The 56819-nt window shown below is 60.4% G+C and carries 52 protein-coding genes (2 of these 52 running past the window's edge); 32 read left to right on the top strand and 20 right to left on the bottom strand.

Features of this window, described 5'->3' with window-relative positions; translation table 11 throughout:
• Positions 1–994: the 3' portion of a DNA repair protein RadA gene (gene radA / locus KCG87_RS18135; RefSeq protein WP_210558629.1), read on the top strand. Its footprint begins 374 nt before the window's first position; 994 of the gene's 1368 nt are visible here — the last part of the coding sequence; its start codon lies off the left edge, out of view; its stop codon occupies positions 992–994.
• 149 nt (positions 995–1143) lie between these two features.
• Here radA and KCG87_RS18130 read toward each other — a convergent pair whose 3' ends face one another.
• Positions 1144–1512: a PilZ domain-containing protein gene (locus tag KCG87_RS18130; protein ID WP_210558630.1), complete on the bottom strand. Its 369-nt coding sequence runs from the start codon at positions 1510–1512 to the stop codon at positions 1144–1146.
• Between the two features lie 159 nt (positions 1513–1671).
• Here KCG87_RS18130 and KCG87_RS18125 point away from each other — a divergent pair, with 159 nt between their 5' ends.
• The 3 genes from KCG87_RS18125 (at position 1672) to yjiA (ending at position 5075) form a co-directional block, all read left to right on the top strand.
• Positions 1672–3738, top strand: a complete 2067-nt coding sequence (locus tag KCG87_RS18125) for a carbon starvation CstA family protein (protein WP_210558631.1) — start codon at positions 1672–1674, stop codon at positions 3736–3738.
• A gap of 15 nt (positions 3739–3753) precedes the next feature.
• The gene (locus KCG87_RS18120) at positions 3754–3951 is read left to right on the top strand and encodes a YbdD/YjiX family protein (protein WP_003228401.1); all 198 of its coding nucleotides are present in this window, start codon (positions 3754–3756) and stop codon (positions 3949–3951) included.
• A 152-nt stretch (positions 3952–4103) separates the two neighbouring features.
• Complete coding sequence (gene yjiA / locus KCG87_RS18115; protein ID WP_210558632.1) at positions 4104–5075, top strand: GTPase; 972 nt, start codon at positions 4104–4106, stop codon at positions 5073–5075.
• 116 nt (positions 5076–5191) lie between these two features.
• Here yjiA and KCG87_RS18110 read toward each other — a convergent pair whose 3' ends face one another.
• The 5 genes from KCG87_RS18110 to KCG87_RS18090 all read right to left on the bottom strand — a co-directional run bounded on the left by KCG87_RS18110 (position 5192) and on the right by KCG87_RS18090 (position 13760).
• Complete coding sequence (locus tag KCG87_RS18110) at positions 5192–5902, bottom strand: GntR family transcriptional regulator (protein ID WP_210558633.1); 711 nt, start codon at positions 5900–5902, stop codon at positions 5192–5194.
• A gap of 23 nt (positions 5903–5925) precedes the next feature.
• Positions 5926–6630 carry a FadR/GntR family transcriptional regulator gene (locus KCG87_RS18105; protein ID WP_027612834.1) on the bottom strand — a complete coding sequence of 235 codons (705 nt, stop codon included), beginning with the start codon at positions 6628–6630 and terminating at the stop codon, positions 5926–5928.
• Between the two features lie 84 nt (positions 6631–6714).
• A complete protein-coding gene (locus KCG87_RS18100; protein ID WP_097089270.1) occupies positions 6715–8028 on the bottom strand; it encodes a C4-dicarboxylate transporter DctA in 1314 nt (437 codons plus the stop codon).
• 279 nt (positions 8029–8307) lie between these two features.
• On the bottom strand, positions 8308–9561 hold the full coding sequence (gene glyA / locus KCG87_RS18095) for a serine hydroxymethyltransferase (RefSeq protein ID WP_003228394.1): 1254 nt from the start codon (positions 9559–9561) through the stop codon (positions 8308–8310).
• Between the two features lie 350 nt (positions 9562–9911).
• A complete protein-coding gene (locus KCG87_RS18090) occupies positions 9912–13760 on the bottom strand; it encodes a bifunctional diguanylate cyclase/phosphodiesterase (RefSeq protein ID WP_098965709.1) in 3849 nt (1282 codons plus the stop codon).
• 295 nt (positions 13761–14055) lie between these two features.
• Here KCG87_RS18090 and ettA point away from each other — a divergent pair, with 295 nt between their 5' ends.
• Complete coding sequence (ettA, locus tag KCG87_RS18085; RefSeq protein WP_003228391.1) at positions 14056–15720, top strand: energy-dependent translational throttle protein EttA; 1665 nt, start codon at positions 14056–14058, stop codon at positions 15718–15720.
• A gap of 346 nt (positions 15721–16066) precedes the next feature.
• Positions 16067–17404 carry an NADP-specific glutamate dehydrogenase gene (gene gdhA, locus KCG87_RS18080; RefSeq protein WP_210558634.1) on the top strand — a complete coding sequence of 446 codons (1338 nt, stop codon included), beginning with the start codon at positions 16067–16069 and terminating at the stop codon, positions 17402–17404.
• Here the strand turns inward: gdhA and KCG87_RS18075 are convergent.
• The 4 genes from KCG87_RS18075 to KCG87_RS18060 form a co-directional block, all read right to left on the bottom strand.
• Positions 17401–17895: a GreA/GreB family elongation factor gene (locus KCG87_RS18075; protein WP_098965705.1), complete on the bottom strand. Its 495-nt coding sequence runs from the start codon at positions 17893–17895 to the stop codon at positions 17401–17403. The two genes, gdhA and KCG87_RS18075, sit on opposite strands and share 4 nt — an antisense overlap.
• Before the next feature lie 71 nt (positions 17896–17966).
• Positions 17967–18323, bottom strand: a complete 357-nt coding sequence (locus KCG87_RS18070) for a hypothetical protein (RefSeq protein WP_007963787.1) — start codon at positions 18321–18323, stop codon at positions 17967–17969.
• Between the two features lie 218 nt (positions 18324–18541).
• Positions 18542–20395, bottom strand: coding sequence for a DUF4105 domain-containing protein (locus KCG87_RS18065; RefSeq protein WP_210558635.1), 1854 nt, complete (start codon positions 20393–20395; stop codon positions 18542–18544).
• Positions 20396–20659: 264 nt separating this feature from the next.
• Complete coding sequence (locus KCG87_RS18060; protein ID WP_007909797.1) at positions 20660–21148, bottom strand: DUF3015 domain-containing protein; 489 nt, start codon at positions 21146–21148, stop codon at positions 20660–20662.
• 277 nt (positions 21149–21425) lie between these two features.
• Here KCG87_RS18060 and KCG87_RS18055 point away from each other — a divergent pair, with 277 nt between their 5' ends.
• Together KCG87_RS18055 and KCG87_RS18050 are read left to right on the top strand one after the other, a co-directional pair.
• The gene (locus tag KCG87_RS18055; RefSeq protein WP_027612829.1) at positions 21426–23864 is read left to right on the top strand and encodes an ATP-binding protein; all 2439 of its coding nucleotides are present in this window, start codon (positions 21426–21428) and stop codon (positions 23862–23864) included.
• Between the two features lie 326 nt (positions 23865–24190).
• A complete protein-coding gene (locus KCG87_RS18050; RefSeq protein ID WP_007963794.1) occupies positions 24191–24520 on the top strand; it encodes a hypothetical protein in 330 nt (109 codons plus the stop codon).
• A gap of 6 nt (positions 24521–24526) precedes the next feature.
• On the opposite strand, the gene KCG87_RS18045 is transcribed toward KCG87_RS18050, so the two are convergent.
• A complete protein-coding gene (locus KCG87_RS18045; protein WP_098965701.1) occupies positions 24527–26359 on the bottom strand; it encodes a hypothetical protein in 1833 nt (610 codons plus the stop codon).
• Positions 26360–26533: 174 nt separating this feature from the next.
• On the opposite strand from KCG87_RS18045, the gene KCG87_RS18040 reads away from it, so the two are divergent.
• The 3 genes from KCG87_RS18040 to KCG87_RS18030 all read left to right on the top strand — a co-directional run bounded on the left by KCG87_RS18040 (position 26534) and on the right by KCG87_RS18030 (position 28202).
• Positions 26534–27022, top strand: coding sequence for a TIGR00645 family protein (locus KCG87_RS18040; RefSeq protein WP_007963798.1), 489 nt, complete (start codon positions 26534–26536; stop codon positions 27020–27022).
• A gap of 135 nt (positions 27023–27157) precedes the next feature.
• Complete coding sequence (locus KCG87_RS18035; RefSeq protein WP_096795239.1) at positions 27158–27463, top strand: DUF6482 family protein; 306 nt, start codon at positions 27158–27160, stop codon at positions 27461–27463.
• Between the two features lie 121 nt (positions 27464–27584).
• Positions 27585–28202 (top strand): FKBP-type peptidyl-prolyl cis-trans isomerase, encoded by a 618-nt coding sequence (locus tag KCG87_RS18030; RefSeq protein WP_003228367.1) that lies wholly within the window; start codon positions 27585–27587, stop codon positions 28200–28202.
• Between the two features lie 135 nt (positions 28203–28337).
• Here KCG87_RS18030 and KCG87_RS18025 read toward each other — a convergent pair whose 3' ends face one another.
• The 3 genes from KCG87_RS18025 to KCG87_RS18015 all read right to left on the bottom strand — a co-directional run bounded on the left by KCG87_RS18025 (position 28338) and on the right by KCG87_RS18015 (position 30290).
• The gene (locus KCG87_RS18025) at positions 28338–28595 is read right to left on the bottom strand and encodes a hypothetical protein (RefSeq protein ID WP_003228365.1); all 258 of its coding nucleotides are present in this window, start codon (positions 28593–28595) and stop codon (positions 28338–28340) included.
• A 204-nt stretch (positions 28596–28799) separates the two neighbouring features.
• Positions 28800–29141 carry a zinc ribbon domain-containing protein YjdM gene (locus tag KCG87_RS18020; protein ID WP_003228364.1) on the bottom strand — a complete coding sequence of 114 codons (342 nt, stop codon included), beginning with the start codon at positions 29139–29141 and terminating at the stop codon, positions 28800–28802.
• A gap of 180 nt (positions 29142–29321) precedes the next feature.
• Positions 29322–30290 (bottom strand): polyprenyl synthetase family protein, encoded by a 969-nt coding sequence (locus KCG87_RS18015; RefSeq protein WP_003228362.1) that lies wholly within the window; start codon positions 30288–30290, stop codon positions 29322–29324.
• A 241-nt stretch (positions 30291–30531) separates the two neighbouring features.
• On the opposite strand from KCG87_RS18015, the gene rplU reads away from it, so the two are divergent.
• The 5 genes from rplU (at position 30532) to KCG87_RS17990 (ending at position 34289) form a co-directional block, all read left to right on the top strand.
• Positions 30532–30843 carry a 50S ribosomal protein L21 gene (gene rplU / locus KCG87_RS18010; RefSeq protein ID WP_003228361.1) on the top strand — a complete coding sequence of 104 codons (312 nt, stop codon included), beginning with the start codon at positions 30532–30534 and terminating at the stop codon, positions 30841–30843.
• Positions 30844–30878: 35 nt separating this feature from the next.
• Positions 30879–31136: a 50S ribosomal protein L27 gene (gene rpmA / locus KCG87_RS18005; protein WP_003228360.1), complete on the top strand. Its 258-nt coding sequence runs from the start codon at positions 30879–30881 to the stop codon at positions 31134–31136.
• Positions 31137–31330: 194 nt separating this feature from the next.
• Positions 31331–32554 carry an Obg family GTPase CgtA gene (gene cgtA / locus KCG87_RS18000; protein WP_003228358.1) on the top strand — a complete coding sequence of 408 codons (1224 nt, stop codon included), beginning with the start codon at positions 31331–31333 and terminating at the stop codon, positions 32552–32554.
• A gap of 137 nt (positions 32555–32691) precedes the next feature.
• The gene (gene proB, locus KCG87_RS17995; protein ID WP_098965699.1) at positions 32692–33810 is read left to right on the top strand and encodes a glutamate 5-kinase; all 1119 of its coding nucleotides are present in this window, start codon (positions 32692–32694) and stop codon (positions 33808–33810) included.
• Positions 33811–33821: 11 nt separating this feature from the next.
• A complete protein-coding gene (locus tag KCG87_RS17990; RefSeq protein WP_003228353.1) occupies positions 33822–34289 on the top strand; it encodes a CreA family protein in 468 nt (155 codons plus the stop codon).
• 183 nt (positions 34290–34472) lie between these two features.
• Here KCG87_RS17990 and rpsT read toward each other — a convergent pair whose 3' ends face one another.
• Positions 34473–34745: a 30S ribosomal protein S20 gene (rpsT, locus tag KCG87_RS17985; RefSeq protein WP_003228351.1), complete on the bottom strand. Its 273-nt coding sequence runs from the start codon at positions 34743–34745 to the stop codon at positions 34473–34475.
• Between the two features lie 252 nt (positions 34746–34997).
• Between rpsT and murJ the strand changes: the two genes are divergently transcribed.
• From murJ to ispH, 6 genes are all read left to right on the top strand, one after another.
• On the top strand, positions 34998–36536 hold the full coding sequence (murJ, locus tag KCG87_RS17980; protein WP_210558636.1) for a murein biosynthesis integral membrane protein MurJ: 1539 nt from the start codon (positions 34998–35000) through the stop codon (positions 36534–36536).
• A gap of 129 nt (positions 36537–36665) precedes the next feature.
• Positions 36666–37604 carry a bifunctional riboflavin kinase/FAD synthetase gene (ribF, locus tag KCG87_RS17975; protein WP_003228347.1) on the top strand — a complete coding sequence of 313 codons (939 nt, stop codon included), beginning with the start codon at positions 36666–36668 and terminating at the stop codon, positions 37602–37604.
• 13 nt (positions 37605–37617) lie between these two features.
• The gene (ileS, locus tag KCG87_RS17970) at positions 37618–40449 is read left to right on the top strand and encodes an isoleucine--tRNA ligase (RefSeq protein ID WP_027612823.1); all 2832 of its coding nucleotides are present in this window, start codon (positions 37618–37620) and stop codon (positions 40447–40449) included.
• A complete protein-coding gene (gene lspA / locus KCG87_RS17965; protein WP_007963824.1) occupies positions 40442–40954 on the top strand; it encodes a signal peptidase II in 513 nt (170 codons plus the stop codon). Before ileS ends, lspA begins: the two co-directional genes overlap by 8 nt.
• A 7-nt stretch (positions 40955–40961) precedes the next feature.
• A complete protein-coding gene (gene fkpB / locus KCG87_RS17960) occupies positions 40962–41399 on the top strand; it encodes an FKBP-type peptidyl-prolyl cis-trans isomerase (RefSeq protein ID WP_210558657.1) in 438 nt (145 codons plus the stop codon).
• A 188-nt stretch (positions 41400–41587) separates the two neighbouring features.
• On the top strand, positions 41588–42532 hold the full coding sequence (gene ispH / locus KCG87_RS17955; RefSeq protein WP_027612821.1) for a 4-hydroxy-3-methylbut-2-enyl diphosphate reductase: 945 nt from the start codon (positions 41588–41590) through the stop codon (positions 42530–42532).
• Here the strand turns inward: ispH and KCG87_RS17950 are convergent.
• Entirely contained in the window at positions 42489–43058 is a 570-nt protein-coding gene (locus KCG87_RS17950) for a GspH/FimT family pseudopilin (RefSeq protein WP_210558637.1), read from the bottom strand. The genes ispH and KCG87_RS17950 overlap by 44 nt on opposite strands.
• 131 nt (positions 43059–43189) lie before the next feature.
• On the opposite strand from KCG87_RS17950, the gene KCG87_RS17945 reads away from it, so the two are divergent.
• From KCG87_RS17945 to thiO, 7 genes are read left to right on the top strand one after another with little or no spacing between them, the layout of a single operon-like run.
• Entirely contained in the window at positions 43190–43663 is a 474-nt protein-coding gene (locus KCG87_RS17945) for a GspH/FimT family pseudopilin (protein WP_007963832.1), read from the top strand.
• Positions 43660–44109: a type IV pilus modification protein PilV gene (gene pilV, locus KCG87_RS17940; protein WP_098965687.1), complete on the top strand. Its 450-nt coding sequence runs from the start codon at positions 43660–43662 to the stop codon at positions 44107–44109. Before KCG87_RS17945 ends, pilV begins: the two co-directional genes overlap by 4 nt.
• Positions 44106–44819 (top strand): prepilin-type N-terminal cleavage/methylation domain-containing protein, encoded by a 714-nt coding sequence (locus KCG87_RS17935; RefSeq protein WP_098965685.1) that lies wholly within the window; start codon positions 44106–44108, stop codon positions 44817–44819. Before pilV ends, KCG87_RS17935 begins: the two co-directional genes overlap by 4 nt.
• Positions 44820–44830: 11 nt before the next feature.
• Positions 44831–45310, top strand: coding sequence for a PilX N-terminal domain-containing pilus assembly protein (locus KCG87_RS17930; protein WP_210558638.1), 480 nt, complete (start codon positions 44831–44833; stop codon positions 45308–45310).
• Complete coding sequence (locus KCG87_RS17925) at positions 45297–48380, top strand: PilC/PilY family type IV pilus protein (protein WP_210558639.1); 3084 nt, start codon at positions 45297–45299, stop codon at positions 48378–48380. Before KCG87_RS17930 ends, KCG87_RS17925 begins: the two co-directional genes overlap by 14 nt.
• Positions 48381–48395: 15 nt before the next feature.
• Positions 48396–48797: a type IV pilin protein gene (locus KCG87_RS17920; RefSeq protein ID WP_135296588.1), complete on the top strand. Its 402-nt coding sequence runs from the start codon at positions 48396–48398 to the stop codon at positions 48795–48797.
• 57 nt (positions 48798–48854) lie between these two features.
• Positions 48855–49955 carry a glycine oxidase ThiO gene (thiO, locus tag KCG87_RS17915; RefSeq protein ID WP_210558640.1) on the top strand — a complete coding sequence of 367 codons (1101 nt, stop codon included), beginning with the start codon at positions 48855–48857 and terminating at the stop codon, positions 49953–49955.
• Between the two features lie 131 nt (positions 49956–50086).
• Here the strand turns inward: thiO and KCG87_RS17910 are convergent, their stop codons facing one another.
• The 4 genes from KCG87_RS17910 to KCG87_RS17895 all read right to left on the bottom strand — a co-directional run bounded on the left by KCG87_RS17910 (position 50087) and on the right by KCG87_RS17895 (position 54393).
• Positions 50087–51433 (bottom strand): sigma-54 dependent transcriptional regulator, encoded by a 1347-nt coding sequence (locus tag KCG87_RS17910; RefSeq protein WP_139054397.1) that lies wholly within the window; start codon positions 51431–51433, stop codon positions 50087–50089.
• On the bottom strand, positions 51430–53019 hold the full coding sequence (locus tag KCG87_RS17905; RefSeq protein ID WP_027612811.1) for an ATP-binding protein: 1590 nt from the start codon (positions 53017–53019) through the stop codon (positions 51430–51432). The genes KCG87_RS17910 and KCG87_RS17905 overlap by 4 nt, the downstream gene beginning before the upstream one ends.
• Positions 53009–53242 (bottom strand): PP0621 family protein, encoded by a 234-nt coding sequence (locus KCG87_RS17900; RefSeq protein WP_139054396.1) that lies wholly within the window; start codon positions 53240–53242, stop codon positions 53009–53011. The genes KCG87_RS17905 and KCG87_RS17900 overlap by 11 nt, the downstream gene beginning before the upstream one ends.
• A gap of 128 nt (positions 53243–53370) precedes the next feature.
• Positions 53371–54393 carry an outer membrane protein assembly factor BamD gene (locus tag KCG87_RS17895; protein WP_027612809.1) on the bottom strand — a complete coding sequence of 341 codons (1023 nt, stop codon included), beginning with the start codon at positions 54391–54393 and terminating at the stop codon, positions 53371–53373.
• Between the two features lie 150 nt (positions 54394–54543).
• On the opposite strand from KCG87_RS17895, the gene rluD reads away from it, so the two are divergent.
• From rluD to clpB, 3 genes are all read left to right on the top strand, one after another.
• On the top strand, positions 54544–55506 hold the full coding sequence (gene rluD, locus KCG87_RS17890) for a 23S rRNA pseudouridine(1911/1915/1917) synthase RluD (protein WP_007963852.1): 963 nt from the start codon (positions 54544–54546) through the stop codon (positions 55504–55506).
• Positions 55503–56225, top strand: a complete 723-nt coding sequence (pgeF, locus tag KCG87_RS17885) for a peptidoglycan editing factor PgeF (protein ID WP_134787357.1) — start codon at positions 55503–55505, stop codon at positions 56223–56225. The genes rluD and pgeF overlap by 4 nt, the downstream gene beginning before the upstream one ends.
• 131 nt (positions 56226–56356) lie before the next feature.
• A protein-coding gene (clpB, locus tag KCG87_RS17880) for an ATP-dependent chaperone ClpB (RefSeq protein ID WP_027612807.1) crosses the window boundary here: on the top strand, positions 56357–56819 show its start. The gene runs 2102 nt beyond the window's last position; 463 of the gene's 2565 nt are visible here — the first part of the coding sequence; the start codon lies at positions 56357–56359; its stop codon lies beyond the right edge, outside the window.

Raw genomic sequence — 56819 nt, 5'->3', positions numbered from 1 at the left:
CGGTGAAGAGTCCCAGCAGCAAGTGGCGATGCGCGCCCGGCGTCTGGGGTTGCCCCAGGATCAACTGCGGGTGATGACCGAAACCTGCATTGAAACCATCATTGCCACCGCCCGTCAGGAAAAACCCAAGGTGATGGTGATCGACTCGATCCAGACCATTTTCACCGAACAACTGCAATCAGCGCCGGGTGGCGTCTCGCAGGTACGTGAGAGCGCGGCGTTGCTGGTGCGTTATGCCAAGCAGAGCGGCACGGCGATTTTCCTCGTCGGTCATGTCACCAAGGAAGGCGCGCTCGCCGGCCCGCGGGTGCTGGAGCACATGGTCGATACCGTGCTGTATTTCGAAGGCGAATCCGATGGCCGTTTGCGTTTGTTGCGGGCGGTGAAGAACCGTTTCGGTGCGGTCAACGAGCTGGGTGTGTTCGGCATGACCGACAAGGGCCTGAAAGAAGTCTCCAACCCGTCGGCGATTTTTCTGACCCGTGCCCAGGAAGAAGTCCCGGGCAGTGTGGTCATGGCGACGTGGGAAGGCACCCGGCCGATGCTGGTGGAAGTGCAGGCGCTGGTGGATGACAGTCATCTGGCCAATCCACGGCGCGTGACGTTGGGCCTTGATCAGAACCGATTGGCAATGTTGTTGGCGGTGTTGCACCGTCACGGTGGTATTCCGACCCACGACCAAGACGTGTTCCTCAACGTGGTCGGCGGGGTGAAGGTGTTGGAGACAGCATCGGATCTGGCGTTGATGGCGGCGGTGATGTCGAGCTTGCGCAACCGGCCGTTGCCGCATGATTTGCTGGTGTTTGGTGAAGTCGGTTTGTCCGGCGAAGTGCGCCCGGTGCCGAGCGGGCAGGAGCGCTTGAAGGAAGCGGCCAAGCATGGCTTCAAACGGGCAATCGTGCCCAAGGGCAATGCGCCGAAGGAGGCGCCGCCGGGGTTGCAGATCATTGCCGTGACCCGGCTGGAACAGGCGCTCGACGCACTGTTCGAGTAACCGCCGTTCCCTTGTTTGAATGAAATCCTGTAGTGAGGGGATTTATCCCCGATGGGCTGCGCAGCAGACCCAGATTTATCAGGGCCGCTCCGCGCCCCATCGGGGATAAATCCCCTCACCACAAGAGTGTTCCCACGTTGATTTGGCGGCTAGATTTCGATCAAGGCACCCAATTCGCGCTCAAGCTCGGTTTCATCCGCAAGATTCAGCTCGATCAACCGCCGCAAGCGCTGGATCGATTCCAGACTGATATGCCGGCATTCAAACCCCAGTTGCCCGTGATCCTCGTGGGCCAGATGCACATCCATCTGAATATTCACGTCATCGCTCAGATGAATGTCGACGAAGAAATCCTGCTCCTTGTCCCCCAGCCACGGCTCCGGCTTCTCGATCAGCAAGCCCTTGAGCGACAGATCGATCAACTTCACCGGCCAGATGAATTGGCCCTGACTCAGCTCGGTTCTGGCATCGAACGCAATACGTTTGAAGCGACGGCGATTGGCTGGGTGTTCGCTCATGGCGCAATCCTCGGGAGAGTTCGCTGACTATAGACCCGACTCGCGGGTGGCTGCCAATCAACGAGCCGTCTAGACCAACGTCGGGGTATGGCCTTTGGCGCCGTAAGCGCTAAACTCGGGGTGGCTGTCTTTCTTGTCCACCCTGGCTGGAATAATAAAATGAAAAATAATAATAGCCTGCTACGCCACTTACCCTGGCTAGTGCTGGCAATCGTAGGAGCGTGCGCCCTGGGCGTAGTGGCATTGCGCCGAGGAGAGGCGATCAACGCCTTGTGGATCGTGGTCGCGGCAGTGGCCATTTATCTGGTTGCGTACCGTTACTACAGCCTGTTCATCGCCAACAATGTGATGCAACTGGATCCGCGTCGGGCCACCCCCGCCGTGCTCAACAACGACGGTCTGGACTACGTTCCAACCAACAAACACATTCTTTTCGGTCACCACTTCGCAGCGATCGCCGGCGCAGGACCTCTGGTCGGCCCGGTACTGGCGGCGCAGATGGGTTATCTGCCCGGCACGCTGTGGCTGATTGCCGGGGTGGTGCTGGCGGGCGCGGTGCAGGACTTCATGGTCCTGTTCATGTCGACCCGGCGCAACGGCCGTTCCCTGGGCGACATGGTGCGTGAAGAAATGGGCCGCATCCCCGGCACCATCGCCCTGTTTGGCTGCTTCCTGATCATGATCATCATCCTCGCGGTGCTGGCGCTGATCGTGGTCAAGGCACTGGCGGAGAGCCCATGGGGCATCTTCACCGTGATGGCGACCATCCCGATCGCGATGTTCATGGGCATTTACATGCGCTACATCCGCCCGGGCCGCATCGGCGAGATCTCGGTCATCGGTGTGTTGCTGCTGCTCGGTTCGATCTGGCTCGGTGGGCAGATTGCCGCTGATCCGGTGTGGGCCAAGGCCTTCAGCTTCACCGGCGTGCAAATCACCTGGATGCTGATCGGTTATGGCTTCGTCGCCGCCGTGTTGCCGGTGTGGCTGATCCTCGCGCCACGCGACTACCTGTCGACGTTCCTCAAGATCGGCACCATCATCGCTCTGGCGATCGGCATTCTGGTAACCATGCCCGAGCTGAAAATGCCGGCGCTGACCCAGTTCGTCGACGGCACCGGGCCGGTGTGGAAGGGCGGTCTGTTCCCGTTCCTGTTCATCACCATCGCTTGCGGTGCGGTGTCCGGGTTCCACGCACTGATCTCTTCGGGCACCACGCCGAAGTTGCTGGATAACGAAACCAACGCGCGTTACATCGGTTACGGCGGCATGCTGATGGAATCGTTCGTGGCGATCATGGCCATGGTTGCCGCTTCGGTGATCGAGCCGGGCGTGTACTTCGCCATGAACAGCCCGGCCGCCGTGGTCGGCGGTGACGTCGCATCGGTGGCGCAGATGGTCAGCAGCTGGGGCTTCGCGATCACGCCGGAGGCGCTGCAAGCGGTGGCGCATGACATTGGCGAAACCACCATCCTGGCTCGTGCCGGCGGTGCACCGACCCTGGCGGTCGGTATCGCGCAGATTCTGCACAGTGTCCTGCCGGGTGAAAACACCATGGCGTTCTGGTACCACTTCGCGATCCTGTTCGAAGCGTTGTTCATTCTGACTGCTGTAGACGCCGGCACCCGTGCCGGGCGCTTCATGCTGCAGGACCTGCTCGGCTCCTTCGTTCCGGCGCTGAAACGTACCGAATCGTGGACCGCCAACCTGATCGCCACCGCCGGTTGTGTGGCGATGTGGGGCTGGTTGCTGTATCAGGGCGTGATCGACCCACTGGGCGGCATCAACACCCTGTGGCCGCTGTTCGGTATCTCCAACCAGATGCTGGCCGGTATCGCGCTGATGCTCGGCACCGTGGTCCTGATCAAGATGAAGCGCCAGCGCTACATCTGGGTCACCCTGCTGCCAGCCGCCTGGCTGCTGATCTGCACCACCACCGCAGGCTTCATCAAGCTGTTCGACGCCAACCCGGCGATCGGCTTCCTGTCGCTGGCCAAGAAGTACAGCGATGCCCTCGCCGCCGGCCAGGTCATTGCCCCGGCCAAGAGCATCGATCAGATGCAGCACGTGATCTTCAACGCCTACACCAACGCAACGCTCACCGCACTGTTCCTGTTCGTGGTCTTCAGCATCCTGTTCTATGCGCTCAAGGTCGGCATCGCCGCCTGGGGCAAAAAAGAGCGTACGGATAAAGAATCGCCATTCCAGGCCCTGCCGGACGCGTAACCAGAGGATTGCACCATGTTCAATGACCTGAGTCGCCTCGGCAAATACCTCGGTCAGGCCGCGCGCCTGATGGTCGGCATGCCCGACTACGACACCTACGTCGAGCATATGCAAACCAAACACCCGGACAAACCGGTGATGAGCTACGAGATGTTCTTCCGCGAACGTCAGGAAGCGCGTTACGGTGGCAAGGGTGGGCCGAAGTGCTGTTGAGCTGACAGCCTGCGGTTGAGGTAATCCCCCGGTGGGAGCGGGCTTGCTCGCGAATACGGAGTGTCAGTTGATACGTGTGGTGACTGACACACCGCTTTCGCGAGCAAGCCCGCTCCCACATTTGTTTTGTGTTTCTTTAAGGAGATCGTGTTTTGTCTTCTCCCATACCCGTAACGGTACTCAGCGGTTTCCTCGGTGCCGGCAAGACCACTTTGCTGCGCCATCTATTGAAAGCCGAGCATGGCCTGAAGATCGCCGTGATCGAGAACGAATTCAGCGACGCCGGCATCGACACCCAGTTGCTCGGCGACGAACCGGTGCAAGTCATGACCCTGGCCAACGGCTGCGTCTGCTGCACCATCCACACTGACCTGACCAAGGCCTTGTACCTGCTGCTCGAACGCCTGGACAACGGCGAAATCGCCTTCGATCGCTTGGTGATCGAGTGCACCGGTCTGGCCGATCCGGCCCCGGTGGCACAGACTTTTTTCATCGATGAGGAACTGCGCGAGCGTTATCTGCTCGACGGCATCATCACCTTGGTGGATGCCGCCCATGCCGACCAGCACCTGACCCAGACCATCGCCCAGGCGCAGATCGGTTTCGCCGACCGCTTGCTGGTGAGCAAGACCGATCTGGTGGATGAGGCGACGTTCACCGCGCTGAGCGAACGCCTGACGCGGATCAATCGTCGCGCGCCGATCCGCGTGGTCGAGCATGGCAACATCGATCTGGCCGAACTGCTCGACGTGCGTGGCTTCAATCTCAATGCCGACCTCGGTGGCGGGGTGAGCCTGCGTCCGGTGAGCAAGGCGCCGTCCATCGACCGTATCTCCAGCCTGGTGCTGCGCACAGACCAGCCACTGGATATCGATCAACTCAGCGAGTTCATGAATGAGCTGCTGGAAGAACATGGCAAGCAGTTGTTGCGCTACAAGGGCGTGCTGAACATCGCTGGCGAGGATCGGCGGCTGGTGTTTCAGGGTGTACTGAAACTTTACGGTTTCGACTGGGACACCGAGTGGGCCGAGGGTGAGGCGCGGGAAAGTGTGATTGTGTTTATTGCCGATGATTTGCCGGAAGAGAAGATTCGGGCCGGGTTTGCCAGAGTGACTTCTGCCTGATGGTTATTCGGCGCCAGGGCTGACGCCTTCGCGAGCAAGCCCGCTCCCACAGTAGACCGCATTCTGTCAGGGTGAATGCAATTCACTGTGGGAGCGGGCTTGCTCGCGAAGGCGATCTAACCGGTGACACGATGCTCAAGGGCTGTACCCAGCAAGGTCTGCTCAAGATGATCCAGGTGTTGATTCATCAGTCGCTCAGCCATGGACATATCCCCAGACGCGACCGCCTCGACAATCGCCAGATGCTCCTGCCACGCGCAGCAACCGGGCGTCGATCCATCACACCGCGCAATCGCCAGCGACGTCAGCGGCACCAGGCTGCCAAGAAAATGCGCCAACGGTGCATTCCCCGCCATTTGTGCCAACTGCAGATGAAACTCGCCGGACAATCGAATCGCCGCCGCACGCCGTTCCTGAGCCACGGCCAGACGTTCGCGTTCGACCAGCGTGCGCAACCGTTTCAAACTCTCCGCTGAGGCATTCTGACAAGCCAGACGCACTAGCGTCGCTTCGGTCAGGCGCCGGGCGTGCAGGGTTTGCCGGGTCTGCTCGGCATCCGGTGTGGCGACCCGTGGCCGATGGTTGGCGCGTAGCACAATCACCTGCTCATGGGACAACTGCGTCAGCACCCGGCGCACATCGGCGCGGCTGACGCCAAACATCTGCTTGAGACTGCCTTCGGTGAAGCGGCTGGCCGGGTCGATTCGCCGATCCAGAATCGCGTCGAACAGCCGCGGGTACAGATCGTCTGCCGACGCCTGCAGGCGGGAGAAGGGCAGGGGGGCCGACATCTGACGGGTGTGCGGCGACGTGGCAAGGCTGTTCATGGCCGGTCTCCAGTGTGAATCAATCAGTGGCTGAGGTTGTCATCCGGAATGTTCAATTCAACGCCCATCCGTTGGCCTTCGCGCAGAATGTGCCGACGCATTTCGGCGCTGGCCTGGGCGCTGTTCTTGCTGCGGATCGCGCGCACCACGGCTTCGTTTTCTTCCAGGCGTTCGGCCAGGTGCTCAGGTGAATTACGCAGCACTTCGGCGCTTTGCTTGAGGGCATTGCTCGTTTGCTGCACCACACTCTGGAAGATCGGGTTCGAAGTCAGGGTGAACAGCTCCTCGTGGAAGGCGATGTAGGCGCTGACCCCGGCTTCGCTGTCGCCCGCTTCAAGGGCTTCGCGCATGTCCATCAGGGTCAGGCGCAATTGCCCGACTTCCTTGCTGCTGATCGACTGCGCAACCAGCCCGACGATGAACGGCTCAAGGGTGTAACGCAGTTGCAGCACGTCTTCGAGGCTGGCGCCGGCCACCGCGCTGTCGTGGCTCTGGCTGTCGCTGAGTTGGGCGTCGAGTACCACCACGCCTTTGCCCGGCATCGAACGCACCAGGCCAAGGGTTTCCAGGACGATCACCGCTTCGCGCAGGCTTGGGCGGCTGATGCCCAGTTGTTCGGCCAGTTCGCGCTGACCCGGCAGCATGTCGCCGGAGCGCCACTGACCACGGGCGAGGGCGGCGCGCAGTTTTTCTACGACTGAGTTGACGACGGTTGATGTGGTGATCACTTGTCTTGCTCCGTGAGCCCGTTGGGGCTGCCGCAAACAGGATCAAAAGATCGCAGCCTGCGGCAGCTCCTGCGGGGTTGAAAATCAGAACTCTTGCTGGTGCGCCGGAGTTCCGCTTTTACGCGGTTGAAAGGTGTAGCCCTGCTGACCGCTGAGTACTTTGTTGGCGCGTTGCACATCGATGTCCTTTTCCCAACGGGCGATGGCCACGGTGGCGACGCAGTTGCCGATCAGGTTGGTCAGTGCCCGGCCGATGCCCATGAACCAGTCCACCGCCAGTACCAGCACCAGACCCACGACCGGAATCGCCGGGATCGCCGTCAGCGTCGCCGCCAGAATCACCAGCGCCGAGCCGGGAATGCCGTGGGCGCCCTTGGAAGTGATCAGCGACACCAGCAGAATCGTCAGCAGATCGGTCATCGCCAGTGGCGTGCCGGTGGCGTTGGCGATGAACACGATGGCCAGGGTCAGGTAGATCGAGAAACCGTCGAGGTTGAACGAATAGCCTGTGGGAATCACCAGCCCGACTGTCGAGCTGCCAATCCCCAGGTGTTCAAGTTTGCGCATGATCTGTGGCAGCACGGCGTCGGAAGAAGCGGTGCCCATGACGATCAGCAATTCTTCGCGCAGGTACTTGAGCAGGGGCCACAGACGCAGGCCCGAGGCGCGCATTACCACGCCGAGGATCACGCTGACGAACGCCATGCAGGTCAGGTAAAACAAGCCCACCAGACTGCCCAGGTGTTGCAGCGAATCGAGGCCGTACTTGCTGGTGGTGAAGGCGATGGCGCCGAACACGCCGATCGGCGCCAGGCGTACGATCATGCCCATGATCCGGAAGATCACATGGCTCAGCTCGTTGATCAGCCGTGAGATCCCGGAAGCCGCTTCGCCCACCAGATTCAGCGCGCTGCCGAACAGCACCGAGAACAGCAGTACCTGCAGGATGTTGTTGTCGGCGAAGGCTCCGAGCACCGAGGTCGGAATCAGGTCCATCAGGAACTGCGTGGTGGTGTGCATATGCTGGCCGCGTTCGGCGATGTCGCCCATGTCGGCGGCGGACAACTGCTCCAGATGGATATTCGCGCCACTGCCGATTCCGGTGCTGAAGGCGAATACCAGGCCGATCACCAGCGCGATGGTGGTCAGCACTTCAAAGTAGATCACCGACTTGAGGCCGATGCGCCCGACCTTCTTCAGATCGCCCGCGCCGCTGATGCCGCTGACCACCACGCAGAACACGATCAGGCCGATAAGCATCTTGATCAGTTTGATGAAGCCGTCACCCAGCGGTTTGAGCTGAGCGGAATATTCGGGAAGGGTCAGCCCGCAGACGATGCCGAGCACCAGTCCGAGAACCACTTGGAGGAAGATTGAACGCGAGCACCATCTGAGCATGGGAGGAATCCTGGTCGGTGTCCTGGCTGCCGTGCGCCTTTGGGCGCATCAGATTCAGAACTTAATTATTGTGGTCTTACCGGTATGTCCAGTGCGGGTGCAGTCTAGGCGCGGATTTTTACGGATCGCAAGTGAAAATTGACGAATTGGCATGACCGGTCTGACCAGTTGTGCGGTGAGTCCCATTCTTGAGCGGTTCAGGCGTTTGAAAAAATGTGGGCATAAAAAAACCGGCCAATCACTTGGCCGGTTTTTCATGCTGCGGATTTAACGTCGCGATTACGCGCCGTACACCGGCAGTTTCTTGCAGATGGCTTTGACTTTCTCACGAACGGCGTCGATCACCGCTTCGTTGTTCAGGTCAGCCAGGATGTCGCAGATCCAGCCGGCCAGCTCTTTGCACTCTGCTTCTTTGAAGCCGCGAGTGGTCACAGCCGGGGTGCCGAAGCGCAGGCCGGAGGTGACGAATGGCGAGCGTGGGTCGTTAGGCACGGAGTTCTTGTTCACGGTGATGAACGCTTTGCCCAGCGCGGCGTCGGCGTCTTTACCGGAGATGTCCTGCTTGATCAGCGACAGCAGGAACAGGTGGTTCTTGGTACCGCCGGACACCACGTCGAAACCGCGCTCGATGAACACTTCGGCCATGGCCTGGGCGTTCTTCACCACTTGTTCCTGGTAAGCCTTGAACTCAGGCTGCAGCGCTTCCTTGAAGCAGATCGCTTTAGCGGCGATCACGTGCTCCAGCGGGCCACCTTGGGCGCCCGGGAATACCGCGGAGTTCAGCTTCTTCTCGATTTCGGCGTTGGCGCGCGCCAGGATCAGACCGCCACGAGGACCGCGCAGGGTCTTGTGCGTGGTGGTGGTGACCACGTCAGCGAATGGCACCGGGTTCGGGTAGACGCCAGCGGCGACCAGACCGGCCACGTGAGCCATGTCGACGAACAGGTAGGCACCGACTTTGTCAGCGATGGCGCGGAAGCGTGGGAAGTCGAGGATCTGCGAGTAGGCAGAGAAACCGGCCACGATCATTTTCGGCTTGTGCTCAACCGCCAGACGCTCGACTTCGTCGTAGTCGATCAGGCCGTTGGCGTCGATGCCGTACTGCACGGCGTTGTACAGCTTGCCGGAGGACGAAACGCTGGCACCGTGAGTCAGGTGACCACCGTGGGCCAGGCTCATGCCCAGGATGGTGTCACCACCTTGCAGCAGGGCCAGGTAAACAGCGGCGTTGGCTTGGGAACCGGCGTGCGGCTGAACGTTGGCGTAATCGGCGCCGAACAGCTCTTTGGCGCGGTCGATGGCCAGTTGTTCAACAACGTCGACGTACTCGCAACCACCGTAGTAGCGCTTGCCCGGGTAGCCTTCGGCGTACTTGTTGGTCAGTACCGAGCCTTGAGCTTCCATCACCGCAGGGCTGGTGTAGTTTTCCGAAGCGATCAGCTCAATGTGCTCTTCCTGGCGCTGAGCTTCTTGCTCCATGGCGGCAAAGAGATCGGCGTCGTACTTGGCAATAGTCAAATCACGGCTGAACATGGCGGTCCTCAAGGATCGGGGGCAGAAAAGGGGGGCATTCTAACCCAATGGGTTTTGGATGGCATATGAAACGACATCATGTCGCAGACAAGTGGCGTTCATGCCAGATGTGCGGTGCTTTTGCTGGCTCCACAATGGCCGCGTTTCAACCGGAGAATACTGATCCACGGCAAGTCCCTGTGGCAGCCAGCCTGCTGGGGATGGCTGCACCGCAGATTTTTCCGGCGTCTGTACCGACCCTTTCGCGAGCAAGCCCGCTCCCACAGTGGACCGCGTATATCCTGAAGAAACCGGGTCAAATGTGGGAGCGGGCTTGCTCGCGAAGGCGTCATTGGCGGTGCCGCAAAAAATCAGTCGAACATGAAGAGGGCGTCGTTACTGAACTGCGCTTCAAACCGGCTCGCCGGCATTGGCCGTCCGAACAGATAGCCCTGAACCTCATCGCAGCCATGTTCGCGCAGGAAGTCCAGTTGCTCATGGGTTTCCACGCCTTCGGCGATTACCGCCAGATTGAGGCTGTGGGCCATCGCGATGATCGCCCGAGCGATCTGCGCATCCTGTTCGCCTGACGGCAGGCCGTCGACGAAGGTGCGGTCGATCTTCAGCACGTCGATCGGGAATTGCTTGAGGTAGTTCAGCGATGAATAACCGGTGCCGAAGTCGTCGACCGCAATGCTCAGGCCCAGGTTTTTCAGCCCGGCCAGAATCTGCATTGCTTCGCTGACTTCGCGCATCAGGATACTTTCGGTCAGCTCCAGCTCCAGACACGCCGGTGGCAGCCCGGTTTCGCGCAGGATCGTGGCGATGCGCGTACCGAGCTGGCCATCGGAGAACTGCCGCGCCGAGATGTTCACCGAGACTTTCGGCACGCGCACCCGATTCTGGTGCCAGGTCTTGAGCTGGCGGCAGGCTTCGCTGATCACCCAGTCGCCAACGTCGACCACCAGACCCAGCTCTTCCAGCACCGGAATGAAATCCCCCGGCGGCACCAGCCCGCGACGCGGATGACGCCAACGCAGCAGCGCTTCGGCGCCAGTCAGGCGTTTGCCGTCGCCGCTGAATTGCGGCTGGTAGTACAGGACAAATTCGTTCTGCTCCAGCGCATGACGCAGGTCGCTTTCCAGCTCCAGACGTTCCAGTGCACTGGCGTTCATGTCGGCCTGATAGAACTGGAAGTTGTTCTTGCCGCGCTCCTTGGCGTGGTACATCGCGGTGTCGGCGTTCTTCATCAACTGGCTGAGTTCGTTGCCGTCCTGCGGGCTCAGGGCGATGCCGATACTGGCGGTGACGAAGAACTCGCGACCTTCCAGCACAAATGGACGCACCAGGCTGGCGAGAATCTGCTCGGCCACATGAATCGCTCGGTTCAGCGCCATTTCGCGGCTGGAGCGGTGTTGCAGGAGCAAGGTGAACTCGTCACCGCCCATGCGCGCCACGGTGTCGTCATCGTCGACGCAGGCCAGCAACCGCGTGGCCATGTCTTTCAACATGCGGTCGCCAGCCGCGTGGCCGAGGGAGTCGTTGATCGGTTTGAAGCGGTCGAGGTCGAGGAACATCAGCACCACCCACGACTTCTGCCGTTCGGCCGATTGCAGCGCGGTATGCAGACGATCCTGGAACAGCGTGCGGTTCGGCAGGTGGGTCAGGGCGTCGTAGTAAGCGAGACGATGGATGCGTTGTTCGCTGGCCTTGCGCTCGCTGATGTCGCTGAAGAAGCACACGTAACTGGCCAGATCGCCTTCATCGTCGAGTACCGCCGTGATGCCGACCCACGCCGGGTAATGCTCGCCGTTACGGCGCTTGAGCCAGACTTCGCCTTCCCAGGTGCTGTGCTGATGCAATTGCTTGAGCACGTAGCGCAGGTGCGCGTCCTGTTGCTCGTCGACGGTGAGCATGTTCGGCAACTGATCGAGCACCTCCGACACCGCGTAACCGCTGACCCGGCTGAAGGCTTCGTTGGCCTGCACGATGTAACCGGCCGGGTCGGTGATCAGGATCGCCGAGGTCGAGTGCTCGAATACGGTGGCGGCCATGCGCAAGTCTTTCTCGGCGCGGCGCTGCTGGCTGATGTCGCGACCGACGCCGAGCACGCCTTCGAACGCGCCGTGTTCGTCCCACACCAGCACCAGACGCAGCTCGATCGGGATCTTGCGGCCGTCGGCGCGCAGGCAGTCGAACAGGAACATCTGCGTCTGTACCTGGCTTCGCAGTTGCGCGAGTTGCTCAGGCTTGTCGAGCGCTTTGCTGACCCGATCCATCAAGGTGTAGATGCCGGATAGCTGCTGCGGGTTGGCGATCGTCGATTGCCAGCCATTCTGGAAGATCCACTCGGCGTCGTAACCCAGCACCGCCTGCACCGACGGGCTGACGTAGTTCAACGACAGCTTGCTGTCGGTGGAGAAAATCACATCGCTGATGCTTTCGGCGAGCATGCGGTAGCGCTGCTCGCTGTCGCGCAGCGATTCGCTGGCCTCGATCTGCTCGGTGATGTCCTTGGCCACGCCGATGATCCGCGTGACCTGATCATGTTTGTCACGGGCCAGCGCCTGCTCACGAATATCGAAGCGCCGCCACTTGCCGTCGCGATGGCGGAAGCGCAATTGGCACTGCAACAGCTGGCTGTACCCGGCGTGCCGCTGCATCTGCCGCGAGCGGTGGTAATAGTCGGCGTCTTCCGGGTGCAGCAGGATCTCCCAGAAATACTCGCCCATCTGATGCAGCTCGGAGCGGTTGTAACCGAGGGTCTGGCCGAGGTGGTGGTTGCTGAAAATCATCCGCTGGCTGATCACGTCCTGCACATACAGATGATCCGGCACGGTGCGCACCACGTCCGACCAGAAGCCTTCGCGCTCCAGCAGCGACAGTTCGATCAGCTTGCGGCTGGTGATGTCGTTGATGCTCAGAATCACCGCTTTATAGTCGTGCAGCTCCTCAGGCAGGCGCAGGACCATCCACAGGTGCTGATCGCGGCCGTTGATGTCCGGTAGTCTGATTTCCAGTTCCAGTTGATTCTGTTGCTGCAAAACTGCGTCGAGCACCTGGTTGCCGATGGCGCACTGGCTGTGCGGATGGCCGTCGATCAGCAACTGCCAGGCGTGCTCGCAGGAATTGACATTGAGCAGTTGCAGCGCCACCTGATTGACCTCGGTGACGCGCAGTTCCTGCAGCAGTTGCTGGCGCTGGGCCGGTTGGTCGAGCCAGGCCTTGAGCTGGTCGCTGGTCTGGATCTGTGCTTTGTCGAACACCTGCTTGAGGCCGGACAGGTCGAGCACGCACAACGCAACGCCAGTGCCTTCGAAGATGTCCTGATAGCGCCGGCGGCCTTCATGCAACTGGCGCTGGCGGCGACGCATGTTCAGCAGCGCGATCACCGGCAACATCGAGAACGCCAGGCCCAGCAGGCATTTGCCGATGAACGCCGGCAGCAGTTCTTCGAGCACGCGCTGACGATCGAACAGCCCGCGCAACTGCCAGTCGCTGCTGCTCAGCGGTACGGTGAGCACGGTGTTGGCCATGTCGTCCGGGCTCAGCACCCCGGGCCGGGCGGAGGATAGCGCTTCGTCGCGGCTGATGATCTGATGGTTGAGACGGTTTTCCACCAGCCACAACGGGCGGATGCCGGTTTCGCCCAGCTTGGTCAGCGAGTCGAAGAAGGTCGGGGTCAGGCGCAATACCCAGTAGCCGCGCGTGCTGCCGCTGGCCTGATGCAACAACAGATGCACCACCGAGCCGTCGTCGGCGTTACTGAAGTAATGCGCCTGGGCGCGGCTGCGGCGCACCAGTTCAGCGAGGTAATCGGCGTCGTGGCTGTCGCTGGCGCTGTCGTTGAGGATTTTCCCGGACGGGCTGAGCAGGGCCAGGCTGCGCAGGTCCGGCAGCGATTGCTGGAGCTTGCGCAGCAGCGCCTGCTGTTCGTCGGACGACTGCGGTTGTTCGACGATCGGTAGCAGGTTGAGGGCGATTTGCGCATTCAGCGACATGTTCAGGCTGACCTGCGAGGCGAGGTCGGCGGTGTAGTCGATGGTGTACTGGCGCTGGTTTTTCTGGGTCTCGCGCAATTGATCGAGCAGTTGCCAGAACAGCAGGGCCAGCAGCAAAAGTACCAGCGTCGCCAATGCCCCCTTCAATGTTCCGCGCAGGGGCGAGCCGGTCCCCGGATTGGACGCGCTCACAGAAGCTGGCGGGGTAACGTTGGACAAGCTGAAATCCTGCGGTTTGGCTGGACTGGCGCGACGTGCACTATAAGCCGGACGCCCGAAGGGCGGCTAGCATGCCTTGAGTTGTGGCGAAGTGCCAGCCCCACTCGGCTGGACTGCCACCGGTCATTCAGGTAGCTTTGCCGGTTACGCGGGAGCGTTCCAGCTCCTAGAATCAGACTTTTTTCCGCGCGCACGCATTGATGGCCATCAAGTGGTCTAGTGAACGACGCGCATCGGTCTGGCCGGGCATCGCCTGCGCTCCAATCATTCATCTGTCACTGACCCAAGGTTCTCCATGGCTCAATACGTCTTCACCATGCATCGGCTGGGCAAAGTTGTTCCGCCGAAGCGGGAAATCCTGAAAAACATTTCGCTGTCGTTCTTCCCCGGCGCCAAGATCGGCGTACTCGGCCTCAACGGTTCGGGTAAATCCACGCTGCTGAAAATCATGGCCGGCGTCGATACCGAGTTCGAGGGCGAAGCCCGTCCGATGCCGGACCTGAACATCGGTTATCTGCCGCAAGAGCCACAACTTGATCCGACCAAGACCGTGCGTGAAGTGGTCGAGGAAGCGGTCAGCGTGATCAAGGATGCGCAAGCGCGTCTGGACGAGGTCTACGCCGCTTACGCCGATCCGGACGCCGACTTCGACAAGCTGGCAGCCGAACAGGCCAAGCTCGAAGCGATCCTGCAGGCCAGCGATGGTCATAACCTGGAGCGTCAACTGGAAGTCGCCGCCGACGCCCTGCGTCTGCCGGCCTGGGACGCCAAGGTCGAACACCTGTCCGGTGGTGAAAAACGTCGTGTGGCCCTGTGCCGTCTGCTGCTGTCCGCCCCGGACATGCTGCTGCTCGACGAACCGACCAACCACTTGGACGCTGATTCGGTAGCGTGGCTGGAGCACTTCCTGCACGACTTCCCGGGCACCGTGGTCGCGATCACGCACGACCGTTACTTCCTCGACAACGTTGCCGGCTGGATTCTGGAACTCGACCGCGGCGCGGGCATTCCTTACGAGGGCAACTACTCGGGTTGGCTCGAAGCCAAGTCCGATCGTCTGGCGGCCGAATCCAAGCAGCAGTCGGCTCACGAAAAAGCCATGAAGGAAGAACTGGAGTGGGTGCGCAAAGGCGCGAAAGCCCGTCAGTCGAAATCCAAGGCTCGTCTGCAACGCTTCGAAGAAATGCAGTCGCAGGAATTCCAGAAGCGTTCGGAAACCAACGAGATCTACATCCCGGCCGGTCCGCGTCTGGGCGACAAGGTCATCGAGTTCAAGAACGTCACCAAGGGCTACGGCGATCGCGTCCTGATCGACAACCTGTCGTTCTCCATGCCGAAGGGCGCCATCGTTGGCGTGATCGGTGGTAACGGTGCCGGTAAGTCGACCCTGTTCCGCATGCTGATGGGCAAGGAAACTCCGGATTCCGGCACCATCGAAGTCGGCGAAACCGTGCAACTGGCCTGCGTTGACCAGAGCCGCGAAGACCTCGACGGCAGCAAGACCGTGTTCCAGCAGATCTCCGACGGTTCCGACCAGATCCGCATCGGCAACTACGAGATTCCATCGCGCACTTATGTCGGTCGCTTCAACTTCAAGGGCGGCGACCAGCAGAAGTTCGTCAAGGACCTGTCCGGTGGTGAGCGCGGTCGTCTGCACCTGGCGCTGACCCTGAAGGAGGGCGGCAACGTCCTGCTGCTCGACGAACCGTCCAACGACCTCGACGTTGAAACCCTGCGTTCCCTGGAAGAAGCCCTGCTGGACTTCCCGGGCGCCGCCATTGTGATCTCTCACGATCGCTGGTTCCTGGACCGCGTCGCGACTCACATCCTGGCGTACGAAGACGACTCGCAAGCGGTGTTCTTCGAAGGCAACTACACCGAGTACGAAGCCGACCGCAAAAAGCGTCTTGGAGAAGCGGCGGCCCAGCCACACCGGGTACGCCACAAGAAACTGGCCTGATTCGGGTTGGTTGCATGAAAAAGCGGAGCCTTCGGGCTCCGTTTTTTTTGAGTTTTTTTCAGTGATTCCGAGTCGTGGCCATCGCGAGCAGGCTCACTCCTACAATTGGAATGCGGTCTCCTGTAGGAGTGAGCCTGCTCGCGATATCGATGTAACTGTTGGTGCATTACTTCAATTTGACCTCCCCATTCAGGTGCAGAATCAGCTCAAAAAACCGCCTTATTTATATCCTGTGCACCATTTAATTTCATAACTGCGACATTTTGCGCTGTTCCTGTGCGCAAATCGTTTGTTACAGTCCGGCTCAATCGCTTCCAACGACAATAAATTTGCCGAGACTTTTCCCATGATCGAATCCGTCGAATCCTTCCTCGCCCGCCTGAAAAAACGCGACCCGGATCAACCCGAATTCCACCAGGCCGTCGAAGAAGTCCTGCGCAGTCTGTGGCCGTTTCTCGAAGCCAATCCGCGTTACCTGACCTCGGGCATTCTGGAGCGCATCTGCGAGCCGGAGCGCGCAGTGGTGTTCCGCGTGTCGTGGGTCGACGATCAGGGCAAGGTCCAGGTCAATCGCGGTTTCCGCATTCAGATGAACAGCGCAATCGGCCCGTACAAGGGCGGCTTGCGCTTCCATCCTTCGGTGAACCTGGGCGTGCTGAAGTTTCTCGCCTTCGAACAGACCTTCAAGAACTCCCTGACCTCATTGCCCATGGGTGGCGGCAAGGGCGGTTCGGACTTCGATCCTAAGGGCAAGAGCGACGCCGAAGTCATGCGTTTCTGCCAGGCGTTCATGAGCGAGCTGTACCGCCACATCGGCGCGGACGTTGACGTACCGGCTGGCGACATCGGTGTCGGTGCGCGGGAGATCGGTTTCCTGTTTGGCCAGTACAAACGCCTGAGCAACCAGTTCACCAGCGTGTTGACCGGTAAAGGCATGACCTATGGCGGCAGCCTGATTCGCCCGGAAGCCACCGGTTTCGGTTGCGTGTACTTCGCCGAGGAGATGCTCAAGCGCCGCGGGCAGACCGTCGAAGGCAAGCGCGTGGCGATCTCTGGTTCCGGCAACGTCGCGCAGTACGCGGCGCGCAAGGTCATGGACCTGGGCGGCAAGGTGATTTCGCTGTCCGACTCCGAAGGCACGTTGTACTGCGAATCGGGCCTGAGCGAAGAACAGTGGCAGGCGCTGCTGGAACTGAAAAACGTCAAACGCGGACGCATCAGCGAATTGGCCACGGCGTTCGGTCTGGAATTCCGTGCCGGTCAGTTGCCCTGGTCGCTGCCGTGTGACATCGCGCTGCCCTGCGCCACGCAGAACGAGCTCGACGCCGAATCTGCTCGTACGCTGCTGCGCAATGGCTGCGTGTGCGTCGCCGAAGGCGCGAACATGCCGACCACGCTGGCGGCCGTGGATATCTTCATCGAGGCCGGCATTCTGTTCGCCCCGGGCAAGGCGTCGAACGCCGGCGGGGTAGCGGTCAGTGGGCTGGAGATGTCGCAGAACGCCATGCGCCTGCTGTGGACGGCGGGTGAGGTGGACAGCAAGCTGCACGCGATCATGCAGTCGATCCACCATGCCTGCGTGCATTACGGCGAAGAGAACGGGCGGATCAACTACGTCAAAGGCGCGAACATCGCCGGCTTCGTCAAAGTCGCGGATGCGATGCTCGCGCAGGGTGTGGTTTAAGCCGGTTCGATGCGAATCACTTCAATCACCTGATCGCCAGCGGGGCGCTGCCACAGCACTTCGTCATTGAGCCGGGCACCAAGCAATGCCCGGCCCAACGGCGAGGCCCAGTTGATCAAACCCTGACTGGCGTCGGCCTGATCTTCGCCGACCAATTGCACCCGACTTTCGGTGTCGTGTTCGTCGGCGTAGGTCACCCAACTGCCGATCTGCACTTTATCGGTCGAGATCGCCGGGGCCGCGACCTGTGCGCTGGCGAGGCGTTGGTTGAAGTAGCGCAAATCTCTTTCGAGATCGGCTTGGCGCTGCTTGTCGGCCCGTTCGCCCTTGGCCGATTGCTCGGCGTGCAGGGCTTGCAGTTCGGCGACCTTGGCCTGCAACTGCGCCAATCCTTGGGGTGTGACGTAATTGGGCTGCGCACTGACCTGCCGTTCGACGGGCTGATCGGCTTGCGCAGCGGCGTTATCTTCGTTCACGAAAGCGCGGCTCATGCTGTCCTCCTCTGCAAAGAGTTTGGGCCATGGTCGCCGGCATTTGGTTTCACTGGATGTCTGGAAACGACCTATTGCGAGCGATAAGCCCGCCCGGCGTCCTGATCTTTCTGCTGCTGCCAGGCGCGCTCGCGTTCGTCCCAGTGCTCGTTGCGATACTCTTCGCGATCCTTGTTCTCCAGCATCGCCTGGCACTGGCGAAAGCCGTCGGTCCAGCCTTCGGCGTATTGCTTGTCCTTGAGATAGCGCGGCACGTTCTTGCGAAACTCGCCACTGATCGAGCCGGCGGCTTGCCGGCCACTGACGCAGCCATCGTCAAAACCGTCGGCGAAGGCCGGTGGATAACCTTTGGCGATCAAGTCTTCGTGGGTGGTCTGGCAACCCCCGAGCAACAGCAAAACACCCAGCAATCCCGCACACCGCCACATCGCACTCTCCCGCGCCGATTCTCGGCTGATAGGGAAAGTCTAGAAGCGGATTCGTCGGGCGTTGGTGAAAGACATGTAAGTAATTCGTTGAATACCGGAGAACCCTGTGGGAGCGGGCTTGCTCGCGAAAGCGCTGGGTCAGTCGAGATTTGAATCGCCTGACACGACGCCTTCGCGAGCAAGCCCGCTCCCACAGGGGTTATGGATTGGGCTTCAGATCAGTAGTGGTACCACTTCACCTCAAGCATCACTTCGGTTTCCGGTGTCGCCACATGACTGAACTCACGCTGCGCACTCAGGCGCAAACCGAGGTTGCGCGACAATTCCCACTGCTGGTTCAGGCTCAGGCTGCGGCGCACTTCACCATTGAAGAAGTAATCGCCCTTGGCTTCCAGGCTGAGATTGCCCAACGGGTTTTTCCACAACACGCCGGTATTGAAACCGCCGGCCGGGGAGACGAACTCGGCGAAGTCATTGTTGTGTTCAACGCGCACGGTGCCGAGGGCAAAACCCAATACGTCATCACCTAACGCCCAGGTACCGCCACCACCACCGTTGACGTGGCTGACCAGCGTCTCGTCATCATGCTTGCCCGGCACCCGCTCAAGGCCACCGGTGACTTGCCACGACAGAGGCTGCAGCAGTTCATTGCGCGGGGTCAGCGAGCGGATGGTCGCCAGGTCCAGTTGCTGGAACTGCCACTGGTTGCCTTCGTATTGACGCAGCTTCATCTGCAGGATTTCGATCTGCGCGCCGAGGGGGAAGCTTTCGGCGTTGTCGTTGAGATCGTGATAGGCCATGCGCAAGCCGTACTCGCCGAAGGCACGATCACCCCGGGTGCCGATGCCGGCCTGCCAGGTGCGCGATTCATGGCCGTCTTCGGGCAGGCCCGGTTGTGGAATCTGCAACTCCGGCGCCGGGTTCTTGTTGATCGCCCGCAGCAGTTCGAAGCTGCGCTGTGCACGTTGCGCATCACGTTCCTGGCCGTTGGCGCGGTAGCGCTCCAGACGATATGCCGCATCGATGATCAGCGCCTGACGATCCCGGGGCAGGGCCTTGAAAGTCGGCTCCTGCAACACCTGTTGATCGGCACTGACCTTCAGCACCCATTGCTGTTCTTCCTTGTTCAAAGGCTCGGCGCGGCTGAGCAGTTCACGCTCGCGGGACGGGCGATATTCGATGCTTTCCACCAACCCGGCTTCTTTCACCGCTTTGACCGTATCGGTAGGGATGGCGGTCAGCGGGAATTGCTCGGTCAGGCGCAGGCTCGGACGTGCCACTTGCAGCAGTTCGAGCAGGCGATAGGAGCAGTTTTCGTCGAAGAAGAAATAGTCGAACTGGATCTGCTTCAGCTCCCACACATGCTCGACCATGCGCGCGGTTTCTGCTTGGGTCAGGTTCAGCCGGTATTCCCACAGATCGCGGTTTTCCAGGCTGCGGTACTCGGAGAGTTTTTCCTGGTACGGCACCAGTGCGAACAGCCCCGGGTAGCCACCCATCAAGCCCTTCCAGGCGTAGAGAATGCTGTTGTCCGAGCCTTCGATGTAGGCGCCGAAATTGATCGCGTAACTCAGCAGCGAAGTCTTGTCGCTTTGCACGTCAGCCTGGTCGATGCGCAGCAGGGTGTGGCCGAACATCGACGACGGGCTGTTGAGGTAGGCCGCCGGGAAGATCATCACCGCGCTGTGCGGCGAGACGTCCTTGAACCACTTCTTGAATTCGGCGCAATCGGGGGCGGGCAGGTCGGTCAGGTTGAGCTGGGCTTTCAGCCAGCGCTTACGCGCCGGGTAGACGCATTGCGCATGCTGCTCGCCGAGACTGGCCGGGGCGTACAGCGCCTGCACGGTGGCGGCCAGCTCATGGTCGGGGTGTTCGTTGCCATCGGGCGCCAGAAAGAATTTCCTGTCGCTGACATAGCTGCGCCAGCCGCCAAGCTTGGCGGTTTCGTAATGACCGAGGGAAATCCAGAAGCGGTCGTTGGCCAGTTGCTGCAAACGTTGAGGGTCGATGTGAGGCGCGGCGGACAGCGGGGCGCAGACACAGAGCGCCAGCCAGGCAAGGCGTTTGAGCATAAGTGGCAACTTAAGTCGAAAGAAAATAAAACCCGGATCGGGCTGCGATCACTCCCCTGTGGCGAGGGGATTTATCCCCGATGGGCTGCGAAGCGGCCCTCATACCTGCAAAACTCGGTGTATCAGATACACCGAATTGAATGGTTTCACGACTGCTCCGCAGCCGATCGGGGATAAATCCCCTCACCACAGGTTCAGCGTCACATTCGAGTGATTGCACTCAAAACAAAACCCGCTTCCCGAAAGAAGCGGGTGGGGTCGAGCTTAAGCCTGAGTTGCGTACTTGGCCAGACGTGGGTCCGACTTCAGCACGGCCAGGGTGTTGGTATGCACGTCTTCTGCGGTCACGTCAGCTTTGCTGAAGATCTGCTGGAAGTGCTCGTGAGTGACAGCAGCGAAGTGCGCACGGTCTTCCGGCGCCACGCCCAGTACCACGGCGTAGGTCGTCAGCGCTTCGCCGTTGCCCTTGGCCATGTCTTCGGACAGCTCGTTCATCATGCCATTCATGGCGAACCAGGATTTACCGCCGTAGGTCAGCGACGCGTTGGTCGAGCAACCGTTGGTGCCGGAAGTCATACCGAACGTAGCGTTACCGGAGGTGCCGTTAGTGGTGGATGCCAGGAAGTGTGCCGGGGTGCCACGCTGACCTTCGAACAGCATGTTGCCCCAACCGCAATCCGGGCCACCCGGGGCTTGCGCCATGGCGTTGATGGAAACAGCGGTGAAGAGAGTACCGAGAAGAATCCGTTTCATAGCTTTGTTCTCTTTGTGTGCATACCAATGGACAGGGTTCTGACACCTGACGGTGCCAGTGGGCCAGTATTCGTTCCAGCCGCGCAGTTTGGAGTTTAGGCACGTTCCAGGGGTTCCGTGAGTTTTTACAAAAGATTTGGCGATAACCCCGATTTGCCGGGGGGCGGGGCAGGGTCACCCGGTTGTCTATGCTTTGTCGTGTGGCGCGCCTTGCCAGTGGGGCACGGGCAGCGCCAGAATGCCGCTATCCGCCCCGCCTGATTGTTAAGGAAGCCCGATGCCTGATCCTGTTGCTGCCAGCCTGCGTATAGCGCCCGAAGCGCTGACTCGTCCGTTTTCCGCTGAACAGTTCAGCTTCACTACCACCAATGATCTGGAGCCCTTTCGCGGTGTGCTCGGCCAGGAACGTGCGGTCGAAGCCTTGCAGTTCGGTGTGGCGATGCCACGCCCCGGTTACAACGTCTTTGTCATGGGCGAGCCCGGCACTGGCCGCTTCTCGTTCGTCAAACGCTACCTGAAGGCCGAAGGCAAGCGCCTGCAGACCCCGGCGGACTGGGTCTACGTCAATAATTTCGATGAGCCGCGCGAGCCCCGCGCGCTGGAATTGCCTTCTGGCACGGCGGCTTCGTTCATCGGTGACATCAACGGCCTGATCGATAACCTGCTGGCAACCTTTCCGGCCGTGTTCGAACACCCGTCCTACCAGCAGAAGAAAAGTGCCATCGACCGCGCCTTCAACCAGCGCTACGACAAGGCCCTCGATATCATCGAACGGCTGGCGCTGGAGAAGGACGTCGCCCTGTACCGCGACAGCAGCAATATCGCCTTCACGCCGATGCTTGAAGGCAAGGCGCTGGATGAAGCGGAATTCGCCCAATTGCCGGAAGCCGAGCGCGAACGGTTTCACGAAGACATCTCCGGCCTCGAAGAGCGTCTGAACGAAGAACTCGCCAGCCTGCCGCAGTGGAAGCGTGAGTCGAACAATCAACTGCGTCAGCTCAACGAGGAAACCATCACCCTGGCCTTGCAGCCGTTGCTCTCGCCGTTGTCCGAGAAGTACGCGGAGAACGCTGCGGTCTGCGGTTACCTGCAAGCGATGCAGGTGTACTTGCTGAAAACCGTGGTCGAGCAACTGGTCGATGACAGCAAGACCGACGCCGTGGCGCGCAAGCTGCTGGAAGAGCAATACGCGCCGAGCCTGGTGGTCGGTCATCCGGCCAGCGGCGGGGCGCCGGTGGTGTTCGAGCCGCACCCGACTTACGAAAACCTGTTCGGGCGCATCGAGTACACCACCGATCAGGGCGCGCTTTACACCACTTACCGGCAGTTGCGCCCAGGTGCTTTGCATCGCGCCAACGGCGGCTTCCTGATCCTTGAAGCGGAAAAAATGCTCAGCGAGCCGTTCGTGTGGGACGCGCTGAAACGCGCCCTGCAATCGCGCAAGCTGAAAATGGAATCGCCGCTGGGCGAGATGGGCCGTTTCGCCACGGTGACCCTCAACCCGCAACACATTCCGTTGCAGGTCAAAGTCATCATCATCGGCGCGCGACAGTTGTATTACACGCTGCAGGACCTGGATCCGGACTTCCAGGAGATGTTCCGCGTGCTGGTCGACTTCGACGAAGACATCCCGATGGTCGACGAAAGTCTGGAGCAGTTCGCCCAGTTGCTGAAAACCCGTACTTCGGAGGAAGGCATGGCGCCGCTGACCGCCGATGCGGTGGCGCGTCTGGCGACCTACAGCGCACGGCTGGCCGAGCATCAGGGGCGTTTGTCGGCGCGGATCGGCGATCTGTTCCAACTGGTCAGTGAAGCGGATTTCATTCGTCATCTGGCCGGTGATGAAATGACCGATGCCGGGCACATCGAGCGGGCGCTGAAAGCCAAGGCCACTCGTACCGGTCGGGTTTCGGCGCGGATTCTCGACGACATGCTCGCCGGGATCATCCTGATCGACACCGACGGCGCGGCGGTCGGCAAGTGCAACGGGCTGACTGTGCTCGAAGTGGGTGATTCGGCGTTCGGTGTGCCGGCGCGGATTTCCGCCACGGTGTACCCGGGCGGCAGCGGTATCGTCGACATCGAGCGCGAGGTCAACCTCGGTCAGCCGATCCACTCCAAGGGCGTGATGATCCTCACCGGGTATCTGGGCAGCCGTTACGCGCAGGAATTCCCGCTGGCGATTTCCGCGAGCATTGCGCTGGAGCAATCCTACGGTTACGTCGATGGCGACAGTGCGTCGCTGGGCGAGGCCTGCACGCTGATTTCGGCGCTGTCGAAGACGCCGCTCAAGCAGTGCTTTGCGATCACCGGCTCGATCAACCAGTTCGGCGAAGTGCAGGCAGTCGGCGGGGTCAACGAGAAAATCGAGGGCTTCTTCCGTCTCTGCGAAGCACGTGGGCTGACGGGCGAGCAGGGCGCGATCATTCCGCAGGCCAACGTCGCCACGCTGATGCTCGACGAGAAGGTGCTGGCGGCGGTGCGCGCCGGGCAGTTCCACGTGTACGCGGTGCGTCAGGCTGACGAAGCGCTGAGCCTGTTGGTCGGCGAGCCGGCCGGTGAGCCGGATGCTGACGGTCAGTTCCCTGAAGGCAGCGTCAACGCGCGCGTGGTCGAGCGTCTGCGGGTGATTGCCGAGATGATCAGTGAAGACGACCTCAAAGAGGCGGAAAAGGAACTGGCGCAGGAGGCACTAGCCGAAGCCAAACCAGCCTGACCGCAAACGCGGTAAAAACTGTGGGAGGGGGCTTGCTCCCGAAGGCGGTGTACCAATTGACACATTAGTTGATTGAGACACCGCCTTCGGGAGCAAGCCCCCTCCCACAGTTGTTTTTCCAGATTGATTTTTGCGCTGATCTTCGGGAAAAGTGCCACTACTCTGACGTCAGAATTCACACAATGACCATTCGGCGCCTTCTGGTTCTATCCAGCTTGCGCGGCGGACTTTTCTTCTATTCTCTGCTCAAGGACATCGACAGTATCACTGGATCGAAACAGCCTTCGCGTGAAGGCTGAATACAGGCTTTACCGAGGGTCGCCGCCATGTCGCGCAACCTCTGCCTCACCCGTCAGTGCCTGGGTCTTGTGACCCGCATCGAATGCGCCATCAAACCGTTGGCCGGCGATAACGGCATGTGGACCTTGCTCTTCGCTGCCGGCATGGCCGGCGAACAACCCTCCGCCATCAAGGCCCAGGGCCCGTTTCACGGGCCGGTCGCCGCCGAGTCGATTCTCGACACTATTGTGGAAAGCCTGACGATGCACGGCTACGAGCTGGCCGACGATCCGCAGATCTGGAGCCTGCACCTGCAGGCACAGTTGCGCCAGATCAATGGCGGGCGTGGGCGTACGGTCGGCGTGTTCGACCACTAGGCGCAATCATGGCGCGGTGTCGGACTGCTGCGCCTTGTCGAGTTTGACCTCAAAGCCGTATTGCACGGTATTGAGCTCGGTCCGCTGATAGGTCTCCACGTGCGTTGGACGGCCATAGAAGTAATGCACGCCGAACAGCGCCGGGCCATCCGCACTCGCGTCGTGACTGACCGAGAGAATCTGTTTCAGGTAGTTGCCGCTGTCGTCCTTGACGAAGAATCGCCAGGCGTTGGCCGGAAACAGTTTCAGGTCCACCACCAACGTGTTGTTCTTGATCTCCAGGCCTTTGGGCAGGGATTTGGCGTCGTAGGCTTTTTTCTCCACGCTGGCGAGAAACAGCGGCATCGACCCCACGGCAATCGCCGGGGTTTCCGGAAACAGGTTCAAATCGTAAGTGATGGTCGCCTGCAGCGGATCGACCTGATACGCCTCGGGCGGCAGTTCGATCGGCTCATCGAGCTTGCCGCTGCGTTTCTCGGTGAAGAACGTCACGGGACTCTCGCCGGGGCTGAAATCATCACCGAGCAATTCATCGTTGAAGGTTCGCCGGTGAGAGAACTCGATGCGTGCAGCGCTCGGATCCTCCACGGACTGATGGATGCGGATACCGGCCTTCAACGCTTCCTCGGTGAGGCTCGCGCCCTTGAGCCAGTTCGGCGCCAGATCGTCATAGACGACCACCGCCGGGTCCAGCGGTTGGATGGCTTTTTCGGTGGTGTGCTGGCTGAAAGTGCGCACTGGCAGATCCAGTGTTTTGCGGGTCACGGTTGCCGATGAGAAATCCAGCACGCTGACTTCGAGGGTGTCGATGGGGCCGTTGAAGTAGACCTTGTTGTAGCGGCGCGGATGCTGCTGCTCGAAGGTCTGCTGTTCGTCCTCGAGCTGTTTTTCCAACGCCTCGCTCCAGGTTTTCTGCTGTTGCAGATACGCCAGTTGTTTCTCGTAGAAGGCGACTTGTGCCGGGCTCTCATTGATTGAGCCGGCGCGCACCAGGTATTGCCCGCTGGTGTCACGGGCCTGAACGATGACTGGATTGAGCTGCGCGCCTTCGACTTCGGGGGCCAATGGCAGGCTGTTGCTGAATTCGACTTCGGCGTAGTTCTTTTCAAGCTTCAGCAGGGTGACGCTGAGGTTGTCATCGGTGCGGGTCTGGCCGACGTCCTTCTGGCTCAGGTTGAAGCTGAACAGGCGGCGCGGCGCGATGACTTCGACTTTGCCTTGCAGGCTCACCGGTTGTGGCTGGCTCTTCTTGTCCACGTCCAGCCCTTCGATGAACGGGTAGGTCACGGTCAGGTCATCGGGGTTGTTGACGTTGGAGCTGGACGGGCTCAACTGAATGCCGGGATCGGTTTCCGACCACTCCGGCTGATAGGCGATCACGCGCTTGTTGCTCAGGGTCACCGACTGCCATTCCACGCCGTGCGGGAATAGAAAGCCGCCGGGAATGTTCAGGTTGAACGGGAATACCGGTTGCAGGTCGGTAAGGTAATCGGAGCTGGCGTCCTTGTGCAGCACGAACAGTCCGTTGATAAAGGTATCGACCAGCGCCTGCGGCGAAGGGTAGTGCTTGAGGATGCCGAGGGTGTCTTCGCCGTAGACGGTTTTCAGCGGGGTGCTGTCAAGTTTGAGTTGCGCGCGTTCGAGCAGCAGCAGCGAACCACCGAGTTCGGTCACGGCGTCCTTGAGTTTCGGGTCGGTAATGGCGTCCAGTGAGTGTTCGAAGGTTGCCGTCTTCGCGTCGAGGCTGACCGAGGGCTTTTTCTCATCGCCGGGTGAGCAGCCACCCAGCAGCAGAACGAGGCAAATTCCGGCAGTCGTCAACGGTAATCGCACATGCATTTCCAGTCGTCCTGTCCACTTTCGCTAGGCGGTCAATGGTTTGGACAGTAGCAGAAAAAAATTCACACACACACGCAGGTTGCGGTGATGGGAGGTGCGAGCCGGGCGGTTTCTGGCGGTCACGGGCGGCTGGTATACTCGCCGCCGATTTCAATCCTTATTGTGTGAGAGTCAATGGAACGCTTTATCGAAAATGCAATGTACGCCACGCGCTGGCTGCTGGCGCCGATCTATATCGGGCTGTCCCTCGGGCTGCTGGCGCTGGCATTGAAATTCTTCCAGGAAGTGTTTCATGTCATTCCCAACGTGTTTTCCATGGCCGAATCGGATCTGATCCTGGTGCTGCTGTCGCTGATCGACATGGCGCTGGTGGGCGGCCTGCTGGTGATGGTGATGATTTCCGGCTACGAGAACTTCGTGTCCGAGCTGAACATCGACGAAGGCAAAGAGAAGCTCAGCTGGCTGGGCACCATGGATTCCTCGTCGCTGAAGATGAAAGTGGCGGCGTCGATCGTGGCGATTTCCTCGATCCACCTGCTGCGGATCTTCATGGATGCCAAGAACGTCGATCCCGAGCACCTGATGTGGTACGTGATCATCCACATGACCTTCGTGATTTCGGCGTTCGCGATGGGTTACCTGGACAAGCTCACCAAGCACTGATCATTGTTTGATCGCTGCAAAAACACCGCCCGTCTGTTGCGAAACAGACGGGCGGTGTCGTTTGTGGCTTGTGCTTTGGCGCGCGCGGGCATATCCCTGTAAGGGTCCTGGCTCGCCACCGCACGAGGTGCGTTCATGAACCTGCAAGAGTTGAATGCGTTTGCCATCGCCAGAAAGGTCGATGAGCTGAACCTGATCTCCATGGAGGGCGGGATTTATCTGCTCGAAGCGCGGATGCACGGGGCGGCGTATCCGCTGAGTGATCTCAAGGGCGAGATGCTGCAGCTGCGTTCGGTGGAGCATGCACGGGATCTTTTGCATAACTTTCCGGTGCTGCCGTTCAACCTCGTACACACCTCGGTGCACGATGAAATGTGCGGCCTGGGCGTCAGTGACGAGGAAAGCCTGAAAGTGCCGCTGGCCTGGCGCTCGGCCCTGTAGGCGTTGCGCCCCATCGCCGGGCATCTGTGCTAGTCTGCTCGCCCTTTTGGTTCCGGGCGCGCCGGGACGCGCTGTGCACGCACGGCAAGTCTGATGGCCGTCCGCACAGCGGAGCAGTGTCATGTCCGAAGTAAATCTGTCCACCGACGAAACCCGCGTCAGCTACGGTATTGGCCGTCAGCTGGGTGACCAGCTGCGCGACAACCCGCCACCGGGTGTCAGCCTGGACGCCATCCTGGCCGGTCTGACCGACGCATTCGCCGGCAAGCCAAGCCGTGTCGATCAGGAAGCCATGTCCGCCAGCTTCAAAGTGATCCGCGAGATCATGCAAGCCGAAGCCGCTGCCAAGGCTGAAGCGGCTGCCGGTGAAGGCCGTGCTTTCCTGGCTGAAAACGCCAAGAAAGAAGGCATCACTACTCTGGCTTCCGGTCTGCAATTCGAAGTGCTGACCCAGGGCGAAGGCGCCAAGCCATCCCGTGAAGACACCGTGCGTACTCACTACCACGGCATGCTGATCGACGGCACTGTGTTCGACAGCTCCTACGATCGTGGCCAGCCAGCAGAATTCCCGGTGGGCGGCGTGATCGCCGGCTGGACCGAAGCCCTGCAACTGATGAACGCCGGCAGCAAATGGCGCCTGTACGTGCCGAGCGAACTGGCTTACGGCGCTCAAGGCGTTGGCAGCATCCCGCCGCACAGCGTTCTGGTATTCGACGTCGAGCTGCTGGACGTTCTGTAAGACCTGGCCTGTCCCGGTGACAGGTCAATAATGTGGGAGCGGGCTTGCTCGCGAAGGCGTCCTTTCAGGCAATCATCCGTTGCCTGACACAGCGCTTTCGCCAGCAGGCTGGCTCCCACAGTTTTTCCGCGCTACTCATATTTCGATCTTGTGATGCAGCTCATTGGTCGGGCGCAAGGCCCGGGCATAGCAGAACAGGAACAGATTGCGCACCAGCTCCTTGAGCACCAGCGGTTCGCTGGAATTCAGGCTGCTGACGTCCAGATCACCCTGATCCTGCAGCTCATGCAGGGCTTCTTCTTCCAGTACCGCACAGACTTCGCCGGTTTCCCGATGCAGGATCCTGAGGTACGGGTGTGGGCGATCCAGCCAGGCATCGATCAAATAAGTCATGGGTCTCATCTCCTTGAAAGGTTTCAATGAGAATAATTCTTATTCGTCAAATAGCAAGTGCCTATTGGCGGAATGCGATTTTTTCCGGGTAAAGATTGCGTAAGGTCAAAACGGCTGGCGTCTGGCTATTACGCGAGAATGCGGGGGCTGGCGGGGAGGGTGACGCACCATCCCGCGGCGGGCACGGGATGGCTGACAGCAGGATCAGACCTTTCTGACGAACTCGGACTTGAGCTTCATCGGGCCGATGCCATCGATCTTGCAGTCGATGTCGTGGTCGCCATCGCACAGGCGGATGTTCTTGACCTTGGTGCCGACCTTGACCACCAGCGAGGTGCCCTTGACCTTCAGGTCCTTGATCACGGTGATGGTGTCGCCGTCCTGCAGCACGTTGCCGACCGAATCTTTCTTCACGGCATCATCGGATGCCACTTCGGCTTCGCCGTTGGCCGACCACTCGTGGGCGCACTCCGGGCAGATCAGTTGGGCACCGTCTTCGTAGGTGTATTCGGAATTGCATTTCGGGCAGGGTGGCAACGTGCTCACTAAGGCTCCTTGATAGGGGATCGCTAAAAGTCGCACATTGTATAGGGTTTTACGCGCAGGAGGGCATAGAGCAGAAACAACTGTGGGAGCGGGCTTGCTCGCGAATGCGGTGTGTCATTGAACATTAATGTTGAATGACAGGTTGCTTTCGCGAGCAAGCCCGCTCCCACAGAAGGCAGATCAGTGCGTGCGGGCGACCGCAAATTCGCTCAGTTCCACCAGTGCATCGCGGTATTCGCTGGCCGGCAGCGCGTCGAGGCACTTGATCGCACGGGCCACGTAGTCGCGGGCCAGTTGCGCGGTGTACTCCAGCGAACCCGAGGCTTCCACGGCGATGCGGATGCTTTCGAGGTCTTCGATCCCGCCTTTCTGGATCGCCTGACGTACCAGAGCAGCTTGCTCCGGCGTACCTTCGCGCATGGTGTAGATCAGCGGCAGGGTCGGCTTGCCTTCGGCCAGATCGTCACCGACGTTCTTGCCCAGAGTCTCGGCATCACCCTTGTAGTCCAGCAGGTCGTCGACCAGCTGGAACGCCACGCCGAGGTGATCACCGAAGGTGCGCAGGGCTTCGCTCTGCTCGGCGGTGGCACCGGCCAGTGCGGCGGCGCTGTGGGTCGAGGCTTCGAAAAGCATCGCGGTCTTGCCGCGGATGACTTCCATGTAAGTTTCTTCGGTGGTGCTGGCGTCGCGTACCTTGGACAGTTGCAACACTTCGCCTTCGGCGATGATGCGCGTGGCCTGGGACAGGATCTTCATCACCGGCATCGAGCCCAGCTCGACCATCATTTCGAACGAGCGCGAGTACAGGAAGTCGCCGACCAGCACGCTCGGGGCGTTGCCCCACATAGCGTTGGCGGTCGAGCGGCCACGGCGCATGCCGGACATGTCGACCACGTCGTCATGCAGCAGGGTCGCGGTGTGCAGGAATTCGATGGTGGCGGCCAGCAGGCGCATGTCGTCGCCTTCGCGACCCAGGGCCTTGCCGCACAGCAGCACCAATAAAGGACGCAGGCGTTTGCCGCCGGCCGAGGTGATGTAATCGCCGATTTTCGATACCAGCGGCACTCGGGAAGTCAGCTGCTTCTTGATGATGCCGTCGACGGCGTTAAAATCGTCCGCCACCGCGCGGTAGAAAGCTTGGGGTTGCATCAGCGACAGTTGCTCCAGAAGGGTTGCGCGGCATGCTAGGACCCACACCGGGGCCTGTCAAGGCGCGATGGACGGCCACTTGCGTGACTCTCGCGGCTTGCGTACAATCGCGCACCCTGAACTTCCTGGGCAGCACCTGCCTTACGCAATTGCACTTGGGCCGTTCCAGCCCCATGCAGCCATGCCAGCCAATACCTCTTCTTATAAAGAGCTGGGTGAGCAGGATTATCGGAGAAATACCATGTACGCAGTAATCGTTACCGGCGGTAAGCAATACAAGGTCGCTGAAGGTGAATACCTGAAGATCGAAAAACTGGAAGTCGCTACTGGCGAATCCGTGACTTTTGACCGCGTTCTGCTGGTCGCCAATGGCGACGACGTGAACATCGGCGCACCTGTTGTTGCTGGCGCAACCGTCAAGGCTGAAGTGATCTCCCAAGGTCGTCACGATAAAGTCCGCATCATCAAGTTCCGTCGCCGTAAGCACCACATGAAGCGTATGGGCCACCGCCAGTGGTTCACCGAGATCAAAATCACCGGTATTCAGGCTTAATTACAGCCTAATTCCTCACTAGGAGAATTGAACTCATGGCACACAAAAAAGCTGGTGGTAGTACCCGTAACGGTCGCGACTCAGAAGCCAAACGCCTTGGCGTGAAGATGTATGGCGGCCAGGTCATCAAGGCCGGCAACATCATCGTGCGTCAGCGCGGCACCCAATTCCACGCTGGCTACGGCGTTGGCATGGGTAAGGATCACACCCTCTTCGCGAAAATCGAAGGCGTGATCAAGTTTGAAGTAAAAGGCGCCTTCGGTCGTCGTTACGTGAGCGTTGTCGCGGCTTAATCGCGAGATCGCTGGAAGAGCCCTGTCTTGCGACGGGGCTTTTTCGTTTGTGGGGTGAGTCTCTTGCAAAACTGTTTGTATGGGCTGTCGGCGTGCGATGCAGGTCGTGTTTTGGGGTCGCTGCGCTCATTTTTGCAAGAGTCTTATGTCTTGATTGTTTTTCGGCTCGTCCGTATGGCGAGAGGCGTTGAGTTATGAAGTTTGTAGACGAAGTATCGATCCGCGTAAAAGCTGGCGACGGCGGCAATGGCTGCATGAGTTTCCGTCGGGAAAAATTCATTGAAAACGGCGGCCCGAACGGCGGTGATGGCGGTGACGGCGGTTCCATCTACATGATGGCCGACGAAAACCTCAACACCCTGGTCGACTACCGTTACACCCGGCACTTCGATGCCGAGCGTGGCTCCAACGGCGGCAGCACCGATTGCACCGGCAAGAAAGGTGAAGACCTGATCCTGCGCGTGCCGGTCGGTACCACCGTGATCGACTCGGCCACTCAGGAAGTGATTGGCGACCTGACCAAGGCCGGCCAGAAACTGATGGTAGTGCAGGGCGGTTGGCACGGTCTGGGTAACACCCGTTTCAAATCCAGTACCAACCGTGCGCCGCGCCAGACCACTCCGGGCAAGCCGGGTGAGCAGCGCGACCTGAAACTGGAAATGAAAGTGCTGGCTGACGTTGGTCTGCTGGGCTTGCCGAATGCCGGTAAAAGTACCTTTATCCGTTCGGTGTCGGCGGCCAAGCCGAAAGTTGCCGACTACCCGTTCACCACGCTGGTGCCGAACCTGGGTGTGGTCAGCGTTGACCGCTGGAAAAGCTTCGTCATCGCCGACATTCCGGGTCTGATCGAGGGTGCTTCCGACGGTGCCGGCCTGGGTATTCGCTTCCTCAAGCACCTGGCGCGTACGCGTCTGTTGCTGCACCTCGTCGACATGGCGCCGCTGGATGACACCAGCGCACCGGACGCGGCTGAAGTGATCGTCAACGAACTGGTCAAATTCAGTCCGTCGCTGGCCGAGCGTGATCGCTGGCTGGTGCTGAACAAGTGCGACCAGATCCTTGAAGAAGAGCATGAAGAGCGCGTCAAGGAAATCGTTGATCGCCTGCAGTGGGAAGGTCCTGTCTACGTGATCTCGGCCATCGCCAAAGAAGGCACCGAGCGCCTGACCCGCGACATCATGCGTTATCTGGAAGATCGTGCCGATCGCCTGGCTAACGACCCGGCGTACAAGGAAGAGCTGGCCGATCTCGATCAGCGCATCGAAGACGAAGCCCGTGCACAGTTGCAGGCGCTGGATGACAAGCGTGCCCTGCGTCGCAGCGGCGTGAAGTCGGTCCACGACATCGGCGACGATGACTGGGACGAAGAAGATGTGGATGATGAAGACGGTCCGGAAATCATTTACGTGCGCGACTGATTCGTTGCAGTAAACTTAAGCGCCGCTCAATCGAGCGGCGTTTTAGTATCTGGAAATCGATCGTTGGTCACCAATAGCCACGATTAACGTCACGGGCAGCGCTGGGTCGCGCTGTCCTCAAGCTAAGGTTGAAGATGATGCGGAGCAAAGTGACAGGTGCGCAGCGTTGGGTCGTGAAGATCGGCAGCGCTTTGCTGACAGCTGATGGCAAAGGGCTGGATCGTGCGGCAATGAGTGTCTGGGTCGAGCAAATGGTCGCCCTGCATGAGTCAGGTGTCGAGTTGGTGCTGGTGTCCTCCGGGGCGGTGGCTGCCGGCATGAGTCGTCTGGGCTGGACCGCACGACCCAGTGCGATGCACGAGCTCCAGGCCGCTGCTGCAATCGGCCAGATGGGCTTGGTGCAGGCCTGGGAGTCGAGCTTTGCCGAGCATGGCCGGCACACCGCGCAGATTCTCCTGACTCACGATGACCTGTCCGACCGCAAGCGCTACCTGAACGCCCGCAGCACTCTGCGTGCCCTGGTCGAGCTGAAAGTCATCCCGGTGATCAATGAAAACGACACAGTTGTCACCGACGAGATCCGTTTCGGCGACAACGACACGCTCGCGGCGCTGGTGGCCAACCTGGTCGAGGCTGATCTGCTGGTGATCCTCACCGATCGCGACGGCATGTTCGACGCCGACCCGCGCAATAACCCTGATGCGCAACTGATTTACGAAGCGCGCGCCGATGATCCGACGCTTGATGCGGTGGCGGGCGGTACTGGTGGCGCGCTGGGGCGTGGCGGCATGCAGACCAAGCTGCGTGCGGCGCGGCTGGCGGCGCGCTCCGGGGCGCACACGATCATCGTTGGTGGGCGTCTGGAGCGAGTGCTCGATCGCCTGAAGGCTGGCGAGCGCATCGGTACGCTGCTGTCTCCTGAGCGCGGCATGCTGGCGGCGCGCAAGCAGTGGCTGGCCGGGCATCTGCAGACGCGCGGCACGCTGGTGCTGGATGAGGGTGCGGTGTCGGCATTGTCCCAGGGCAACAAGAGTCTGTTGCCGGTCGGCGTCAAATTGGTCCAGGGCAGCTTCCGGCGTGGCGAGATGGTGGTCTGCGTGGCGCCGGACGGTCGCGAAATTGCTCGCGGTCTGGCCAACTACAGTGCGCTTGAAGCGCAAAAAATCATTGGTCAGTCGTCGGATGCAATTGTCGGCGTGCTGGGCTACATGGCTGAGCCGGAACTGGTTCACCGTGACAACCTGATTCTGGTCTAAGGAAAAACGCGATGCGCATGGCAAAAGGATTGTTGGGTCTGCTGATGGCGTTGCCATTACTGGCCTCGGCCGAGGAAATCGGTCAGGTGTCGACGGTGTTCAAGTTCGTCGGCCCAAATGACCGGATCGTGGTCGAGGCTTTCGATGATCCGAAAGTCGATGGCGTGACCTGCTACCTGTCCCGCGCCAAGACGGGTGGGGTAAAGGGTGGTCTGGGTCTGGCCGAGGATCGTGCCGAGGCGTCGATTGCCTGTCGTCAGGTCGGTCCGATCAAGTTCAAGGGAGAACTGAAGGATGGTGATGAGGTGTTCAAGGAGCGCACATCGCTGGTGTTCAAGACCATGCAGGTGGTGCGTTTCCTTGACAAGAAGCGCAATACGCTGGTGTACCTTGTCTACAGCGATCGCGTGATCGAAGGTAGCCCGCAGAATGCGGTGACGGCGATTCCGATCGTGCCGTGGGTTCCTGTTCAGCAATAACACCGCAAATCCACAATGTGGGAGCGGGCTTGCTCGCGAATAGGTCGTGTCAGTCGCTAGAAATGCCGGCTGACAGATTGCATTCGCGAGCAAGCCCGCTCCCACTTTTTTATGTGCGGGATTTACTAAATCGCAGGCAATAAAAAACCGACCCTAAGGTCGGTTTTTTAATGACTACGTCGATTAAGCAGCTTCTTTCAGTGCCTTGACGTGGCCATTCAGACGGCTCTTATGACGAGCAGCCTTGTTCTTGTGGATGATGCCTTTATCGGCCATGCGGTCGATAACTGGCACAGCCAGAACGTATGCAGCTTGAGCTTTTTCAGCGTCTTTTGCGTCGATGGCCTTAACTACATTCTTGATGTAGGTACGAACCATGGAACGCAGGCTGGCGTTGTGGCTGCGACGCTTCTCAGCCTGTTTTGCACGTTTTTTGGCGGAAGGTGAGTTGGCCACCGTCGAGCTCCTCGAAAGACTTTTTAGGAAATAGCAAACAAAATAGGCCGCGAATCATGCCGATGAAGAGAAGTCTTGTCAAGGGCGCTTGAAACGTTCCGCTAAGTGGTAGGTGTAAAGAGGCGGGATATTTATTTCCGGCGCTTGACCTGTAAACTCGCGAGCTTTGGCTCTGTGCTGTTGCGGCGCAGAGTATCGCACAAGTAGGCGCATTGTTCGCCTGCTGTTTATCGACAGGCACACATTCCCTCAATGAATCTGCTCAAATCGTTGGCCGCCGTCAGCTCTATCACCATGCTTTCCCGGGTTCTCGGGTTCGTCCGTGACACGCTCATCGCTCGCACGTTCGGTGCCGGAATGGCGACGGATGCCTTTTTTATTGCCTTCAAACTGCCCAACCTGCTGCGGCGAATCTTCGCCGAGGGCGCGTTCTCGCAGGCCTTTGTGCCGATTCTGGCGGAATACAAGAGTCAGCAGGGTGAAGAGGCGACCCGTACCTTTATTGCTTATGTCTCGGGCCTGCTGACCCTGGTGCTGGCATTGGTCACCGTGCTGGGCATGATCGCCGCGCCGTGGGTGATCTGGGCCACGGCGCCGGGTTTTGCCGACACGCCGGAAAAATTCCAGCTCACCTCCGACCTGCTGCGGGTGACGTTCCCTTATATATTGCTGATCTCCCTGTCCTCGCTGGCCGGGGCGATCCTCAATACCTGGAACCGCTTTTCGGTGCCGGCCTTCGTGCCGACCCTGCTCAACGTCAGCATGATTGTGTTCTCGCTGTTCCTCACGCCGTATTTCGATCCGCCGGTGATGGCTCTCGGCTGGGCGGTACTGGTCGGTGGTCTGGCGCAGTTGCTCTATCAACTGCCGCACCTGAAAAAGATCGGCATGCTGGTGCTGCCGCGCTTGAATCTGCGCGATAGCGGCGTCTGGCGAGTGATGAAGCAAATGCTGCCGGCGATCATCGGTGTCTCGGTCAGCCAGATTTCGCTGATCATCAACACCATTTTTGCCTCGTTTCTGGTCGCCGGCTCGGTGTCGTGGATGTATTACGCCGACCGTTTGATGGAATTGCCGTCCGGTGTGCTCGGCGTAGCGTTGGGCACCATTTTGCTGCCGACGCTGGCCAAGACTTATGCGAGCAAGGATCGCCACGAATATTCGCGGATCCTCGACTGGGGGCTGCGCCTGTGCTTCGTGCTGGTGTTGCCGTGTGCACTGGCTCTGGGAATTCTCGCCGAGCCACTGACCGTCTCATTGTTCCAGTACGGTCAATTCAGCGCGTTTGACGCGTCCATGACCCAGCGTGCGTTGATTGCCTATTCTGTCGGCCTGCTCGGGATTATCGTGATCAAAGTGCTGGCGCCGGGCTTTTACGCGCAACAGAACATCCGCACCCCGGTAAAAATCGCAATCTTCACACTGATCGTCACTCAACTGTTCAACCTGGTGTTGATCGGGCCGCTGGCTCACGCCGGGCTGGCGCTGGCGATCAGTGCCGGTGCCTGTCTGAATGCCGGGCTGTTGTTCTATCAACTGCGCAAGCAAAAGATGTATCAGCCGCAACCAGGCTGGTACACATTTGGCTTCAAACTGGTGGTGGCAGTGGCGGTGATGTCGGCGGTATTGCTGCTGGGCATGCATTTCATGCCGGCTTGGGATCAGGGGCACATGCTGGAGCGCTTTCTGCGTCTGGGGGCGCTGGTGGTTGCTGGTGTGGTGGCGTATTTCGGTATGTTGCTGCTGCTCGGTTTCCGTCTGCGCGACTTCAATCGCAAGGCTTTGAGCTGAGGTTTCAGCCTTTATAACCGGGCGCGGGCCGGCAGTTTTGTCGGCTCGATCACTTTGCGTTACGGTGTTGCCTGTCGTCGACCGTCGGGTGTGGTTATAATCGACCACTTTATGAGCAAGAAGCGCGTTATGCAGCTGGTTCGAGGCCTCCACAACTTGCGCCCCCAGCATCGGGGCTGCGTCGCCACTATTGGCAACTTTGACGGTGTTCACCGTGGTCACCAGGCTATCCTGGCCCGACTGCGTGAGCGTGCGCTTGAGTTGGGCGTACCCAGCTGCGTGGTGATTTTCGAGCCACAGCCACGGGAATTCTTTGCCCCGGAGACCGCGCCGGCGCGCTTGGCTCGCTTGCGCGACAAGCTGCAGCTGCTGGCCGCCGAAGGCGTTGACCGGGTGTTGTGCCTGGCATTCAACCAGCGCTTGAGCAAGCTCAGCGCCAGTGAGTTCGTCGATACCATTTTGGTGGACGGTCTCGGCGTGCAGCATCTGGAAGTCGGCGACGATTTCCGCTTTGGCTGCGACCGCCTCGGCGATTTCGATTTCCTGCTGCAGGCCGGCCAGGTTCACGGGTTTACCGTGGAAGCCGCGCAAACCGTCGAGCTGGACGGCATTCGCGTCAGCAGCACTCAGGTGCGCAACGCGTTGGCCGCCGCCGATTTTGCCTTGGCCGAACGCTTGCTCGGCCGCCCGTACCGGATCGCCGGTCGCGTGCTGCACGGTCAGAAACTGGCCCGGCAACTGGGTACGCCCACTGCCAACATTCAACTCAAGCGTCGTCGCGTGCCATTCACCGGGGTTTATCTGGTGGATGTGGACATCGACGGCAAGACCTGGCCCGGCGTCGCCAATATCGGCGTGCGGCCTACGGTCCAAGGTGATGGCAAAGCCCACCTTGAAGTTCATCTACTGGATTTTGCCGGCGATCTGTATGACCGGCGTCTGACGGTGGTTTTCCACCAAAAGCTGCGTGAAGAGCAGCGTTTCGCCTCCCTGGAGGCACTGAAAACGGCGATCAACGCGGATGTCGCCGCCGCCCGTGCACTAGCCGCACCTAGCGCCCATCGCTAATGAAGAGCCTTAAATGACCGACTATAAAGCCACGCTAAACCTTCCGGACACCGCCTTCCCAATGAAGGCCGGCCTGCCACAGCGCGAACCGCAGATCCTGCAGCGCTGGGACAGTATTGGCCTGTACGGAAAGTTGCGCGAGATTGGCAAGGATCGTCCGAAGTTCGTCCTGCACGACGGCCCTCCGTACGCCAACGGCACGATCCACATCGGTCATGCGCTGAACAAGATTCTCAAGGACATGATCATCCGCTCGAAAACCCTGTCGGGTTTCGACGCGCCGTATGTTCCAGGTTGGGACTGCCATGGCCTGCCGATCGAGCACAAGGTTGAAGTGACCCACGGCAAGAACCTGGGCGCGGACAAGACCCGCGAGCTGTGCCGTGCCTACGCCACCGAGCAGATCGAAGGGCAGAAGAGCGAGTTCATCCGTCTCGGCGTGCTGGGCGACTTCGCCAACCCGTACAAGACCATGGACTTCAAGAACGAGGCCGGTGAAATCCGCGCCCTCGCCGAAATCGTCAAGGGCGGTTTCGTGTTCAAGGGCCTCAAGCCGGTGAACTGGTGCTTCGACTGCGGTTCGGCGCTGGCCGAAGCCGAAGTCGAGTACGAGAACAAGAAGTCCTCGACCATCGACGTGGCTTTCCCGATCGCCGACGAAGCCAAACTGGCCGCCGCGTTCGGTCTGCCATCGCTGAGCAAACCCGCTTCGATCGTGATCTGGACCACCACCCCGTGGACCATCCCGGCCAACCAGGCGCTGAACGTACACCCGGAATTCAATTACGCCCTGGTTGATATCGGCGACAAGCTGTTGGTCCTGGCTGAAGAGCTGGTTGAGTCCTGCCTGTCGCGTTACGGCGTTGAAGGCTCGGTCATCGCGACCACCACCGGTAAAGAGCTGGAACTGATCAACTTCCGTCACCCGTTCTACGACCGCCTGTCGCCAGTCTATCTGGCCGACTACGTCGAACTGGGCGCCGGCACCGGTGTGGTTCACTCCGCCCCGGCCTACGGTGTGGACGACTTCGTGACCTGCAAGAAGTACGGCATGGTCAACGATGACATCCTCAACCCGGTTCAAAGCAACGGCGTGTACGTGCCGTCGCTGGAGTTCTTCGGCGGCCAGTTCATCTGGAAGGCCAACCCGGCCATCGTCGAAAAACTCACCGAAGTCGGTGCGCTACTGCACACCACCGTCATCGAACACAGCTACATGCATTGCTGGCGCCACAAAACCCCGCTGATCTACCGCGCCACCGCGCAGTGGTTCATCGGCATGGACAAGGAGCCGGTCAGCGGCGACACCCTGCGCGTGCGCTCGCTCAAAGCCATCGAAGACACCAAGTTCGTTCCGGCCTGGGGCCAGGCGCGCCTGCACTCGATGATCGCCAACCGTCCGGACTGGTGCATCTCCCGTCAGCGCAACTGGGGCGTGCCGATCCCGTTCTTCCTGAACAAGGAAAGCGGCGAACTGCACCCACGCACCGTCGAGCTGATGGAAGAGGTCGCCAAGCGCGTTGAAGTTGAAGGCATCGAAGCCTGGTTCAAGCTCGACGCCGCCGAACTGCTGGGCGACGAAGCGCCGCTGTACGACAAGATCAGCGATACCCTCGACGTGTGGTTCGACTCGGGCACCACCCACTGGCACGTGCTGCGCGGTTCGCACCCGATGGGTCACGAAACCGGCCCGCGCGCCGACCTGTACCTGGAAGGTTCCGACCAGCACCGCGGCTGGTTCCACTCGTCGCTGTTGACCGGTTGCGCCATCGACAACCACGCGCCGTACCGCGAGCTGCTGACCCACGGTTTCACCGTCGATGAGTCCGGCCGCAAGATGTCCAAATCGCTGGGCAACGTGATTGCGCCGCAGAAAGTCAACGACACCCTGGGCGCCGACATCATGCGTCTGTGGGTCGCGTCGACCGACTACTCCGGCGAAATGGCCGTGTCCGAGCAGATCCTGCAGCGCAGCGCGGACGCCTATCGTCGTATCCGTAACACCGCGCGTTTCCTGCTTTCGAACCTGACCGGTTTCAACCCGGCCACCGACCTGCTGCCGGCTGAAGACATGCTCGCACTGGATCGCTGGGCGGTGGATCGCACGCTGCTGCTGCAACGCGAATTGCAAGAGCACTACGGCGAATACCGTTTCTGGAACGTCTACTCGAAGATCCACAACTTCTGCGTGCAGGAGCTGGGTGGTTTCTACCTCGACATCATCAAGGATCGCCAGTACACCACTGGCGCCGACAGCAAGGCACGTCGCTCGTGCCAGACCGCGCTGTTCCACATCTCCGAAGCGCTGGTACGCTGGATCGCGCCGATCCTGGCGTTCACCGCCGACGAGCTGTGGCAGTACCTGCCGGGCGAGCGCAACGAATCGGTGATGCTCAACACCTGGTACGAAGGTCTGACCGAGCTGCCGGAAGGCTTCGAGCTGGGTCGCGCGTACTGGGATCGCATCATGGAAGTGAAGGTAGCGGTCAACAAAGAGATGGAAATCCAGCGTGCGGCCAAAGCCGTCGGTGGCAACCTGCAAGCCGAAGTGACGCTGTTCGCCGAAGAGGCGCTGAGTGCCGACCTGGCCAAGCTGAGCAACGAGCTGCGCTTTGTCCTGATCACCTCGACTGCCAGCGTGGCACCTTTCGTTCAGGCACCTGCGGACGCGGTAGCCACCGAAGTCAGCGGCCTGAAACTGAAGATCGTAAAATCGGCCTTCCCGAAATGCGCCCGTTGCTGGCACTGCCGCGAAGACGTTGGCGTGAACCCGGAGCATCCGGAAATCTGCGGTCGTTGCGTCGACAACATCAGCGGCGCCGGCGAGGTTCGTCACTATGCCTAACGCCGTTGGCCGTTTCGGACGGTTGAGCTGGCTCTGGTTGAGTTTGCTGGTTCTGGTCATCGACCAAGCCAGCAAGTTCTACTTCGAAGGCAAGCTCGAAATGTTCCAGCAGATCGTGATCATTCCCGATTACTTCAGCTGGACCCTGGCCTACAACACCGGCGCTGCCTTCAGCTTCCTGGCTGACAGCTCCGGCTGGCAGCGCTGGCTGTTCGCCCTGATCGCGATTGTGGTCAGTGCGGTGCTGGTGGTCTGGCTCAAGCGTCTGGGCCGCAACGATACCTGGCTGGCTGTCGCTTTGGCGCTGGTGCTGGGCGGCGCGCTGGGCAATCTGTATGACCGCATTGCCCTGGGCCATGTGATCGACTTCATTCTGGTGCACTGGCAGAACCGCTGGTACTTCCCGGCGTTCAACTTCGCCGACAGCGCCATCACCGTTGGCGCGGTGATGCTGGCACTGGACATGTTCAAATCGAAGAAAACCGGAGAAGCCGTTCATGACTGAACAGGTATTGGCTGAGCAACGCATCGGCCAGAACACGGAAGTCACTTTGCACTTTGCATTGCGCCTGGAGAACGGCGACACCGTCGACAGCACGTTCGACAAGGCCCCGGCGACCTTCAAGGTCGGCGACGGCAACCTGCTGCCGGGTTTCGAAGCGGCATTGTTCGGCTTCAAGGCCGGCGACAAGCGTACGCTGACCGTTGAGCCGGAAAACGCTTTCGGCCAGCCGAACCCGCAAAACGTACAGATCATCCCGCGTTCGCAGTTCGTCGACATGGAACTGTCGCCGGGTCTGCTGGTGATCTTCAACGATGCGGCCAATACTGAGCTGCCGGGTGTGGTGAAAGAGTTCGATGACGCGCAAGTGACCATCGACTTCAACCACCCGCTGGCCGGCAAGACGCTGACCTTTGACGTAGAGATCATCTCCGTCAAAGCGATCTGAGTAACACCGCAGAACATTGTGGGAGCGGGCTTGCTCGCGAATGCTGACTGACATTCAACATAGAAGTTGTCTGACACACTGCTTTCGCGAGCAAGCCCGCTCCCACATTGGATTTTTGCTGGATTTGAGCAATTGTGCTCGATCAGCAGGACGTAAATTTATTTCGCGCGCAAGACACGAGGCACAGCATGCAAATCAAACTCGCCAACCCCCGTGGCTTCTGCGCCGGAGTGGACCGGGCGATCGAAATCGTCAACCGCGCCCTGGAAGTCTTCGGGCCGCCGATCTACGTGCGTCATGAAGTGGTGCACAACAAATTTGTCGTCGAAGACCTGCGCAGCCGTGGCGCGATCTTCGTCGAGGAGCTGGATCAGGTGCCGGACGACGTCATCGTAATCTTCAGTGCTCACGGCGTTTCTCAAGCCGTACGCAGCGAAGCCGCCGGCCGTGGCCTGAAGGTATTCGACGCCACTTGCCCGCTGGTGACCAAGGTGCACATCGAAGTCGCGAAATACAGCCGCGACGGCCGTGAGTGCATCCTGATCGGCCACGCCGGTCACCCGGAAGTCGAAGGCACCATGGGCCAGTACGACGCCAGCAATGGCGGCGCGATCTACCTCGTCGAAGACGAGAAAGACGTCGCCGAACTGCAAGTGCGTGACCCGGAAAAACTGGCGTTCGTTACCCAGACCACCCTGTCGATGGACGACACCAGTCGGGTGATCGATGCCCTGCGCACACGTTTCCCGGCCATCGGTGGCCCGCGCAAGGACGATATCTGCTACGCCACGCAAAACCGTCAGGACGCGGTCAAGCAACTGGCCGACGAATGCGACGTGGTCTTGGTGGTGGGCAGTCCGAACAGCTCCAACTCCAACCGTCTGCGCGAACTGGCCGAACGCATGGCCACGCCGGCCTACCTGATCGACGGCGCCGAAGACCTGCAGAAGAGCTGGTTCGAGGGTGTCGAGCGCATAGGCATCACCGCTGGTGCCTCCGCACCGGAAGTGCTGGTTCGCGGCGTGATCCAGCAGTTGCAAGCCTGGGGCGCGACCGGTGCCGATGAACTGGCCGGCCGCGAAGAGAACATCACCTTCTCGATGCCGAAAGAGCTGCGCGTCCGTTCGATCTGACGCTCTTCGCCTTCAGGCACAGCGCCTGCTCAGCCTTTGCGCTGGTCAGGCGCACCCGACCGGTTGCCGCCAGCACCACCTGGAGCTGGCTGACCGGCTCCTGTGCCGAGCAGAGATGTAACGTCCCTGCCTGAAATGCCCGCCCGGGCATCAGCGGTTGTCCCAGACTGCTGAAGCGCACGTAACGACTGACCGCCCAATTACCGACAATCGGTGTCCGCCCGTCACTCGTATGCTCCACCAGCAGGGGATTGCTGCTGTCCAGCGACCCCTTGCCGCTGATATCCAGAATGATCCGCCAGCCCTGACTCCAGTCGCCGTTGATGCCATGGATAACCACGCTCTGATTGCGGGTGATGGCCAGGGTGCGGGCGTTGCGAATTCCGTCGAGCAGCGACTGCGCCGCTTGGTCGCGATGGGTCGACTCGGTGAAGGTGGCGAACGCCGGGCTGACCAGCGACAGAACAATTGCGCCAATCGCCAGTCCCATAAGCAATTCAATCAGGCTGAAACCCTGTTGCGGCATGACAACTCCCTCCGTGGAGCATGAAGCCCGGCGCGATCCTTTTCGCCGGGCAGGGCAAATCAACCGACGCGGGCCGGTTGAATGTTCTAGTTTGTAGAAGCAGGTATAGCCGACGGCAACGGAGGGCATCGATGGATCATCGTACAAAAGGTTTCACGCTGCCCGAGTTGTTGGCTGCAGTCGCGGTGATGGTGATCCTCATCACCCTGGCGGTGCCGGGCTTCACTCGCTCGATCCAGAGCAGCAAGGCCGACACCGAAATGGGCGACCTGCAGCGCGCCATCAACTATGCCCGGCTGGAGGCGATTGATCGCGGCGTGACCACGCGCTTGCGCCCGAGCGCCGGCGGCAGCGTGTGGACCGGCGAATTGTCGGTCTACGACAGTACTGGCACACCGGCCAATGTATTGCGGGTTGTTCCAGCGATGAGCAGCGGCGCGACTCTGACGCTACCCTCAGGAGTGACCGCACTGGATTTCAATAATCTGGGTGGCCTGGCGGCGCCGTCGACAGCGGTGGTCATCAGTTACGTACTGGGAACGCAAAGCAGGACGCTGAACGTGTGTCTTAACGGACGAATTCAATCGGGTGGAAGTTGCGGATGAGGGCAGGGAGCACACAGGCACAGGAGGGCATGTCGCTGATCGAAGTGCTGGTCGCGTTGCTGATTCTGACGGTCGGGATATTGGGCGCGGCAGCCGTTCAAGTGAATGCGCTGAAGTACACCGACAGTTCGCGAATGACCAGTCAGGCCAGCTTCATCGCCTACGACATGATGGACCGCATCCGTGCCAACTCCGCCGCTGATTACACCGTCACGCCGCCTACCTCGGGCAACCTCAGCGTGGCGCGCGATCAGGATCTCTACGATTTCACCACTAACATCGTCAATTTCGGCGGGCCGACCGCCACCGGTACGATCACCCTCAATCAGCGGGTGTACACCATCACCATCAACTGGAATGACTCACGGGCGGCGAATGCCACCGGTACCACCCGCAGCTTCGTTCTGACCAGTCGCGCCACGGTCGATCCGGTGGCCACGCCATGAAGCATGATCAGCGGGGGTTCGGCCTGATCGAAATGCTCATCGCGCTAGCGCTTGGGCTGATCATCGTACTGGGGGTGGTGCAGACGTTCCTTGCAGCCAAAAACACTTACGTCAGCCAGAACACCGCCGCTGCGATGCAGGAAGACGCACGTTTTGTCCTGAGCAAGATGATTCAGGAACTGCGCATGGTCGGCATGTTCGGCTGTCTGGGCACGATTACTGACGCGAGCTCGGCGGGGGATTTCAACGCGGCGCAGATCATCCCGATCAGTTGGGACAACAGCAACCTCAAGCTGACTCTGGTTACCGCCGATGTCGGCGGCAGTGGTGGCACGCCGACCTGGACGGTGGTCTCCGATTGCCGCAACAGCGCCACGGCCTATACCGGGTTGCGGGCGGCAGCGAGCGGGCAGATCGCTTTTCCGATCCGCCGCTTGATCTACAGCTTCAGCAACAACCAGATTCTCATGGGCACCGGCAGCGGCACGCCGACCCAACAGGTGTTGGTGAACAACGTCAGCGCCTTCACTGTGATGTTCGGTCTGGCGACGTCCGCCACCGATGTCGCGGCGTCCTCGTACAGCGCCAATCCCAGCGATCCGGCACGCATCCGCAGTGTGCGACTGAGCCTGACCCTCACCGACCCGAACAACCGGGTGGCCAACCAAACCTTCAACGTGGTTGCCGCTTTGCGCAACCGCTTGCAATGAGGGCCGGGCCGATGAGGATGACCTTCGACCAGCGGCAAAACCAGCGTGGCATGGTGTTGCTGGTCAGTCTGGTGTTTCTGTTGCTGCTGACCTTGATCGGGCTGTCCTCGATGCAGAGCGCCAACCTGCAGGAAAAAATGGCCGGCAGTGTCAGCCTGCGCAATCAGGCGTTCCAGACCGCCGAGGCAGCGTTGCGCATCGGCGAGAGTGCGGTGCAACTCGACAGTTATTCGCTGGCGGTGTGTGCCAGCGCCACGCAATGTGCGCCGCCAGCGGAGTCTTCTGTGGTCAGTGCGGCGGGGCTTAACTCGACCTCGGGGGTGACGTGGGTCGCCGCAGGTAACGGCTTCTATGGTGTGCAGAACATCGGTACCACGCTGACGGCGGTGAACGTGCCTAGCAACACTTCGGCGACCTTGTATCGAGTGACCGCAGTCGGCATCGCCGGTACTTCGCGCAGTGTGGTGGAGAGTGTCTATGCGAAGTATTGAGCGCTGCCGGACGTTGTTGGCGGGGATGCTGCTGAGCTTGTATCTGGCGGCGCCGGCTTATGCGTTCACGCCTTCCGACTCGCCGCTGCTGAGTGCAGCTGCGGTACCGCCCAACGTGATGTTGCTGATCGATGATTCGGGCAGCATGAACAGCATCATTTACGCGGCAGGATTCGACCCCGACGTCACGCGTACACCGGCCCGGCAATGTAATGCGTTGCTCGGGCTGTGCCTGAGTTCGACGGCGATCACTGGCGATCCGGTGTTTCTCTCGAACCTGCCGACCTCCGGTTGCTCCGGCGGCGCCTTCGCCTTCTACAACAACAGCGTCGCGCCGTTGTGCCTGAAACTGCCGGATCCGGTGGGTGGCGGCAACACCCGCTACACCGGGGATTACATCGCCTATGTGGTCGGGCTGGCGATCAACAACGGTACCCGCGACTTCACCAACGGGGCAATTCCCAACGACTATCGGATCAACGTCGCGCGCAACGTGTCCACCGCACTGGTCACCAGCAACCGTAACTTGCGCATGGGCCTGTCGACCTTCAACCCGGTGACCAGCAACAACCCCGGAAACGGTGGATACATCGCTCGTTCCATCAGTGATCTGTCGCCGGTCTCCGGCAGCGTGACCCAGGCGCAGGCCGACGCCAACTACAATGCGTTGATTTCGGCGATCGGTGGTTTGGGGGCCGTGGCCAACACGCCGCTGGCAGAAACCTATTACGAAATCACCCGGTACATGCGCGGCATGACGCCGTACTACAACAGCACACCCACCACTTACACCAGTCCGATCCAGTACCGCTGCCAAAAGAACTACGGCGTGGTGATCACTGACGGTTTGCCGACCTACGATCGTACCTTCCCAACCAACGATCCGTTGGGTGGCAGTCGTCTGCCGAACTGGGATGGCATCAATAATGATGGCAACAACCTCAATGGCGATAACGAGGGTGACACGCTGTATCTGGATGACATTGCCAAGTTTGCGTTCGACATCGATATGCGTTCCACGGGGACTGACGCCGCTGGCAAAAGCTGGAATGCCGTGGATTTTCCCAAACAGAACATGAACACCTACACCGTGGGTTTTACCGCCGACAACGACATGCTGTCGGACGCCGCCGCTTACGGGCAGGGCAGGTATTACCAAGCCACCGACAGCGCCGGTCTCAACACCGCGCTGTCCTCGGCGTTGAGCGACATCACTTCCAAGGCCGGTTCCGGCGGCAGCGGGGTCACCAGTGGCACCACGCTGGCCAGTGGCACCAGTTATTTCCAGACCAGCTACGATCCCAAGGACTGGCGCGGCACGATCAAATCCTTCGGCTTCACCTCGGCCGGCGCGGTGAATACCTCGACAGCCCTGTGGACCACCGATACCACGATCGTGCCGGGCGCGACCGCTCCAACCTATCAATCGTGGAACACCTCCAGTAACGCCGCCGTCACCCTGGCCTATGGCAACTTTTCCGCAGCCCAACAGACCACGCTCAGCCAGAGCCTGCCCACCGGTATCAGCGGCAGCGATCTGGTGGAGTGGAGCAAGGGCACCAACAAGACCGGGCTGAAAGTGCGCAGCGTGTTGCTCGGCGACATCATCAACTCGCCGTTGTCGCTGGCCTCACCCAGCGACAAAACCGCCTCCGACCTCTCGGGTGACACCACGTACACCACGTACCTGACCACCAAAGCGGCGAACATGAATTCGAGTCTGGTGGTGAATGCCAACGACGGTTTCGTCAACGTGATCAACTCGGCCAACGGCACCCGGCGTTATGCCTACATGCCGTCCAGCGTGTTGCCGTCGCTGCGGCTGATTGCCGACCCGGCGTACATCAATGGCGTCAGCCACAAGTTTCTGGTGGACGGTCAGGTCGGTGTGTATGACGCGCAAATCAACAGCGCCTGGAAAACCCTGGCCATCGGCGGTACCGGTGCTGGCGGCAAGACTTTCTATGCGCTGCAACTGTTCGACGCGTCGGCAGGCAATGTGCTCAATGCCCTGTGGGAAGTCAGTGCACCTGCCACGGCGAACACTGCCAACGCATTCAATGATCTGGGTTACGCCTATGCCCGGCCGGAAGTGGCACGCTTGGCCGACGGTCGTTGGGCGGCATTCATTGCCAATGGTTATGGCAGCAACTCCGGAGTGGCGGCGTTGTATGTGCTGGATGTGCGTGACGGATCGTTGATCAAGAAGATCGTGATCGACAGCACCGAAACCACCAATGGTTTGTCGTCGGTGAAGCTCAAGGTCAATTCGTCGAACGTGGTGCAGGCCGCTTACGGAGGTGACCTGAAAGGACGTCTGTGGAAATTCGATCTGAGCGCGACGTCGACCGACAGCTGGGGCGTGGCGTTTTCCGGCAAACCACTGTTCACTACGGCGGGCGGAGCGACTCAGCCGATCACCGCGCAGCCGCTGCTGGCGGACAATTCGCTGGGGGGCAAACAGATCTTCGTCGGCACCGGCAAATTCAACGAGACCGCCGACAAGACCAACAAGGATTTGCAGGCGTTCTACTCAGTGTGGGATGCCGACGGCGGTTCCGGGCAACTGACGGTCAGCAGCCTGCAGGCACAGGCCGTGACCGGAGTGTTCTCTGGCAGCACCGGGCAGTTCATCACCACCAGCCAGAATGACACGACCTATCCGGCGGAGAAGGGCTGGTACCTGCCCTTGGTGTACAACAACGTACTGACCGGCGAGCGGGTGATCAATCAGGCCAGTCTGGTGCTCGGGCGCATCGTGTTTACCACCGCCAGTGTCGACACCACCGACCCGTGTGCCAGTTTCGGCACCGGCAAACTGGTCGAACTCGATGCGTTCAGCGGTAAGATGCTCAACTACGCGGTGCTCGACACCAACGCCGATGGCGTGGTCGACAGCAACGACACGATTTCCAGCGGCGTGGTGTTCACCGGCGGGATTCCGACCCTAAACGCCATCGTCAATGGCGCGACGCGCAAGATCGTCAACGATTCCAGTGGCACTGTCACCACACTGGTGGAAAAATCCGGCGGCGGCAGCCGGCGTATCATGTGGCGACAAATACAGTAAGTGAGAGTTTGAGGCATGCGCAGATTCAACCGAGGCTTCACCCTTATCGAAATCATGATCGTGATTGCGATCATCGGGATCATCATCACCATCGCCGCACCGAGCTACACCGAATACCTGAAAAAAGGCCGGCGCGCCGAAGTGGTGTCGCTGCTCTCGGAGCAGGCGCAGAGCCTCGAACGCTTCTATACCAAAAACAACGTCTACACCGGCATCACTGGTCTGAGCACGGGCAATGATTTCTACACCATCACCCCGACGATCGCTGACCAGACCTTCCTGCTGACGGCCACCCGCAAGGCCGGCACGACCATGGCCACCGACAAGTGCGGGGATTTCACCCTGACCAACACCGGCGTCAGAAGTATGAACAACGCAACCACCGGGCTGACCACCAAGGATTGCTGGGGCCGCTGAGGTACCTTCTTAAGGGCGCCTTTTGCGCCCACTGTCTTTTTTACGGTTGGATCAAACATGACCAGGCAACAGCAAGTGGTGATTGTCGGTGGCGGGGTGATTGGCCTGCTGACCGCCTACAACCTCGCCTCCGAAGTGCGCAGCGTGGTGCTGCTGGATCGCTCGAACGTCGGCCAGGAATCGTCCTGGGCCGGCGGCGGTATCGTTTCACCGCTGTACCCGTGGCGCTACAGCCCGGCGGTCACCGCGCTGGCGCATTGGTCGCAGGATTTTTATCCACAGCTGGGCGAGCGGCTGTTTGCCGATACCGGGATTGATCCTGAAGTGCACACCACCGGCCTGTATTGGCTGGATCTGGAGGATGAAGCCGAGGCACTGGCCTGGGCCGAGCGGGAAAACCGTCCGCTGCGGGCTGTGGATATCTCGGCGGCGCACGACGCAGTGCCGGTGTTGGGCGGCGGGTTCTCCCGGGCGATCTACATGGCCGATGTGGCCAATGTGCGTAATCCGCGCCTCGTCAAATCATTGAAAGCCGCTTTGCTGGCGCTGCCGAACGTGACGATTCACGAGCAATGCGAAGTCAGCGGGTTTGTTCGCGAAGGCGAGCGGGTGGTTGGCGTCGAGACGTCCAAGGGCTTGATCCGCGGCGAGCAGATCGTGCTGACGGCCGGGGCGTGGAGCGGTGATCTGCTCAAGACGCTGGACCTGACGCTACCGGTGGAGCCGGTCAAGGGCCAGATGATTCTCTACAAATGCGCAGCGGATTTCCTGTCGAGCATGGTGCTGGCCAAGGGGCGTTATGCGATTCCGCGTCGCGACGGGCACATTCTGATCGGCAGTACGCTGGAGCACGAAGGCTACGACAAGACGCCGACTGATGTCGCGTTGCAGAGCCTCAAGGCTTCGGCGGTCGAGCTGCTGCCGGCGCTGGCGGAGGCCGAAGTGGTGGGGCACTGGGCCGGTTTGCGCCCGGGCTCGCCTGAGGGAATCCCGTATATCGGCCGCGTGCCGGGGTTTGAGGGGTTGTGGCTGAACTGCGGGCATTACCGCAATGGCCTGGTGCTGGCGCCGGCGTCGTGTCAGTTGTTTGCCGATATGATGCTGGGGCGTGCGCCGATTATCGATCCGGCGCCGTATGCGCCTGAAGGTCGCATTTAGTCAGATATTTCTATGGTGGCTGGCAGAGCGCTTTCGCGAGCAAGCCCGCTCCCACATTGGATCTGCGGTGAACACAAATTGTGTGAACAACCGAGATCTACTGTGGGAGCGGGCTTGCTCGCGAAGGGGCCTCAATCCAGACCGAGTTTCTTCAGCCTGTAGCGCATCGAGCGAAACGACAGACTCAACCGCTGCGCTGCCGCCGTACGATTCCAGCGCGTTTCCTCCAGCGCCTGCAGGATCAGCTTGCGCTCGACGTTTTCCAGATAGTCCTCAAGGTTATCGATCTGCGTCAGGTCGGCAATACCGCCCTCGACCGTGCAATTACCTTCGCTGAGACGCAGATCTGCGGCTTCGATCAACTGGTTTTCACACAGCGTGTGCGCCCGTTCAAGGACGTTTTCCAGCTCCCGCACATTCCCCGGAAAGCGGTAACTCTTCAGCGCCTCAAGCGCCTGCGGGTGCAAACGAGCCGCCGCGCGGCCGCTGCCTGCCGCCAGACGCTGGAGCATGTGCGCCGCCAGCACTTCGATGTCATCGCGCCGTTCGCGCAGGGATGGCACGCGCAGTTCGATCACATTCAAGCGGTAATACAGGTCCTGGCGAAAGCGCCCGGCGGCGACCTCGGCGTCGAGATCCTTGTGGGTGGCGCAAAGAATGCGCACATCGACCACCGTTTCCTGCTGGCCGCCGACGCTGCGCACGGCTTTCTCCTGAATCGCCCGCAGCAATTTCACCTGCATCGACAGCGGCAGGTCCGCCACTTCGTCGAGAAACAGGGTGCCGCCGTGTGCGGCCTGGAACAGCCCAGGTTTGTCCTCCACTGCGCCGGTGAAGCTGCCTTTGCGATGGCCGAAAAATTCGCTTTCCATCAATTCGGACGGAATCGCCCCGCAGTTGACCGGCACAAACGGCTTGCTGGCGCGTGGCCCCTGTTCGTGGATCAGCCGCGCGACCAGTTCTTTGCCGCTGCCCGATTCGCCGCTGATGTAGACCGGTGCCTGACTGCGCGCCAATTTGTCGATCTGTTTGCGAAGGTCGCGCATGGGCTGCGAGTCGCCGAGCAGGCGCCGATCTATCGACGATGCGACGCCTCCCGCCGCTGGCATGCGCAGTGCGGTGCTGACCAGTTCGCGCAGGCGCGTGAGATCAACCGGCTTGGTGAGGAAGTCGAAGGCGCCGGCCTTCAGCGCATTGATCGCTGTTTCCAGGCTGCCATAGGCGGTGATCATCGCCACCGGCAGTTGTGGATGACGTTGCTGGATGTGCTGCACCAGGTCCAGCCCCGTGCCGTCGGGCAGGCGCATGTCGGTCAGGCACAGGTCGAACGCATTGCGCTGCAACAGTGCCTGGGCTTCGCCGAGGTTGCGAGCACTGAAGGTGTCGAGTTTCATCCGTCCCAGGGTGATTTCCAGGAGTTCGCGGATATCCGGTTCGTCGTCGACGATGAGGATTTTTTGCCGTGGGCTCGTGTTCAACTTTGTTTCCGTCCGTGAGCAAAGGTGATGCGAAAGCAGCCGCCGCCTTGGCGTGGTTTGAAGTCTAGGCGCGCCTGGTTGCTTTCGCACAGCTCACGGGACAGATAAAGCCCAAGGCCGGTGCCTTGGCTGCTGGTGGTGAAGAACGGTTCGAACAGATGCGCCTGCTGATCGGACGGGACACCGGGGCCGTTGTCCTGCACTTCGAGCACCGCCAGCTGGCTGTCGGGGTCGACGAACAGCGCCAGCCAGACTTCGGCCTGCTGGTGCAGCAGGGCGCTGTGCCGCCAGCCGTTGCGTAACAGATTGTCGAGAATCTGCGTGAGCTGGTCGGGATCCATCAACGTGATGAAGTCCCCGGAATTGATCCGCAAATGAATCGACTGGCGCTCGCTCGCCTGCTCGCGGCTCTCGGCAACAAAGTGTTCCAGCCACGGTTTGAGATCCAGCCGTTGCGGAGCGCTTTGCTGGCGGCGCGACAGTTGCAGGACGTTTTCGATGACTCGGTTCATGCGCTGGGAGTGGTCTTGAATGATCTGCGTCAGACGCCGATCGGCGCTATCGAGTTCCTCGGACTCCGCCAATAGCTGCGCGGCATGACTGATGGCGCCCAGTGGATTGCGGATTTCATGGGAGATGCCGGCAGTCAGACGCCCCAGTGCGGCGAGTTTGAGCTGCTGGGCTTGCTGAGCGATTTGCGCCAGATCTTCGAGGAACACCAGGGTTTGCTGGTTGGGACTCTGGTCGAGGGCGATGAAGCTGGGTTGCAGTTCCAGGCCGTTGCCGGGGATCTTCAGACTCTGCGGGCGCAGGGTCGGGTTGCTCAGCCACAGCTGCAGACGCTCGACTAATGCCGGCGAGTAGTCGCTGATCAAATGCCCTTCAAGATGCGACTGGGCCAACAGATTTTTCGCGCTGTGATTGGCCAGCTGTACCCGGCGCTGTTCGTCGAGCACCAGGATGCCTGTGCGCATGCGTTGCAGAATCAGGGCGTTGAGGGCTTCAAGACTGGTGACTTCGCTGGCACGCTGTTCGGCGAGATTTTCGCTGACTTCCAGACGCCGGATCAGGCCCTGGACCAGCAGCGATGCGGCAAAACACAAAGCGCCGAGGGTCCCGGCTTGCAGATAGTCATTGGCGCTCAGGGGGTGACTGAAGCCCAGCAGAAAGCTGGAGCCGACAATGCCGAGTGCGCCGATGGCGGCAATCAGCAAGCCGATGCGCCGGCGCAGCAGGGTGTTGGCGATCGCCACCGAGACAATCAACAGGTTGCCGATGGCGCTGGCCACGCCGCCCGCCGCGTAGAACAGGCCGCACAGCAACAGCACATCGACCAAGGCCAGGGTGAACAACTGCGCCGGGCGGCGGGTGTTCTCCAGGAACACCACCAGCAGAATGTTCAGCACCAGATACAACCAACTGCCGCTGCGCAGCAGATCGTCGTCGGCTGACGTCAGCAGGCGGTTGTCCATGTTGCTGGAGATCAGCAGCACCAGGGTGATGCCGACGCTCAAACGGTAGAGATGATACAGGCGCAGCAGGCGCTGCGCCTGTTTACGGTCGGCGTTGGCGACCTCAGCGATCACTGGCACCCGGGCCTTGCTCAAGGTGAGCCTGGCTGCAATACCATTGTTGCTGAAGGTTCAACGCGCGGTCGCGGGGCAGGTGCACGCCGCAGTGAGCGCAGCGCACCATCGGCGCGGCGTCTTGCTCGCGGGGCGATTGGGCAGACGAGGCGGGCGACTTGAATTTGCGCCACAGCCATACCGCAGCGAAAATCAGGACAATCCAGAACAGTAAACGAAGCATGATGGGCGGCTTTTCGGCTAATGATTCGGCAGTTTAGCCAAGGCGCCGGCAAGCGCACAGACTATTAATGCGCAGCCATGAAAAAGGGAGATCCGCAGATCTCCCTTTTTTGTGACAACCCGGTGTGATCAGTCGAACACGCCGAAGGTCATGTAGCTGAACCACGAACGGTCATCGTTGTTGCCTTCAGCCTCGTGATGTTCTTCCTCGATCACGTCACCGTTTTCGTCTTTAGGCTTGAGCTCGTTCGGAATCGCGTCTTTCGCGTCCTGGAACTGCTTCTGCACGTCCTGGTTGGCGCGGGTTTCTCCCGGCGGCAGCGGTGGACGCGATTCGATCAGACCCAGAGTCGCCTTGCTCAGGAACGAGCGGTTGTCGGCTTCGGCGACCGATGGCACGAACTGACCGTCCTGCAGGCTTGGGTGGTTCGGGTAGTTGAGCTTCAGGGTTTCCAGACTGGTGGCGGCCAGATCGTCCAGGTGCAGACGCTGGTAAGCCTCGGTCATCACCGCCAGGCCGTCGCCGACCGATGGGGTTTCCTGGAAGTTTTCCACTACATAACGGCCACGGTTGGCGGCGGCGACGTAGGCCTGACGAGTCAGGTAGTAGTCGGCTACGTGGATTTCGTAGGCCGCCAGCAGGTTGCGCAGGTAGATCATGCGCTGCTTGGCGTCCGGCGCGTAGCGGCTGTTCGGGTAGCGGCTGGTCAGCTGTGCGAACTCGTTGTACGAGTCGCGGGCTGCGCCCGGGTCACGCTTGGTCATGTCCAGCGGCAGGAAACGCGCCAGCAGGCCGACGTCCTGGTCGAAAGAGGTCAGACCTTTCAAGTAGTACGCGTAATCCACGTTCGGATGCTGCGGATGCAAACGAATGAAACGCTCGGCGGCGGACTTTGCAGCTTCCGGTTCGGCGTTCTTGTAGTTGGCGTAGATCAACTCCAGCTGTGCCTGATCGGCGTAGCGACCGAACGGATAACGCGACTCCAGGGCCTTCAGCTTGGCTGTGGCGCTGGTGTAGCTGTTGTTGTCCAGGTCAGTCTGAGCCTGCTGATACAGCTCGGCTTCGCTGAGGTTTTCGTCTACGACTTCCTTCGATGAGCAAGCAGCGGTCAATGCGAGGATGGCGATCAGCAGCAGGTGTTTCACTTGCATGGCGGCTTGCGTCCCTATGACGGCCGCTGTCTTGGGCGGGGCCGTCCTGTTATGATGAGCGCCCCGTTGAAAAGCCTCGGGGCAAAAGACGCCGTATTTAACCACAAGCGCGCAGCCGAAACCAAAGGCTGTGCCGACGCCAGTCAGAGCATGTCCGATAAAATTGAACTTCGCGCAGAGGTGCCGTCCGATTTGGGCGGCCAACGCCTCGATCAAGTCGCCGCCCAACTCTTCGCTGAGCACTCACGCTCGCGCCTTTCCGCCTGGATCAAAGAAGGTCGCCTGACTGTGGACGGGGCGGTCATCCGCCCGCGCGACATCGTGCATGGCGGTGCCATTCTTGAGCTGACTGCCGAGCAGGAAGCCCAGGGCGAGTGGATCGCCCAGGACATCGAGCTCGACATCGTCTATGAAGACGACGACATCCTGGTGATCAACAAGCCTGCGGGCCTGGTGGTGCACCCGGCTGCCGGCCACGCCGATGGCACCTTGCTCAATGCCTTGCTGCACCACGTGCCGGACATTATCAATGTCCCGCGCGCCGGTATCGTGCATCGCCTGGACAAGGACACCACCGGTCTGATGGTGGTGGCCAAGACCATTCAGGCGCAGACCAAGCTCGTTGCCCAGCTGCAAAGCCGCAGCGTCAGCCGGATCTACGAGTGCATCGTGATCGGTGTCGTGACCGCCGGGGGCAAGATCAACGCCCCGATCGGCCGTCATGGTCAGCAGCGCCAGCGCATGGCAGTGATGGAAGGCGGCAAGCCGGCCGTCAGTCACTACCGCGTGCTGGAGCGTTTCCGGTCCCACACGCATGTGCGGGTTAAACTGGAAACCGGCCGCACCCACCAGATTCGCGTGCACATGTCGCACATCAACTTCCCGTTGGTCGGCGACCCGGCGTACGGCGGTCGTTTCCGCATTCCGCCTGCCGCGAACCCGACCATGGTCGAGTCGCTCAAGCACTTCCCGCGTCAGGCCCTGCACGCACGTTTCCTCGAGCTGGATCATCCGACCACCGGTGAGCGCATGAGCTGGGAATCGCCGCTGCCGGAAGATTTCGTCTGGCTGCTGACCCTGCTCAAGCAGGATCGCGAGGCATTCGTCGGATGAACTGGCTGACGCCGGACTGGCCTGCGCCGGCCAGCGTCAGGGCCTGTGTCACCACCCGCGAGGGGGGTGTCAGCGAGGCACCGTTCGACAGCCTCAATCTGGGTGATCATGTCGATGATCGCCCGGATGCAGTCGCCGAGAATCGTCGGCGTCTGACCGAACACTTCTCTATACAGCCTGCCTGGTTGCAGCAAGTACACGGGATTGCCGTGGCCCATGCTGATCCGGGCGTGGTTGCCACCGCCGATGCCAGTTGGACGGCGACTCCCGGGATTGCCTGCACGGCGATGACCGCAGATTGTCTGCCGGCATTGTTCTGCAACCGTGCCGGTACTCGCGTCGCGGCGGCTCACGCCGGTTGGCGCGGTTTGGCGGCGGGCGTACTGGAAGCCACTCTCGATCATCTCGACACCGCTGCGGCGGACGTACTGGTCTGGCTCGGCCCGGCCATTGGCCCGAAAGCCTTTGAAGTCGGCCCGGAAGTACGCGAAGTCTTTGTCAATCAATTGCCGGAAGCGGCAGCAGCCTTCGTGCCCAGCCACAATGCTGGCAAGTTCATGGCCGACATCTACCTGCTGGCGCGCCTGCGCCTGGCTGAACGCGGTGTCACTGCGGTTTATGGCGGCGGTTTCTGCACCGTGACCGACCCGCGCTTCTTTTCTTACCGCCGTGCGTCGCGCACTGGCCGTTTCGCCTCCCTTGTCTGGCTCACCCGCTAGACTTGCCTGACCTGAATCAACTCGCTGACGCTTGAATCTCCCAGAATCGACCGCATCTACAGTGGTATCTGGCAGGTTTCTTTATTCAGGATGGTTTTTAGGTCCGGCCTGCTCAAAAGGAAGGTGACCCCATGCGTATAGACCGTTTAACCAGCAAATTACAGTTGGCGTTGTCCGACGCCCAATCCCTGGCCGTTGGCCACGATCATCCGGCCATCGAGCCGGCGCACTTGATGCAGGCCATGCTTGAACAGCAGGGTGGTTCGATCAAACCCCTGTTGATGCAAGTCGGCTTCGACGTCAACAGCTTGCGCAAAGAGCTGACCAAAGAGCTCGACCAATTACCGAAAATCCAGAACCCGACCGGCGACGTCAACATGTCGCAGGATCTGGCGCGTCTGCTCAATCAGGCTGATCGCCTGGCTCAGCAGAAGGGCGACCAGTTCATTTCCAGCGAGCTGGTGCTGCTCGCCGCGATGGACGAGAACAGCAAGCTCGGCAAACTGCTGCTCGGCCAGGGCGTGAGCAAGAAAGCCCTGGAAAACGCGATCAACAACCTGCGCGGTGGTGAGGCGGTAAATGACGCCAACCACG

It is taken from the genome of Pseudomonas sp. MWU347 (assembly GCF_017947305.1).
Taxonomy (GTDB): Bacteria; Pseudomonadota; Gammaproteobacteria; order Pseudomonadales; family Pseudomonadaceae; genus Aquipseudomonas; species Aquipseudomonas putida_A.
The sequence above is the reverse complement of the archived record's forward strand: the minus strand, read 5'-3'. Positions and strand labels throughout refer to the sequence as shown.

Coding starts and splice junctions, on each gene's coding strand:
- KCG87_RS18130 (WP_210558630.1), bottom strand. CDS start 1,512: ATGAGCGAACACCCAGCCAATCGCCGTCGCTTCAAACGTATTGCGTTC.
- KCG87_RS18125 (WP_210558631.1), top strand. CDS start 1,672: ATGAAAAATAATAATAGCCTGCTACGCCACTTACCCTGGCTAGTGCTG.
- KCG87_RS18120 (WP_003228401.1), top strand. CDS start 3,754: ATGTTCAATGACCTGAGTCGCCTCGGCAAATACCTCGGTCAGGCCGCG.
- KCG87_RS18110 (WP_210558633.1), bottom strand. CDS start 5,902: ATGAACAGCCTTGCCACGTCGCCGCACACCCGTCAGATGTCGGCCCCC.
- KCG87_RS18100 (WP_097089270.1), bottom strand. CDS start 8,028: ATGCTCAGATGGTGCTCGCGTTCAATCTTCCTCCAAGTGGTTCTCGGA.
- glyA (WP_003228394.1), bottom strand. CDS start 9,561: ATGTTCAGCCGTGATTTGACTATTGCCAAGTACGACGCCGATCTCTTT.
- ettA (WP_003228391.1), top strand. CDS start 14,056: ATGGCTCAATACGTCTTCACCATGCATCGGCTGGGCAAAGTTGTTCCG.
- gdhA (WP_210558634.1), top strand. CDS start 16,067: ATGATCGAATCCGTCGAATCCTTCCTCGCCCGCCTGAAAAAACGCGAC.
- KCG87_RS18075 (WP_098965705.1), bottom strand. CDS start 17,895: ATGAGCCGCGCTTTCGTGAACGAAGATAACGCCGCTGCGCAAGCCGAT.
- KCG87_RS18070 (WP_007963787.1), bottom strand. CDS start 18,323: ATGTGGCGGTGTGCGGGATTGCTGGGTGTTTTGCTGTTGCTCGGGGGT.
- KCG87_RS18065 (WP_210558635.1), bottom strand. CDS start 20,395: ATGCTCAAACGCCTTGCCTGGCTGGCGCTCTGTGTCTGCGCCCCGCTG.
- KCG87_RS18060 (WP_007909797.1), bottom strand. CDS start 21,148: ATGAAACGGATTCTTCTCGGTACTCTCTTCACCGCTGTTTCCATCAAC.
- KCG87_RS18055 (WP_027612829.1), top strand. CDS start 21,426: ATGCCTGATCCTGTTGCTGCCAGCCTGCGTATAGCGCCCGAAGCGCTG.
- KCG87_RS18050 (WP_007963794.1), top strand. CDS start 24,191: ATGTCGCGCAACCTCTGCCTCACCCGTCAGTGCCTGGGTCTTGTGACC.
- KCG87_RS18045 (WP_098965701.1), bottom strand. CDS start 26,359: ATGCATGTGCGATTACCGTTGACGACTGCCGGAATTTGCCTCGTTCTG.
- KCG87_RS18040 (WP_007963798.1), top strand. CDS start 26,534: ATGGAACGCTTTATCGAAAATGCAATGTACGCCACGCGCTGGCTGCTG.
- KCG87_RS18035 (WP_096795239.1), top strand. CDS start 27,158: ATGAACCTGCAAGAGTTGAATGCGTTTGCCATCGCCAGAAAGGTCGAT.
- KCG87_RS18030 (WP_003228367.1), top strand. CDS start 27,585: ATGTCCGAAGTAAATCTGTCCACCGACGAAACCCGCGTCAGCTACGGT.
- KCG87_RS18025 (WP_003228365.1), bottom strand. CDS start 28,595: ATGACTTATTTGATCGATGCCTGGCTGGATCGCCCACACCCGTACCTC.
- KCG87_RS18015 (WP_003228362.1), bottom strand. CDS start 30,290: ATGCAACCCCAAGCTTTCTACCGCGCGGTGGCGGACGATTTTAACGCC.
- rplU (WP_003228361.1), top strand. CDS start 30,532: ATGTACGCAGTAATCGTTACCGGCGGTAAGCAATACAAGGTCGCTGAA.
- rpmA (WP_003228360.1), top strand. CDS start 30,879: ATGGCACACAAAAAAGCTGGTGGTAGTACCCGTAACGGTCGCGACTCA.
- cgtA (WP_003228358.1), top strand. CDS start 31,331: ATGAAGTTTGTAGACGAAGTATCGATCCGCGTAAAAGCTGGCGACGGC.
- proB (WP_098965699.1), top strand. CDS start 32,692: ATGCGGAGCAAAGTGACAGGTGCGCAGCGTTGGGTCGTGAAGATCGGC.
- KCG87_RS17990 (WP_003228353.1), top strand. CDS start 33,822: ATGCGCATGGCAAAAGGATTGTTGGGTCTGCTGATGGCGTTGCCATTA.
- murJ (WP_210558636.1), top strand. CDS start 34,998: ATGAATCTGCTCAAATCGTTGGCCGCCGTCAGCTCTATCACCATGCTT.
- ribF (WP_003228347.1), top strand. CDS start 36,666: ATGCAGCTGGTTCGAGGCCTCCACAACTTGCGCCCCCAGCATCGGGGC.
- ileS (WP_027612823.1), top strand. CDS start 37,618: ATGACCGACTATAAAGCCACGCTAAACCTTCCGGACACCGCCTTCCCA.
- lspA (WP_007963824.1), top strand. CDS start 40,442: ATGCCTAACGCCGTTGGCCGTTTCGGACGGTTGAGCTGGCTCTGGTTG.
- ispH (WP_027612821.1), top strand. CDS start 41,588: ATGCAAATCAAACTCGCCAACCCCCGTGGCTTCTGCGCCGGAGTGGAC.
- KCG87_RS17950 (WP_210558637.1), bottom strand. CDS start 43,058: ATGCCGCAACAGGGTTTCAGCCTGATTGAATTGCTTATGGGACTGGCG.
- KCG87_RS17945 (WP_007963832.1), top strand. CDS start 43,190: ATGGATCATCGTACAAAAGGTTTCACGCTGCCCGAGTTGTTGGCTGCA.
- pilV (WP_098965687.1), top strand. CDS start 43,660: ATGAGGGCAGGGAGCACACAGGCACAGGAGGGCATGTCGCTGATCGAA.
- KCG87_RS17935 (WP_098965685.1), top strand. CDS start 44,106: ATGAAGCATGATCAGCGGGGGTTCGGCCTGATCGAAATGCTCATCGCG.
- KCG87_RS17930 (WP_210558638.1), top strand. CDS start 44,831: ATGAGGATGACCTTCGACCAGCGGCAAAACCAGCGTGGCATGGTGTTG.
- KCG87_RS17925 (WP_210558639.1), top strand. CDS start 45,297: ATGCGAAGTATTGAGCGCTGCCGGACGTTGTTGGCGGGGATGCTGCTG.
- KCG87_RS17920 (WP_135296588.1), top strand. CDS start 48,396: ATGCGCAGATTCAACCGAGGCTTCACCCTTATCGAAATCATGATCGTG.
- thiO (WP_210558640.1), top strand. CDS start 48,855: ATGACCAGGCAACAGCAAGTGGTGATTGTCGGTGGCGGGGTGATTGGC.
- KCG87_RS17900 (WP_139054396.1), bottom strand. CDS start 53,242: ATGCTTCGTTTACTGTTCTGGATTGTCCTGATTTTCGCTGCGGTATGG.
- KCG87_RS17895 (WP_027612809.1), bottom strand. CDS start 54,393: ATGCAAGTGAAACACCTGCTGCTGATCGCCATCCTCGCATTGACCGCT.
- rluD (WP_007963852.1), top strand. CDS start 54,544: ATGTCCGATAAAATTGAACTTCGCGCAGAGGTGCCGTCCGATTTGGGC.
- pgeF (WP_134787357.1), top strand. CDS start 55,503: ATGAACTGGCTGACGCCGGACTGGCCTGCGCCGGCCAGCGTCAGGGCC.